At 62.0% G+C, this 57671-nt stretch carries 51 protein-coding genes and 1 tRNA gene (2 of these 52 running past the window's edge); 31 read left to right on the forward strand and 21 right to left on the reverse strand.

Features of this window, described 5'->3' with window-relative positions:
• Positions 1-885, reverse strand: the 5' portion of a protein-coding gene (locus tag V473_RS04720; RefSeq protein ID WP_066601093.1) for a circularly permuted type 2 ATP-grasp protein. 525 nt of this gene lie to the left of the window's left edge; 885 of the gene's 1410 nt are visible here — the first part of the coding sequence; its start codon is at positions 883-885; the stop codon falls past the left edge of the window.
• 220 nt (positions 886-1105) lie between these two features.
• On the opposite strand from V473_RS04720, the gene V473_RS04725 reads away from it, so the two are divergent.
• The 6 genes from V473_RS04725 to V473_RS04750 all read left to right on the forward strand — a co-directional run bounded on the left by V473_RS04725 (position 1106) and on the right by V473_RS04750 (position 13136).
• Positions 1106-1954, forward strand: a complete 849-nt coding sequence (locus V473_RS04725; protein WP_066601095.1) for an alpha/beta hydrolase — start codon at positions 1106-1108, stop codon at positions 1952-1954.
• A gap of 95 nt (positions 1955-2049) precedes the next feature.
• Positions 2050-2126, forward strand: a tRNA-Met gene (locus tag V473_RS04730).
• 474 nt (positions 2127-2600) lie between these two features.
• A complete protein-coding gene (locus tag V473_RS04735; protein ID WP_066601096.1) occupies positions 2601-6098 on the forward strand; it encodes a helicase-related protein in 3498 nt (1165 codons plus the stop codon).
• Positions 6095-6958, forward strand: a complete 864-nt coding sequence (locus V473_RS04740) for a hypothetical protein (RefSeq protein WP_066601097.1) — start codon at positions 6095-6097, stop codon at positions 6956-6958. Before V473_RS04735 ends, V473_RS04740 begins: the two co-directional genes overlap by 4 nt.
• Complete coding sequence (locus V473_RS04745) at positions 6936-9824, forward strand: DUF1156 domain-containing protein (protein WP_201785471.1); 2889 nt, start codon at positions 6936-6938, stop codon at positions 9822-9824. Before V473_RS04740 ends, V473_RS04745 begins: the two co-directional genes overlap by 23 nt.
• A gap of 9 nt (positions 9825-9833) precedes the next feature.
• On the forward strand, positions 9834-13136 hold the full coding sequence (locus V473_RS04750) for a DUF499 domain-containing protein (protein ID WP_066601098.1): 3303 nt from the start codon (positions 9834-9836) through the stop codon (positions 13134-13136).
• Between the two features lie 166 nt (positions 13137-13302).
• On the opposite strand, the gene V473_RS04755 is transcribed toward V473_RS04750, so the two are convergent.
• Together V473_RS04755 and traA are read right to left on the reverse strand one after the other, a co-directional pair.
• Entirely contained in the window at positions 13303-14064 is a 762-nt protein-coding gene (locus V473_RS04755) for a DUF6118 family protein (protein WP_066601099.1), read from the reverse strand.
• Between the two features lie 19 nt (positions 14065-14083).
• Positions 14084-17077, reverse strand: coding sequence for a Ti-type conjugative transfer relaxase TraA (gene traA / locus V473_RS04760; RefSeq protein ID WP_066601106.1), 2994 nt, complete (start codon positions 17075-17077; stop codon positions 14084-14086).
• Between the two features lie 173 nt (positions 17078-17250).
• Here traA and V473_RS04765 point away from each other — a divergent pair, with 173 nt between their 5' ends.
• Together V473_RS04765 and V473_RS04770 are read left to right on the forward strand one after the other, a co-directional pair.
• On the forward strand, positions 17251-17556 hold the full coding sequence (locus tag V473_RS04765; protein WP_066601108.1) for a conjugal transfer protein TraD: 306 nt from the start codon (positions 17251-17253) through the stop codon (positions 17554-17556).
• A 22-nt stretch (positions 17557-17578) separates the two neighbouring features.
• Positions 17579-17809, forward strand: a complete 231-nt coding sequence (locus V473_RS04770) for a conjugal transfer protein TraD (protein WP_066605051.1) — start codon at positions 17579-17581, stop codon at positions 17807-17809.
• Here V473_RS04770 and V473_RS04775 read toward each other — a convergent pair.
• Both V473_RS04775 and V473_RS04780 read right to left on the reverse strand, forming a co-directional pair.
• Complete coding sequence (locus V473_RS04775) at positions 17806-19320, reverse strand: HEPN domain-containing protein (protein WP_066601110.1); 1515 nt, start codon at positions 19318-19320, stop codon at positions 17806-17808. The genes V473_RS04770 and V473_RS04775 overlap by 4 nt on opposite strands.
• Complete coding sequence (locus V473_RS04780; RefSeq protein WP_066601112.1) at positions 19317-19931, reverse strand: hypothetical protein; 615 nt, start codon at positions 19929-19931, stop codon at positions 19317-19319. Before V473_RS04780 ends, V473_RS04775 begins: the two co-directional genes overlap by 4 nt.
• Before the next feature lie 156 nt (positions 19932-20087).
• Here V473_RS04780 and V473_RS04785 point away from each other — a divergent pair, with 156 nt between their 5' ends.
• Both V473_RS04785 and V473_RS22760 read left to right on the forward strand, forming a co-directional pair.
• Positions 20088-20345 (forward strand): hypothetical protein, encoded by a 258-nt coding sequence (locus tag V473_RS04785; RefSeq protein ID WP_082678971.1) that lies wholly within the window; start codon positions 20088-20090, stop codon positions 20343-20345.
• Between the two features lie 498 nt (positions 20346-20843).
• Positions 20844-22643 carry a GmrSD restriction endonuclease domain-containing protein gene (locus tag V473_RS22760; protein ID WP_082678972.1) on the forward strand — a complete coding sequence of 600 codons (1800 nt, stop codon included), beginning with the start codon at positions 20844-20846 and terminating at the stop codon, positions 22641-22643.
• 97 nt (positions 22644-22740) lie between these two features.
• Here the strand turns inward: V473_RS22760 and V473_RS04790 are convergent, their stop codons facing one another.
• Both V473_RS04790 and V473_RS04795 read right to left on the reverse strand, forming a co-directional pair.
• Entirely contained in the window at positions 22741-23061 is a 321-nt protein-coding gene (locus V473_RS04790) for a helix-turn-helix domain-containing protein (RefSeq protein ID WP_009820704.1), read from the reverse strand.
• On the reverse strand, positions 23051-23440 hold the full coding sequence (locus V473_RS04795; RefSeq protein WP_082678973.1) for a type II toxin-antitoxin system RelE/ParE family toxin: 390 nt from the start codon (positions 23438-23440) through the stop codon (positions 23051-23053). Before V473_RS04795 ends, V473_RS04790 begins: the two co-directional genes overlap by 11 nt.
• Positions 23441-23886: 446 nt before the next feature.
• On the opposite strand from V473_RS04795, the gene V473_RS04800 reads away from it, so the two are divergent.
• Positions 23887-24102: a helix-turn-helix transcriptional regulator gene (locus tag V473_RS04800; protein WP_066601119.1), complete on the forward strand. Its 216-nt coding sequence runs from the start codon at positions 23887-23889 to the stop codon at positions 24100-24102.
• Positions 24099-24290 carry a helix-turn-helix domain-containing protein gene (locus tag V473_RS04805; protein WP_066601120.1) on the forward strand — a complete coding sequence of 64 codons (192 nt, stop codon included), beginning with the start codon at positions 24099-24101 and terminating at the stop codon, positions 24288-24290. The genes V473_RS04800 and V473_RS04805 overlap by 4 nt, the downstream gene beginning before the upstream one ends.
• Here the strand turns inward: V473_RS04805 and V473_RS04810 are convergent.
• Positions 24268-25473: a tyrosine-type recombinase/integrase gene (locus V473_RS04810; protein ID WP_082678974.1), complete on the reverse strand. Its 1206-nt coding sequence runs from the start codon at positions 25471-25473 to the stop codon at positions 24268-24270. The genes V473_RS04805 and V473_RS04810 overlap by 23 nt on opposite strands.
• A 320-nt stretch (positions 25474-25793) precedes the next feature.
• On the opposite strand from V473_RS04810, the gene V473_RS04815 reads away from it, so the two are divergent.
• Positions 25794-27020 carry an NAD(P)/FAD-dependent oxidoreductase gene (locus V473_RS04815; protein WP_066601123.1) on the forward strand — a complete coding sequence of 409 codons (1227 nt, stop codon included), beginning with the start codon at positions 25794-25796 and terminating at the stop codon, positions 27018-27020.
• Positions 27021-27305: 285 nt separating this feature from the next.
• On the opposite strand, the gene sppA is transcribed toward V473_RS04815, so the two are convergent.
• A complete protein-coding gene (gene sppA / locus V473_RS04820) occupies positions 27306-29192 on the reverse strand; it encodes a signal peptide peptidase SppA (RefSeq protein WP_066601124.1) in 1887 nt (628 codons plus the stop codon).
• A 152-nt stretch (positions 29193-29344) separates the two neighbouring features.
• On the opposite strand from sppA, the gene gpmA reads away from it, so the two are divergent.
• From gpmA to V473_RS04855, 8 genes are all read left to right on the forward strand, one after another.
• Entirely contained in the window at positions 29345-30031 is a 687-nt protein-coding gene (gene gpmA / locus V473_RS04825) for a 2,3-diphosphoglycerate-dependent phosphoglycerate mutase (RefSeq protein WP_066601126.1), read from the forward strand.
• 104 nt (positions 30032-30135) lie between these two features.
• Positions 30136-30624, forward strand: a complete 489-nt coding sequence (gene purE / locus V473_RS04830) for a 5-(carboxyamino)imidazole ribonucleotide mutase (protein ID WP_066601128.1) — start codon at positions 30136-30138, stop codon at positions 30622-30624.
• Positions 30625-30634: 10 nt separating this feature from the next.
• Entirely contained in the window at positions 30635-31705 is a 1071-nt protein-coding gene (locus V473_RS04835; protein ID WP_066601129.1) for a 5-(carboxyamino)imidazole ribonucleotide synthase, read from the forward strand.
• Positions 31706-31841: 136 nt separating this feature from the next.
• A complete protein-coding gene (locus tag V473_RS22765; protein WP_082678975.1) occupies positions 31842-32501 on the forward strand; it encodes a dihydrofolate reductase in 660 nt (219 codons plus the stop codon).
• A gap of 66 nt (positions 32502-32567) precedes the next feature.
• A complete protein-coding gene (locus V473_RS04840) occupies positions 32568-33509 on the forward strand; it encodes a bifunctional riboflavin kinase/FAD synthetase (RefSeq protein WP_066601131.1) in 942 nt (313 codons plus the stop codon).
• A gap of 163 nt (positions 33510-33672) precedes the next feature.
• Positions 33673-36600, forward strand: a complete 2928-nt coding sequence (ileS, locus tag V473_RS04845; RefSeq protein ID WP_066601135.1) for an isoleucine--tRNA ligase — start codon at positions 33673-33675, stop codon at positions 36598-36600.
• Positions 36597-37106, forward strand: a complete 510-nt coding sequence (lspA, locus tag V473_RS04850) for a signal peptidase II (RefSeq protein ID WP_066601136.1) — start codon at positions 36597-36599, stop codon at positions 37104-37106. Before ileS ends, lspA begins: the two co-directional genes overlap by 4 nt.
• Positions 37106-37519, forward strand: a complete 414-nt coding sequence (locus V473_RS04855; RefSeq protein ID WP_066601137.1) for a DUF3035 domain-containing protein — start codon at positions 37106-37108, stop codon at positions 37517-37519. Before lspA ends, V473_RS04855 begins: the two co-directional genes overlap by 1 nt.
• A 14-nt stretch (positions 37520-37533) precedes the next feature.
• Here V473_RS04855 and V473_RS04860 read toward each other — a convergent pair whose 3' ends face one another.
• The 6 genes from V473_RS04860 to V473_RS04885 form a co-directional block, all read right to left on the reverse strand.
• Positions 37534-39063, reverse strand: coding sequence for a DUF4403 family protein (locus V473_RS04860; protein ID WP_330219409.1), 1530 nt, complete (start codon positions 39061-39063; stop codon positions 37534-37536).
• Between the two features lie 95 nt (positions 39064-39158).
• Positions 39159-41087 carry a 1-deoxy-D-xylulose-5-phosphate synthase gene (dxs, locus tag V473_RS04865; protein ID WP_201785472.1) on the reverse strand — a complete coding sequence of 643 codons (1929 nt, stop codon included), beginning with the start codon at positions 41085-41087 and terminating at the stop codon, positions 39159-39161.
• 50 nt (positions 41088-41137) lie between these two features.
• The gene (locus tag V473_RS04870; protein ID WP_066601140.1) at positions 41138-41602 is read right to left on the reverse strand and encodes a Fur family transcriptional regulator; all 465 of its coding nucleotides are present in this window, start codon (positions 41600-41602) and stop codon (positions 41138-41140) included.
• A 45-nt stretch (positions 41603-41647) separates the two neighbouring features.
• Entirely contained in the window at positions 41648-41974 is a 327-nt protein-coding gene (locus V473_RS04875; protein WP_066601141.1) for a DUF423 domain-containing protein, read from the reverse strand.
• A complete protein-coding gene (locus V473_RS04880; RefSeq protein ID WP_066601143.1) occupies positions 41971-43767 on the reverse strand; it encodes a cation:proton antiporter domain-containing protein in 1797 nt (598 codons plus the stop codon). Before V473_RS04880 ends, V473_RS04875 begins: the two co-directional genes overlap by 4 nt.
• Complete coding sequence (locus V473_RS04885) at positions 43767-44189, reverse strand: iron-sulfur cluster assembly scaffold protein (RefSeq protein WP_066601145.1); 423 nt, start codon at positions 44187-44189, stop codon at positions 43767-43769. The genes V473_RS04880 and V473_RS04885 overlap by 1 nt, the downstream gene beginning before the upstream one ends.
• Positions 44190-44298: 109 nt before the next feature.
• Here V473_RS04885 and V473_RS04890 point away from each other — a divergent pair, with 109 nt between their 5' ends.
• Positions 44299-44748 (forward strand): YaiI/YqxD family protein, encoded by a 450-nt coding sequence (locus V473_RS04890; protein WP_066601147.1) that lies wholly within the window; start codon positions 44299-44301, stop codon positions 44746-44748.
• Positions 44748-45935: a BaiN/RdsA family NAD(P)/FAD-dependent oxidoreductase gene (locus tag V473_RS04895; RefSeq protein WP_066601148.1), complete on the forward strand. Its 1188-nt coding sequence runs from the start codon at positions 44748-44750 to the stop codon at positions 45933-45935. The genes V473_RS04890 and V473_RS04895 overlap by 1 nt, the downstream gene beginning before the upstream one ends.
• Before the next feature lie 43 nt (positions 45936-45978).
• Here V473_RS04895 and V473_RS04900 read toward each other — a convergent pair whose 3' ends face one another.
• Together V473_RS04900 and V473_RS04905 are read right to left on the reverse strand one after the other, a co-directional pair.
• On the reverse strand, positions 45979-46725 hold the full coding sequence (locus tag V473_RS04900) for a LytR/AlgR family response regulator transcription factor (protein ID WP_066601150.1): 747 nt from the start codon (positions 46723-46725) through the stop codon (positions 45979-45981).
• Between the two features lie 20 nt (positions 46726-46745).
• Positions 46746-47858, reverse strand: coding sequence for a sensor histidine kinase (locus V473_RS04905; protein ID WP_066601152.1), 1113 nt, complete (start codon positions 47856-47858; stop codon positions 46746-46748).
• A gap of 144 nt (positions 47859-48002) precedes the next feature.
• On the opposite strand from V473_RS04905, the gene V473_RS04910 reads away from it, so the two are divergent.
• The 7 genes from V473_RS04910 (at position 48003) to V473_RS04940 (ending at position 53188) form a co-directional block, all read left to right on the forward strand.
• A complete protein-coding gene (locus V473_RS04910; RefSeq protein WP_066601155.1) occupies positions 48003-48221 on the forward strand; it encodes a hypothetical protein in 219 nt (72 codons plus the stop codon).
• Positions 48222-48297: 76 nt separating this feature from the next.
• Positions 48298-48552 carry a hypothetical protein gene (locus V473_RS04915; RefSeq protein ID WP_066601157.1) on the forward strand — a complete coding sequence of 85 codons (255 nt, stop codon included), beginning with the start codon at positions 48298-48300 and terminating at the stop codon, positions 48550-48552.
• A gap of 52 nt (positions 48553-48604) precedes the next feature.
• Positions 48605-48955, forward strand: coding sequence for a winged helix-turn-helix domain-containing protein (locus tag V473_RS04920; protein ID WP_066605057.1), 351 nt, complete (start codon positions 48605-48607; stop codon positions 48953-48955).
• Positions 48956-48978: 23 nt separating this feature from the next.
• Positions 48979-49377, forward strand: a complete 399-nt coding sequence (locus V473_RS04925; RefSeq protein WP_330219410.1) for an STAS/SEC14 domain-containing protein — start codon at positions 48979-48981, stop codon at positions 49375-49377.
• A gap of 128 nt (positions 49378-49505) precedes the next feature.
• Entirely contained in the window at positions 49506-51893 is a 2388-nt protein-coding gene (locus V473_RS04930) for a TonB-dependent receptor (RefSeq protein WP_244884338.1), read from the forward strand.
• 208 nt (positions 51894-52101) lie between these two features.
• Entirely contained in the window at positions 52102-52650 is a 549-nt protein-coding gene (locus tag V473_RS04935) for a hypothetical protein (RefSeq protein WP_066601160.1), read from the forward strand.
• A 130-nt stretch (positions 52651-52780) separates the two neighbouring features.
• Complete coding sequence (locus V473_RS04940; RefSeq protein WP_066601161.1) at positions 52781-53188, forward strand: hypothetical protein; 408 nt, start codon at positions 52781-52783, stop codon at positions 53186-53188.
• A gap of 67 nt (positions 53189-53255) precedes the next feature.
• Here V473_RS04940 and V473_RS04945 read toward each other — a convergent pair whose 3' ends face one another.
• Positions 53256-54113 carry a glucose 1-dehydrogenase gene (locus V473_RS04945; protein ID WP_066601162.1) on the reverse strand — a complete coding sequence of 286 codons (858 nt, stop codon included), beginning with the start codon at positions 54111-54113 and terminating at the stop codon, positions 53256-53258.
• Positions 54114-54159: 46 nt separating this feature from the next.
• Positions 54160-54855: a tRNA (guanine(46)-N(7))-methyltransferase TrmB gene (gene trmB, locus V473_RS04950; RefSeq protein WP_066601165.1), complete on the reverse strand. Its 696-nt coding sequence runs from the start codon at positions 54853-54855 to the stop codon at positions 54160-54162.
• Between the two features lie 297 nt (positions 54856-55152).
• Between trmB and V473_RS23985 the strand changes: the two genes are divergently transcribed.
• Positions 55153-55293, forward strand: a complete 141-nt coding sequence (locus V473_RS23985; protein ID WP_165363650.1) for a hypothetical protein — start codon at positions 55153-55155, stop codon at positions 55291-55293.
• 250 nt (positions 55294-55543) lie between these two features.
• Here V473_RS23985 and metK read toward each other — a convergent pair whose 3' ends face one another.
• On the reverse strand, positions 55544-56743 hold the full coding sequence (metK, locus tag V473_RS04955) for a methionine adenosyltransferase (protein ID WP_066601166.1): 1200 nt from the start codon (positions 56741-56743) through the stop codon (positions 55544-55546).
• A 57-nt stretch (positions 56744-56800) separates the two neighbouring features.
• A protein-coding gene (gene lnt, locus V473_RS04960) for an apolipoprotein N-acyltransferase (RefSeq protein ID WP_201785473.1) crosses the window boundary here: on the reverse strand, positions 56801-57671 show its 3' portion. The gene runs 695 nt beyond the window's last position; only the last 871 of its 1566 coding nucleotides appear in the window; the start codon falls outside the window, past its right edge; the stop codon is at positions 56801-56803.

The raw sequence follows: 57671 nt of genomic DNA on the forward strand, positions 1-57671 counted from the left end.
GTTGAAGATGCCCGGCACGCCCAGCAGACTGTCGGGGCGGAACACCAAAGGATCGAGATATTCGTCGTCGATGCGGCGATAGATGACGTCTACCGCTTTTGGCCCCAGCGTGGTCTTCATCCACACCCGGTCTTCGTCAACGAACAGGTCGGCCGGCTCCACCAGTTCGACGCCCATCAGGTCGGCCAGGAAGCTATGCTCATAATAAGCGCTGTTGAGCGAACCGGGGGTCAGCACGACGACGACCGGATCGCCCTTGCACGCTGGCGGCGCGACTTCCTTCAGGCTTTTGAGCAATTCGGCGGGATAATCGTCCACCGGCGCGACGATCCCCTGCGCGAACAGTTCGGGGAACATCCGCGTCATGATCTCGCGATTTTCGAGCATGTAGGACACGCCTGATGGGGTGCGGCAATTATCCTCCAGCACTTCGAAACTGCCCGGCCCGGTGCGCACGATGTCGATGCCCACGATATGGCTATAGACCTTCCCCGGCGGGGTGAAGTCGGCCATTTCGGCGAGATAGGCGCTGTTCTTGTAGATGATGTCGGCGGGCATGATGCCGGCCTTCACGATTTCACCGCGATGATAGACGTCGTGCAGGAAGGCGTTCAGCGCCCGCGCCCGCTGGCGGATGCCCTTGTCCAGCACGCGCCATTCGTTCGCGGTGAAGATGCGCGGCAATAGGTCGAAGGGGATCAGCCGTTCGGGATCGCCGCCCTCGCCATAGACGGCGAAGGTGATGCCGATGCGGCGAAATATCGCCTCGGCCTCATCCATGCGGCGATTGAGTCCGGCAATGCCCGTTCGCTCCACCCATTTCTGCACTTCGTCATAACAGGGGCGTATCGAACCATCCGGCTCAAACATTTCATGGAAGGGCAATTGGACGTTCCTCCCTCGGCCGACAGGGCCGGTTGTGCATTGCAATATTAGTGCGCCGCCCTGTGGCGATTGCAAGGCAAAAATGGCGAGCGAGCAAAAGGTTGCCGGCGCGTTCATGATATATAGTGGAAAACGGGCCGAGTTTCGTTTCTGCGCTCGACCATCCACGGCTTCGCGCATCCGTTCCCAAAGGGAAGATTAAAGTGGAAGAAAAGCAAGGATGAGCCATTTCAGCCGAACCACGGCATCATGGGCGATTGCTGCGACGCTGACCCTGACCGGCTGCGCCAGCGCGGTGCGCGAACATATCTACAAGGCGGATGAGACGCAGATAGACATCGCGCGATGGACCCATGTCCGGCCCCAGTCGCTGCCGGTGCGGACGGCGGACGGGCTTGCCCTGACCGGCTATTACTGGCCGGGCGACCCGATGGATCGCGACGTCATTCTCTTCTTCCACGGCCGGGGATCGAACCAGGGCGTTGCGGCGCGCTATGCCGAACATCTGATCGGCCGGGGCGACCATGTCATCGTGGTGTCCTATCGCGGCTTTGGCGGCAATCCGGGCAGCCCGACCCAGGCCGGGCTGATGACCGACGGTCGCGCCTATGTCGATCGCGCTCGCCAGTTGGTGGGTTCGAACGCACGCATTTTCCTGGTCGGCCATTCGCTGGGCGGCGCGGTGGCGCTGCATGTGGCGGCGACGGTGCCGGTCGCGGGCGTCGTCACCCTTTCAACCTTCGACAAGCTGACCGAATCCGCGCCGGCGGGCGTGGGCGCGCTGTTGCCCGACAAGTGGAACAATCTGGACGCGGCGACCAAGATCGGCGCGCCGCTGGTGATGATGCACGGCACCGCGGACGACCGGGTGGACATGGGCCAGGCCGCCGCGCTGTTCGCCGCCGCCCGATCCCCCACCGACTGGCTGATCGCGCCGGGCGCGGGCCATAATCCCGACATGACACGCATCGCCCCACTGGTCAGTGAAGCGGTGGAGGCCGTGGTTTCGGGCGCTTTGGGCCGCTATCCTGCGGCCTCGCCCGCCGGGTGGGACATCCGGCGGAAATGATCGCACAAGATTTGCGCAAACCCCGTTGACCGACCCGTCCTCGCTGCGTATAGCGCCGCCTCACCGCAGGGCACGGCCCTGACGGAGCCCATTGGGGCGGAGTAGCTCAGCTGGTTAGAGCAGCGGAATCATAATCCGCGTGTCGGGGGTTCAAGTCCCTCCTCCGCTACCAGTCAAGGGGTTTATCGTGTTATTTTTACACGATAAACCCCGGACCCGCTCAAGAAAATGCCACATATGTTCCCACGTTTCGACTGAGCCTCTATGGTGTTATCCGGAACAGAACGGGACGCAACCGGGCTTCCAATTGGTGCGCTCAAGCTGACTGTCGTGTCGGCAATAATCTGTTTGCTATGCAAACTGGCCGGTGCTGGACGAGCCGCCTTGAGACGACAGGCCAAGCAAAGCGGACATTTGCCGACAGGCAGAACATGTCGCCCTCAATCCACCGGTGGTTGGTTCGAGTGCAAATGCGTCTACCCTTTTTCAATGACTTAGAGGCCGTAACGTGACGGGAGTCCCGAGCGGAGCCCATATGGTTCCCAGAACAGTGCACATGCCTTTTCTGCAGATCAAAACGCAATTTCTGACCATCGCCGACGCAGTTTGGATAGCGTTCAAGGCTCGCATCCGTTAGCAGACGCGAATGCGGGGATTTGACGAAATAAAGCCGGGCGCAAGGCTCGCCGGCCTTCACGGTAGCGGCGTATCTGAAGTCGTGTCGGTATCGAAATTCGGTCCAGACGCTATAAATCTTGTCTTTCGTGCTGACGGCAAAGTGCATGAGCGCTTGCTATATAGGGGTGAAGAGTCTCATTTTGTTTTCGAGGACGGAGGCCGCAGATATGCTTTTGATGCGGATGGCGGATTGTTGCGCCTTGCGTCTGAAGCATACCGCATAAGACTTGCCCACCTATTCGATCCATATCTGGCGGTCAGCGCGTCGCAGATTGAGGCGCTACCTCATCAGATTACGGCGGTCTACGGGGAGATGCTCCCCCGTCAGCCGCTCCGCTTTTTGCTCGCCGACGATCCGGGTGCTGGTAAGACGGTCATGGCAGGGCTACTCATCAAGGAGCTCCTTATCAGGGGCGATCTTGAGCGATGCCTGATTGTCGCACCGGGTAGTCTTGTTGAACAATGGCAAGAAGAAATGGCTGAAAAGTTCAGCCTCGGCTTTGACCTTTTGACGCGCGATCAGATTGAAGCGTCGATCACCGGGAACCCTTTCGTCGAGAAGAATCGCCTCATCATGCGCCTCGATATGGCTGCGCGATCGGACGAACTGAAGGCGAAACTGGAAGCTGCGCCCGACTGGGATTTGATCATCTGCGATGAAGCACATCGCATGGCTGCGTCGTATTTCGGCGGAGAGGTGAAGGAAACCCAGCGGCACAAATTAGGGAAACTGCTGGGCACGCAAACCCGCAATTTGCTGCTGATGTCCGCGACTCCACACAACGGCAAAGAAGCCGACTTTCAGTTGTTCATGGGCCTTCTTGACGCCGACCGTTTCGAGGGCCGTTTCCGGGAGGGTGTCCACAAGGCCGACGTGTCAGACATGATGCGTAGGCTGACGAAAGAGGAGCTTTATCGCTTCGACGGTACACCACTGTTCCCCGAGAGATGCGCATACACAGCCAGCTTTGCGCTCTCGGAAAGGGAGGCCGCACTCTATAAAGAAGTGACGACTTACGTTCGCGAGGAAATGAACCGCGCGGATCGCAGCGGCGACGACAAGCGGCGCTCGAATGTCGGTTTCGCTCTTCAAATTTTGCAACGGCGCTTGGCATCGTCACCAGCAGCAATTCATCGATCGCTTGAACGTCGTAGAAAGCGGCTCGAAGAACGCTTGATCGAGGAATCGGCATTTCGCAGCGGTGGAGGTTTCCGTCTCAATCCGACCCTGCCCGCTTACGACCCCGATGACCTGGACGAAGTTCCGGGCGTCGAAGCCGAAGCGGCAGAGGATGAAATCGTCGACCGCGCAACCGCAGCCGCTACCGTTGCGGAGCTGGAGGCTGAGCTGCAAACCCTGCGTCGGCTGGAGGCACAGGCGCTCGCGCTGAAGCTGTCCGGCGAAGATGCCAAGTGGCGGGAACTGGAGTCTATTCTCGACGAGCCGTTGATGCTCGACCAGACCACCGGACTGAGGCGTAAAGTCCTGATCTTCACCGAGCCGAAGGATACGCTCGAATATCTCCAAGCGAAGATCACTGCCCGTGTCGGCGATCCTAGCGCGGTCGTCGTTATTCATGGCGGCGTTCCGCGTGAGGCGCGACGCGCTGCGATTGCGGCGTTCAATTCCGATCCCACTGTCCGCGTTATGATTGCGAACGATGCTGCCGGTGAAGGCGTCAATCTGCAACGCGGCGCGCATCTTATGGTCAACTATGACCTGCCTTGGAATCCCAATCGGCTGGAACAGCGGTTCGGTCGCATCCACCGGATCGGACAGACCGAGGTTTGCCACCTGTGGAACCTGTGCGCATCCAACACCCGCGAAGGCGAGGTTTACCGCCGTTTGCTCGAAAAGCTCGAAGAAGCCCGCATCGCTTTGGGCGGCAAGGTTTACGACGTGCTTGGAGAACTGTTTGAAGGCCATGCTCTCCGCGACCTGCTGGTCGATGCCATCCGCTATGGCGATCGCCCGGAGAAAAAGGCTGAACTCTTTGAGAAGGTCGAAGGGGCGGTTGACGTTGATGCCATCGAAAAGCTGGTCGCCGAACGAAAACTAACCTCCGAAGGGATGAACCCCGCTTCGGTCGCTGAAATCCGTGAGCAAATGGAGCGTGCGCAGGCGCGCCGCCTGCAACCACATTTCATCGGCGCGTTTTTCCGCGAGGCGTTCGTTGCCTTGGGCGGTCGCATCACGGCGCGCGAAAAGGGCCGCTTAGAGATTCTGCGCGTGCCCTCGATCCTGAAAGAGCGGGACCGTCTAATCGGGCGAGCCGACCCTGTACTCGACCGTTATGCCCGCATCACATTCGATAAGGCATTCATCACCGGACAGCCCCAAGCCGAGCTGATGGCTCCGGGTCATCCGCTTCTTGAGTCGCTGGTCGATGTCATACTTGAACGCTTCCAGCCGCTACTTGGGCAAGGCGCGATCTTGGTTGATGACGCCGATGATCGCACCGATGCGCGATTGCTGGTTTATCTTGAACACGCGGTTCGCGATGGTCGCGTTGCCCGATCGGGAGAACCCCGCGTGATCTCCCAGCGCCTCCAATTCATCTTGCTGGACCAGACGGGTGCAGCAGAAGATGGTGGCCCCGCCCCTTACCTCGACTGTAGGCCGATCACAGCCGAAGAACGCGCCGTCGTGGGCGATGTCGTCACCGCCCCTTGGCTTGCCGGTAATGTCGAAGAGCAAGCACTGGGCTACGCCATCCGATCGCTGGTGCCGGAGCATCTGGAAGAGGTGCGAACGCGGCGTATTACCGAGATCGACAAGGTGGAGCGCGAAGTCCGCGCCCGGTTGGGCAGAGAAATCAACTATTGGGATGCCCGCGCTGCACGACTGCGCGAGGAAGAGCGCGCGGGGAAGGACCAGCGCATCAATGCGTCGAATGCGGAGGCAACCGCTGGCCGCTTGGTCGAGCGTCTTCACAAGCGGCAAGCGGAACTGGATCGTGAGCGCCAAATCGCCGCCATGCCGCCGGTTCTCAAAGGTGCCGCTCTGATCATTCCTGGTGGACTGCTGCGCGAACGTCAGGAAGCCGAAAACTATAAGCCCAACTTTGTCGCCGAAGACCCGTTCACCCGCGCCGAAAGCGAGCGCATTTCGATGGAATCGGTCATGGCGACCGAGCGCGCGCTTGGTCACACCCCCCGCGACTGCTCTGCCGAGAAAAAGGGCTGGGACATCGAAAGCCGTCACGGCGAAACGGGCCATCTGCGCTTTATCGAAGTGAAGGGTCGCCATGCCGAAGGCCGCGACCTGATCCTGACGAAGAATGAAATCCTCGCATCGCTCAACGCAGCGGATCAGTTCATCTTAGCGATCGTCCGTATCGATGGCGGATATGCGCGCCAACCGGTCTATGTCCGCAAATTCTTCGATCGGGAACTTGGGTTTGGCGAGACGGCAGTCGTTTTCAATGTGAACGACCTCCTCAGTTTGGGGAGCGTGCCTTCGTGAAGCTGGGCTACACCGAATTTTCCTACGGATACGGGTTCACCGAAAATCTAATCCGCTCATCGGCCCAGTCACCGACGGCTGCGCCGCAGTTTCCTAATCTCATTCAAGAGGCGCAATTGGGGTATGACGTGCGGGTCGACATGCCCGCCTGTCCGCTCTTTTTTCAGTTCAAGCTGCCGGAATTAATGGTGCGGGATACGGCGCTGGAAATCTCGCGACACAGCTTGCCACTTTCGTGCAATTTCTTCCGTATGCCGTTGATGCGACGCGACCTATCAGACCAGCATCAGGTGCTGATCCAGCTCGAAGCCTCCAATGCGGGATTGGTGCATTACGCATCGCCGATGATGGAAGACATCCAGGAGTTCAACGACGCCTATAATCTGGGCGAAGTTCATCAGGAGACGGCATTCTTCTCGCCACAGGACATCGGTCCGTTGCCCGACGATAAGCGCCACATGGTATCCTATGAAGCCTACGGGTCTTCGGCGTGGTTTTGCTCTGAACCACAGGAAATCGTGCTGCGCCAGTTCAAGCATCTGCTCGAAAAGGCGAATGCGAAGTTTGAGCAGCCGGAATTCGAGCAGTTAGAGCAAGTGGCCGCTCGCACGCGCGGCGCACTGCAAGAGCTTGGTGGCGATGTCATCGACATTCACGAGGATGCGCTTCGACAGCGGGTGCGGGCACGGCTGGGCGCAGATGGTCGTGCTGCTCCACCAACCGAACGACAACAGGCTGTGGCGGAGGAACTGCTTGCCGCACGGGAAATCGCCCGCATAGGTTTTGGACTCGAAATGATCGTTGTCCAGCCGCCCTTAAGTGATTTGAACGAAAAGAATGATGATGCCCCCAATCCGTAAAAAGCTGATCGAAGTTTCCATTCCGCTGGAGGCCATCAACAAAGCGTCGGCGCGGGAGAAATCCATTCGGCATGGGCATCCCTCGACGCTGCACCTGTGGTGGGCGCGGCGGCCTCTCGCCGCGTGTCGCGCTGTTCTGTTTTCGCAGCTTGTCGATGACCCGTCGTCATGGCCCGATCGCTTCCCGACCGAAGATGATCAGGACCGCGAACGCAAACGGCTGCACCGGATCATTGAGGACATGGTGCCGTGGGAGGCATCGAACAACGAGAAGATTCTGAACGCCGCGCGGTGGGAGATTGCGCGGTCAGTGGCATGGGGGCTGGGTGAAGAACCGCCGCCACAACAGGACACGCGGGCAATCCTCGATTTCCTGCAGACCAAAGCACCGCCGGTCTATGATCCGTTTTCAGGCGGCGGATCGATCCCATTGGAGGCGCAGCGGCTGGGTCTGCGTGCCTATGGATCGGACCTCAATCCGGTCGCGGTGCTGATCGGCAAAGCACTTGTCGAAATCCCGCCGAAGTTTGCAGGGAAGCCACCGGTCAACCCGAAGGCGCGGGCAGAGGTTGCCAAGGGTGGACATTGGCAGGGCAAGGGCGCGCAGGGCCTTGCCGAAGATGTTCGCTATTACGGGCAATGGATGCGTGACGAAGCGGAAAAGCGCATCGGGCATCTCTATCCCAAGGCTAAGCTACCGGATGGCGGCGAAGCGACGGTCATCGCGTGGCTCTGGGCGCGAACGGTGCGCTCGCCTGATCCGGCGGCGAAGGGAGCGATGGTCCCTCTAGCCTCATCTTTTGTCCTTTCCTCCAAGACTGGCAAAAAGGCGTGGGTTGAGGTGGTGGTGGATCCATCGGCACAGGACGGGTGGCGATTTGAAGTGCATACAGGCGCCCTTCCCAAGGCGGAAGAGGAGCGCCTCAAAGCGGGCACCATAGGCCGTAGCGGTGGGGGAACTTGCATCCTGACAGGCTCAGCAATGCCATTCACGTATGTTCGCACGGAGGGGCAAACAAGCGGGTTGGGAGTTCGCCTCATGGCGATCGTCGCAGAAGGCAATCGCAAGCGCTTTTATCTCTCACCTGACAAGGAGCAAGCTGCAACGGCTGCAAGTGCCGTGCCCCTGTGGGAGCCTGAAGGCGATTTGCCAACTAATCCACGCGATTTCAAAACGCCGAATTACGGCCTTAAAACATTCGCATCCCTATTTACTAAGCGCCAATTGACCACATTAACTCAATATTCCGATCTGATTGGAGAGGTACGGAATCGAGTAATCGTTGATGCTCAAGCTTCCGATTTAAGCTCAGATACTACCCAACTCCAGCATGGTGGAGATGGAGGGCAAGCTTATGCCGACGCAGTAGCCACATATCTTAGCCTAGCGGTTAGCAAGTTAGCCGACTATAACTCGTCGCTTGTGGTTTGGAGTTCATCTCGCGATCAAGCGAAATCTACGTTTGCGCGCCAAGCGTTGCCTATGGTCTGGGATTTCGCTGAGATAAATGGCTTTGCAGACGCTGCAGGTGACTTAACGGTCAGCATTAACGGAATGTATCGCGCCTTGGTCGGTCTACCCGCCGCTAGCTCTTCGGCGATAAACTCGATTGATGCAGCTAAAAATTCGTTTCCAGTCCGGCCCGTAGTAATTTCTACTGATCCGCCATATTATGACAATATCGGTTATGCTGATCTCTCCGACTTTTTTTACGTTTGGTTAAGAAAGTCAGCAGCGACGGAATGGCCAGATCTATTTCGTCGGTTAACAACTCCCAAAACAGAAGAACTGGTAGCGACTCCTTACCGTCATGGTGGACGCACCGAGGCCGAAGAATTTTTTATGACTGGGATGGGCGAGGCTCTATCTGCCGTTCGCTCTGCCGCGACCGAGAGCGAGCCGCTCGCAATATACTACGCATTTAAGCAGTCCGAGATAAGTGCCGACGGAGTGACATCCGCCGGATGGGCATCATTTCTGCAAGCAGTATTTGAAGCGGGGCTGGTCGTTGATGGAACCTGGCCGGTTCGAACAGAGCGAGACGCACGGACAATCGGTCTTGGGTCGAATGCACTTGCCTCATCAATTGTCCTAGTCTGCCGAAAGCGCGCAGCGGATGCCGCCACCGTCACCCGTGCCGATTTCGTCCGGCAACTGAAGCGAGAACTCCCTGATGCTATCGACGAAATCCGCAAGGCGGGCGTCGGCCCGGTGGATATGCAGCAGTCAGTTATCGGTCCCGGTATGGGCGTGTTCTCGCGCCATGCCCGCGTCCTCGAAGATGATGATAGCGCCATGAGCGTCAAAACCGCCCTCGCAATCATCAATCGCGTGTGGGGAGAAATCGAAAATGAGGGCGATGCCGCGCTCGACGCGGAAACCCAAGTCGCGCTGGCGTGGTTCGCTTCTTACGGCTTCGATGCGAAGTCGTCGGGCGAATTAATTACGCTGGCTAACGCCAAGAACATCCCAACAGCCTCGCTTTTCAAGTCTGATGTCTTCGAAGATTTGAGCGGACGAGCGGGCCTTAAGCCGCGTGACAGGCTCTCGCCCGACTGGACGCCGGATAGCGATAGTTCCCTCACAGTCTGGGAATGCGTTCAGCATACGGCGCGGGCGCTGGGTGCCGAGGATGGCGGCGACGCAGCAGCCGCGCGCTTGATCGCCCAGATGGGGCCAAAGGCAGCAGACGCCCGTTCGCTGGCCTATCGCCTATTCCAAATCGCCACCGACAAGGGGTGGGCCGCCGAGGCGTTGGTTTACAACGAACTGGCTGCGGAATGGCCCCGCCTTGAAGCACTGGCGGAAGGGATAGGATCAACCACGTCCCAATCTCCCGCCAAGCCGCAGCTCGATTTGTTGTAAGGGTCGGATATGGCTACGAATCACACCCGAACCGCAACGCAACGTGTCCGCGACGCGCTCGACCATTTGCCCACCGCGCTTTCGCCGTTCGTCGAGGGATGGATGAAGAAGAAGCACGGTGCAGACTGGCGTAAAGCGTCCAGCCGTGCAGGTGGCGGCGATCCCGATGGTCCGCTCGATGCCTACGGCTTGCTCAAGACAATTCTCGACAATTGGCGTTTCACTTTCGAGGATGCTTTCCAGCACCGCGATAGGCACCGCATCCGCAACTTTGTCTCGACGGCATTCGATGCACGCAACGCGACCGCACATCTGACTTTGCCGCTGCAAGATAGCGATGTGCTGCGCTATCTGGATTCGATCCACGAACTGCTGAAAGCCGTGAAGGCACCGGAAGCCGACACGGCGGCGATCAAGGCGCTGTATGACGAACAGCGGGTGTCCGGCGTGGCCGTCGCTCCACCTCCGCCGCCCACAGCACCGCAACTTGATTTGGACGCCGACGGCGGATCAAAGAAGGCGCTCAAGCCGTGGATTGAGGTCGCATTGCCGCACGCCGATGTGCTGGCCAATCGCTTCAAAGAATCAGAATTTGCGGCTGACTTGTTTGCCGTCGATGCCGGTTTGGCGACGGACGAATATACCCAGCCCGAAAGCTTCTACCGCATCACCTTTTTGACCGAAGGCTTGAAGCGCGTCCTGACGACCGCCTTGCAGCGTCTAGGCGATGTCGGCGGCGATCCGGTAATCGGCCTGCAAACCGCGTTCGGTGGCGGCAAAACCCACACGATGCTTGCCGCTTACCACCTAGCCAGCGCCGACAATCTAGACCTGCTCGACGGCGTGGGCGAACTTGCCGAAACCGCAGGCGTCACAAATTGGAAGCGCCCAAAAGTCGCCGTGTTCGTTGGGTCGTCAAAGGGCACCGACGCATCGCTGGTGATGAAGGACGGCCCGAAGGTCCATACCCTGTGGGGCTATCTCGCGTGGCGGCTCGCGGGTGACGCCGGTCTGGCGCTGGTGGCGGAATCGGAAGCGGCGAAGACCAATCCCGGCTCTGAAATCATGGTCGAAGTTTTGAAGCTGGCCGGACCTAGCCTGATCCTGCTCGACGAACTGGTCGCCTATGCCCGCCAGCTTCCCGACGATCGTTTCGAAGCCTTCTTGTCGTTCATCCAATCGCTTACCGAGGCGGCAAAGATGGTGCCGGGTGCGCTTATCATTGGATCGCTGCCTGAAAGCGATTTGGAGGCCGGTGGCGAGAAAGGCGCGCTCGCACTGCGGCGGCTGCAAACCGTGTTCGGGCGCGTGCATTCGCCCTGGCTCCCCGCGTCGGGCGATGAGACCTATGAGATCATCCGCCGTCGCCTTTTCCAGCCGCTTGATGCTGACGGCGAAAAGTCGCGCGATGAGACGGTCAAAGCCTTTCACGACCTCTACAAAAAGAACGCAGCCGAGTTTCCGCCAGAGGCCAAGGAGCCGCGCTATCTTGAACTGCTAAAGCTGTCCTATCCCATTCATCCAGAGCTGTTCGATCGACTCTCGAAGGATTGGGCCAGCCTCGAAAAATTCCAGCGGACGCGCGGCGTGCTGCGCTTCATGGCGAACGTCATCGGCGTGCTGTGGCACCAACAGGTGCGCGACCCCCTCATCACCCCTGCCCGCATACCTATTTCGCACGAACGGGTGCGCGCGAGCGTTCTCTATCCGCTCGATCCAGCGTTCGGTGCGGTTGTGGATAAAGAAGTCGATGGAGATGACTCGCTTGCCGCCCGTATGGAAGCCCGGAACCCTACCCGTCGCATATCGCAATCGCGGGCAGCAACACGCGCAGCGCGGGCCGTCTTCATTTGCTCCGCCCCGCTTGTCGGACAGCCCAACGCCGGATTGAACGGTCTTGGCCTGCGCCTCGCCTGCGCCGAACCCGGCGATCAGATCGCCATTTTCGGGGAAGCCCTGCGCGAACTCAGCGAACGCGCAACGTATCTATATGAAGAAGCGGGCCGCTATTGGTTTTCGTCATCGCCGACGCTGAACCGGCTGGCCGACGAACGAGCGCGGGCGCTGGCGGACTATGAGGTTGACGCCGACATATGCGCGTTTCTGCGGCAGGATGCCGGTTCTAAGGGTGGGTTCCACAAGGTCTTTGCAGCCCCGGACGATCCATCGACGATCGACGAAGCTATCGCGCTGTCGTTGGTCATTCTTGCGCCCGCCTCTCCGCATTCCGGGCGCGGTGTTGCGAAGAGCGTAGGCACCGAGGCCATCGGCGACGCGCTGACTCGCTGCCGTGCATCCCAACGCCGGTTCCGCAACACGTTGATGTTCGTTGCGCCTGATGAGGCGTTGTTGGCGAATGCCCGCGACGTAGTGCGGAAGGCGATGGCGTGGGAATCCGTGGTCAAGGATGACCGTCTGCAAGCCCAGCTTACCCAAGCCCAGAGCGGCGACACGAAAGATAAAGCCCGCAAGAACCGCGATGCTGCGGGCAAAGCTATCCGCGCGGCCTGGAACCACATCCTGTATCCGATCCAGAGCGACAAGCCCGGAACCCCATTCGATCTGGAACACATCTCCGTCGCAGCGCGCGAAAATGTGTCGATACCCGCAAGCGTCTACGAGAAGATCAAGGCCGATGGCGTCGCGAAGGAAAAGCTCGGCACTGAAACACTCTGGCTTAGCCTCAAGCCGATTTGGGCGAGCGAGCGCCCGCATCTGCTGATCTCCGAGGTAGCAGAGTGGTTTGCGTCCTATGTTTACCTGCCGAAGATCAAAGATAAGGTCGTACTCGAGCTGGCAATCCGCGACTCGGTGGGGAAGCTGGACGCGGCCTTTGGATATGCTGACCGTTATGACGAGTCGGCTCAGTCTTATGCCAATCTTCTGTGGGCCAAGACGCCACCAGAGTTCATGCCAAACACAGCGATCATCGTTCGCGAAGATGTCGTTAGGAACGAACTTGAAAAGATTGCTCCTGTAGCCGAACGCGATGGAGGCGGTCCGCAGCCGGAACCATCAAATTCCGGTGACGGTCCTTCCGGCGAACAAGCAGTCGGCGGGATCGCAGCCCCACAAAGCGTGAAGCGATTCTACGGCTCGGTAGAAATTGACATGGTGCGGCCGATCAAGGCGCTGGAGACCATTATCGAAGCTGTCGTGATGCAGCTCCAGCATTCATCCGGAGCTAAGGTGAAACTAACGCTGGATGTGGAAGCAACAACCGACAGCGGTTTCTCAGACGCAGATATCAGCGTAGTGCGGGACAATGCGCGTCAATTGAAATTCAACCCAGAATCGACTGGATTTGAATGAGACGCGCGGCCTGCTTCCATTCATATGGTCCTTTTTCTCTCTTCCATTAAGGGCAGGAGTGAATCATTTTCGGAAGCTGGATCGAAGCCGGATCACGGAACTTGCGCACAGTCTCGGTCTGCTAGCCAAAAATTGGCGGGGCTAAACCGGGACTTGGCAACGAGGTTCAGGCCGAAATCGGTTGCCGTATGCTGATGAGGCATCGCACCGGCTTGCCTGCTTTGGCGGCCGCCTTCTCGCACGCGGTAATAGTATCGCGGTTCTCGCGGGCTAGGTCGGCGGCGTCCACAATCGCCCGCCAGCCGTCCGGGTTCCCGGCGCGCATGAGTCGGATACCAGCATCCCATAACGATGCGTCGCCTAGCGCGCGGCGGGCCACACGTTCGGGCCAAAGCCAGCTTTGCGGGCCGATGCTGGCCGCCCAGCCGGGATAGATCATCCACAGAAGCGACACGGCCAGTGCCGCGCCTCCGCTGCAATAGAAAATCTGCCAGCGCTGTTCCTGCTTGGTGCGAACAGCGCCGACCGCACGCATCTGATCCGCATGGGCTTGGTGATGGAACTCCAGCGATTTCTTGATGGTAGCGCGGTCGGTCTCGCGTGCGGCGTGCGCCGCCTCGCCGATCCGCTCCGCCATGCCCTCCGGCGTCAACTGCATGGCGGGCGCCTCCATGATCTTTTTCGTCTGTCCCGCCAGCGTCGCGAGATAGCCGTTCATCTTGGCAAGCGTCGGCCCGTAGTCAGGAAATTCGAGACTCTGCTTCTCGACGGCGATATGCTCAAGCGCGCGGGCAATCACCGCCATGCGCCCTTCAAGCCGCTCCTCCATAGCGGCGACGCGCGCCGAAAGGTGCGCGAACGCCTCGGCGGCGGCGCTGGGCCGGGGTTCCGGCTTCGGTTCGTTCAAAAGGCTCTGCTCGTCGTCCATGTCATGGTCTCCTTGGGGGTTATCGGCTCATACCGCGACTGATGTCGCGTCCGTGATCGAAGGGAATGGAGGATGCGAGGTCGTGGGACAGGCTGCGGCCCGTCTGCTGGCCGATCTCAAGCCCCAGTTCGCGGCTGCGCAGGCCCAGCACCGATTCAAGTTGGGCATCGCGTTCGAGGCTTTTCGCCATGCCCGCCATCTGCTGCGCGGCGCTCTTCGCGCCCCGGAAATTGCCATCGCGCACAAGATCGGCATGATGGCGCTGCAACTGCTGCCACCCTTCCACGAAGCGGTCGGCGCGCTGGAAGGGGTCGATGCGGATTTCGGTCTCCAACTGCATCGCCCGCACGGCGGCCTGGCCGCGTCCCTCGGCGGCCTCGCGGACAAGCTCCGGGCTGCTGCGGAACGCGCTATTGAGGTCGGACGAACCTTCGGGGCGAATGGCGTCCAGAGCATCGCGCGCCCTGTCGAATGCCTCGCGTTGGTGCGGCATGGCGTCCAGACCCTGCACTCGTGTCTGGTGGATCGCGTCCAGCGCCTTGGCATAGCGCTCCACCGCGCCGCGTACGCCGCCCGCGCGAAGCGGCTGCGCATCATGTTCGTGCTGGTGCCGAACGGCCTGCTCCTGTGCGGGCGGTTCAGCCTTCGGCTGGAAGCCCGCGAAAATGTCGCGGTCCTGCTGCGGCGGGATAGTGGGCCGGAAACTGTCGAATATCCCCCGCGCTTTCTCGACAATCGGCCTGACGACTTCCGCAATCCGCTCGCCAAAGCTAATGCCGCGCCGTTCGGCATATTCCCTTGCTGGATCGGCTTGTCTGTAATCGGTGGCCATATCCTTGCCGCGCTCGCGTGAGAGCGTGCGGAGAAGCCGGGACTGATCGCGAAAATCGTCGCGGCCATAATGAAGCGCCATGCCATCACGATGGCGGGACATGGCGACATACGCCCCGTGACGATCCATCCCCGGCGTCGCCAGCACATGCGCCCTGTCCACGGTCATGCCCTGCGCCTTGTGGATGGTGGCGGCATAGCCGTGGTCGAGGTCGCGATAATCCTTAGTGTTGAACGACACGGAACGTCCGTCATCGGTGCGGACAGACATATGGCCTTCGTCCACATGTCTGATGGTGCCCAGCGTGCCATTCTTCACCTCCAGGCTACGCTCGTTGCGCAGGAACATGATGCGGTCGCCCGGCGCGAATAGGCGGTCCCCGCGCTCGGTCTTCACCTGGCGCTCGTCGCCCAATTCGCCCGCATTGCGCATCGCCGCGCGCGCAGCCTCGTTGAGGTCACGCACCTCCGCATTGGTGTGGGTGAGGATGATGCGGCTGGCGTCCGGATCGGCTAGCCGTTCGCTATCCCAGCGCTCGACAAGATCGCGGCGCGCATCTTCGCGCGTCTCGGCCTGATGCACCATGTACTTGTCGGCATAGGCGGCAATCGCCTCGCCGGTTCTGCCGGTCGCCAGATGCCGCGTGGCATCCTGCTGCCATCCTTCATGCTGGCGGCGAACCTGGGTTATCTCCACGCCGCCATGGCGTTCATGGATCGCGCGGAACGCCGCGCCCGCTTCGATCGACTGCAATTGCTGGGGATCGCCGACAAGAACGACCTTAGCGCCAACATCGGCGGCATGGGACAGCACGCGCTCCATCTGGCGCGTGCCGACCATGCCCGCCTCGTCGATCACCAGCACATCGCGGGCACTGAGCAAATCGCGGCCCTGCGCCCAGCTATGTTCCAAGCTGGCGATGGTGCGGGACGCAATGCCGCTTCCATTCTCAAGGCCCTCGGCGGCGATGCCCGCAAGCGCCGCGCCGCGAACATTCAGCCCCGCGCTTTCCCACACGTCGCGCGCCACGCCCAGCATGGCGCTTTTGCCGGTCCCGGCATAACCCAACACCAATGACAATCCGCGCTCGCCCGTTATATGGCGCAGTGCGGCTTCCTGCTCTGCTCCCAAGGCAAGGCCCGCACTCTCGGCGGTTCGCATGGCGTAGGTCGCCGCCGCCGAGAGACCATCGTTTCGGTCCATCGCCAGCCGGTCAGCGGCGCGGCTCATCCGCTGCTCGGTGTCGATCATATCGCGCGATGTGAACCGATCATCGCCGCGCCCGTCCTTGCCCAGTGCGATCAGGTCTGGCGAGCCACGCACTGCACGCATAGCGGCGTTGAACTGCTCTTGCCCATCGCTATGCCGGTGGATGAACATCGCCATGTCGCGGTTGGTGAAGGTCGCCTGCTGGTGGGTGATGGCGTTAAGAGCGATGCCGGGACCGGCGATGATGCGTTCGCCATTCTGCCGCGCGATCTCGCGGTGCATCTCGGCGCGATCGGCTTCCAGCCCCTGGGCCTCCATCCGGTGCGCGGGGCCGCCGATTTTGCTTTGCGGTTCGAGGTCGATGCCCTGATCGGCAAGGCTGCGGCGGTCGATGCGCGCGTCAATGTCGAGTTCGGCAAGCCGCGTGTTGACGTGGGTCTCCCAGCGTTCGCGCCAGCGCTCGACATTCTCTCGGGTATTCCATTCCCGCACCTTCGCCCAGAAGCCAGGGGTGCCGTCCTCGCGCGGCACAACCTCCCGCATGGTGAGCATGACATGGGCGTGCGGCTTGGGCTGGCCGTCCGCGCCTATGTCCCAATGCACATTGAGGTCGGCGATCATGCCGCGATCGACAAACTCGACAGACACGAAATCGCGGACCAGTTCGATGCCCTGCGCCTTGGTCATTTCGCGCGGAATGGCGAACTCGACTTCGCGGGCAAGCTGGGCGTCCTTGCGCTTCTCGAATGCCTCGACATCGTTCCAGAGGCGTTCGCGGTCGCGCCATTGTTCGGGCGCGCCTTCCGGCAACAGGATTTCGCTATGCTCGACGCCGGAGCGGGCGCGGAAATCTTGGGGCCGATCAAGGCGCTCATCGTGCAGGCGCTCACCTGCACGATAGGCAGCGGCAGAGACGGCGGAGCGGCCCGCCGCGCGAGAAATGACCTGAACGGAGAAATGGAAGATCGCCATGACGATCGTCCATCTACTACGCTCAAGCGTACGTCGGAACGACGTATAAGCGCGCCCTTCTCGAAAATTTCTCGGACGGGACTAGGCAGTGCCAGGCTGTCCCGGCGACTCTACTGCGCTTGCGGAGGGATCATCTTATCATAGCGCCATCGTCACTCAATGGAGACTTTGCGATGCGTAAACCTCGCGATTTTGATTCGGAACTCAAAGCCCTGGCCGACAAGGCCAAGGCGCTCAAGGAGCGGCGCGTGCGCCAGCTTGGCGAACTGGTGACAGCGACCGGGGCCGATACACTCGCCGCCGATATACTGGCCGGGGCGCTGCTCGATGCCGCCACGGTGAAGGACTCCGCGACAAAGGAGGGCTGGCGCAAGGCGGGCGCGGCGTTCTTTTTCGGCAAAGGCGGCAAGCCTGCGGGCGGACCTTCTGGCCAGCAAAGCGGCACTCTCCCGCTCGATGACGGCGCGGCATCGGCTTGAGGCACAAAAGGCGCGAACCGACATGCGGGACTGGGCCGTCGCACGACGTGAACGCACGCGGCACCTGATCGAATTGGGCGGCCTGGTCATCAAGGCGGGGCTGGTCGATCTGACCGACGATGACCGCTCGACGCTCTACGGCGCGCTCCTCACCGTCGCCGACCGTTTGCGCGGGGAAGAACGCGCCAATGCGCTTGCCCTTTGGAAGCGTAAGGGCAAGCGGGCCTTTGAGGCGGAACAGGACGGCGGTTAGCGCGATACAGACAAGCGCACATTGCTGTCCGGTTCTGCCCGATACTCGACCATCGCCGCTATGGGTGGGCTGCTCTTGTCGCAATAGCGCACGGTGATGACGCTCTCCCGGATCGCAGGACACAGGCCGGAGCCATAGAGAATGTCTGCCAGCGCGTCGAAGGTCGTTGCCTTGGCGCGATAGGCTCCGGTCCACCGCACTGTCCAAATGTCCTCGTTGGCCTTGACCCGGTAGCCCGCCCTTTGCGCAACGTCCATGACTGCGCCCAGCACCGTGTCCGCGCGCACGTCGAAGTCCAGCACGGCGGACAGGTCTGCCGGTTCGGAACGGACGGCCTGCGCAGACTTCACCCGCCCTAGCGTTGCCTCGGCACCTGCCATGAAGAAGCACAGGCAGACAATCGCCAAGGGCAGATGGTCAACCCAGTCTATGAACCTGTCGGAGCGCCAGAATCGGCGGACAGGAATGAGCCGATTCCATTGGCTTTGTAGCGGGGCGGCACGCCGCATGATTCGCCATGTCTGTTGCAGCATATTGGTGCGGCGCACAGGCTGGGAAAGCGCCACCGCCGTCGTCGGTCCTGCGGGCGGCGGAAGCATCGGCGCTGACAGGCTTTCGGCGAGCGAAGCCTGATGAACCGCGACAGCGCACGCCGCACGTTCTGCCAATATCTCCATCCGGTCGAACGCCCATGCCAGTTCCTCACCCGAAATGCGGTAGGATCGCCCATAGCGTGCTTCGACATAGGCGCGGCGGATGCAGCCGAAAGCGCGCCGCTCGAACCGCCTGTCGCGCGGCCACGCCGAACACAGGCGCGCGTCTAGCGCTTCCGCCGCCTCGCGCAGTTCATCCAAAGCATGGGTGCGTGGGGCGTGCAGGCTGATCGACCACAAGACGGACAGATAGAAATGCTCGCACGCCTGATGCAGCATCAGCGCCGCCATCGGCGCATCGCCCCGGTTCCGATAGAAAGCCGCGCCTGCCAGAAAGCCGGTTCCGCGCTCATGCCACCGGATGAACTCCGCCACACCTCGAATAGCCCGTTCCCGCGCTGGAAGGTGACGCGGCTCTTTCAGCCGCAAACCGTCCATCTGGTAAAGCGCGATGCCCTGCTCGGCGATGGTGACGAAATGCGGGACGCCTTCGACAAGAGCGCCGTTGATCCGCTCAAGGCTTTCCACGGATAATCGCACCGGGCGGGTGATCTCGCCACGCTCCCATGCGCGGCGGAGCCGATCACGCACCAGCCGCCAGTCGCGTTCGCTGCGGGCCAGGCGGGGATAGTTGACAATCGCCAGCAGGCGGAACGCTTCTCCTGGCGCGATCTCATCCCAGTCTTTCTCGGCATGGGGGCCATGCAGGATCAGGGTGAGGATGCGGCCCGCTCGGATATGTTCTGAGCATCGGCCTTTGGTTGTTTCCTCGAACGCCTCGAACAGGATCATGGTGACGTAAAGAAGTTCCTCCCGGATCGGTGCTGGCAGATGGTCGGCGTCGGTGCGCAGCATCATGACCGCGCCTCCTGTGGACGGCGCTGGCAACCCTTCGGGCGCGGATGGCCGGTCACGTCATGCACACGATCCACCAAGTCACGGACAAGGGGTGTGATCGTGGCGGGAATGAAGCCGCCCGTGCGGGGCCGGTCTTCCTCCCAATCATGATAATGATAGCCCCATTTCCAATAGGGCGAGAGAACCCCAGCCAGCCGCGCCATGTTGGGGCAATCATGACCAAAGCCGCAGGCATTGGCGTAGGCCAGCGCCTTGGCGATGTCCTGCTTGATGTGGCTCGCGTTCCACGCATCGGCAAAGCCCACGTCCAGCAGATAGGCGCACAGGGCCTGCTGGGTCACGAAACCGGCCTGATGCATCGCTTCTTTTGCATGTCGCGGCTCGATGAGCAAATGCGCTTCCAGCGTGGTCATCCACCGTTCCGCATTGTGATAGCGGAAGCGGCTGATGCTCCGGCCATCTTTGGTCCGCTCGATCTTCGCGGGTTCATCTTCGTAGTGTTGGTGAAGCGCCGCCAGTGCGCCACCCCAAGGCGAGGCAATCGCTGACGTGGCAACCGGCGCGATAGCCAATCCGCGCAGGAGGGCGCGGCGGGATCTGGAGACAAGCATATGCACCTCCGTTCCGCATCCGTCGCAAGGACATGAGATATGACGGGCGGATACGGAACGGTCCCGGCACTCCCACCTGATTCGCGACGCAGGTCGCGCAATAGCCCTTCGAGAAAAGCCATTGCATGATATACGCCATCGTTTAATCAGTAAACGATGGCGTATATTCAAATAAACGGTGGCGTCAATGGGTTTGATTTGGAAAGTGAGACCGTACCCGATAGCGACAAGTCGATGGGACGCCCGCCACTTGGAATGAAGCCGACGACGATCAGGCTAACCACCGACACTATCCGTCGTATCGAGGCGCTTGTCGGCAACCGCAGGCTTGCCCTGTTCATCCGCGAGGCGGTGGAGAACGAATTGCAGCGCCGCGAAAATCCGGAAACGCATAACGGCCAGAACCATCCCTGATGGAGAGTGTTTGGTTGCTTTCGCGAGACCACTCTCAAAACTGGAAGTGATTTGCTGACGGCCCCCGAGACGGCAAAGTCATACGGCACCAAGTTTGGTGACATTGGGGCAAACCCGCTGTTTCTAATCGAGATTGATATTCTAGCTGACAGTGCAGGTCCTCCAGACACAAAATACATCACGGATTAAAAGCATGAGTATGAGCGACCGCACATCTCGGAATTGCCTTGTCGCCTAAATTGAAGCGGCGGGGGTGGTTTATGATCATTTCCGTTTTGCCGACCGCTATTTCGCTTTCCGACATCAGCGGTCATTTTCCGGATGATGTAAACATTGCTCTTGGCTAAAGCCGCGTTTAGCGAGCATGATCATGAACATACGTCGGGTGTTGACGGCCGCAACGGTCAAGCGGGCAAGGCTCGTTAACGGCAGACTGTTGGCAGTAGGGGCGAGTTCATAAAATCAGGTGTTTTTCACCAACAGCTATAGAGGCGGGGAATGCAGAATAACCTTAATATCAGAGGCGAACCGATTCAGTCGGTTTATTCTGGCTTTAGAAAAGGCCAATATGTTGTAAATCGTCGGTACCAGCGGAAGCTGGTTTGGAAAAAATATGAAAAACAAAAGTTCATTGATTCCATTATAAAACAATTTCCTGTTCCTCTTTTTCTTGGCGTTTCTTTTATTGATACGAAAAAGGGAACATGTTTTGAAATTTTAGACGGGATGCAGCGCCTGGAAGCGATAACATCATTCATTGAAGGACGTTTTAGCGTAAATTGCCGCTATTTCGACCTATCCGTTATATCGGAAACGAATGATCTTCTTAAAAGCGGGTTGCTTCGTCAAAACAACCCTGTTTTAGATCGCGATACTTGCTCTGCGATTCTGAGTTATCCACTACCGATCTCTACTACAGGGTATTCAAGTTCAGCTGACGTGGACGAGACGTTCCGTCGCATAAACACTGGGGGAGTTCGCCTTTCACGGCACGAGGTACGACAAGCGGGCGCTTTAAGCGAGTTCGCTCAGCTTGTTCGACGGTGTGCAACCTATATTCGTGGAGATTCCTCTCACCTCGATATTGTCGATTTGAGAAATATACATGAAATTTCTCTTACACATGACGATCTGGATTATGGGATAAAAATCCGCAGGACATTTTGGAATGCATTTCACATATTAACTGAAGAAAATATTCTCGCTTCTCGCGACGAAGAACTAATCGCTCACACTCTTCTTTACATACTTTTCAAGGAGAAATCGCAGACCTCATCGAAATATCTCGACTCTGTCTACTCACCGTCAAATACAGCGAGTGATCAAGCGAGTGATGCTGTTCTTAAATCTGGCATAGACAACTTATATAAATATTTCTGTCATACTTTTGATGTGTTAAAAAGCGTATTTGAGGAAGGCAATACGAATCTTGCTCAGCACCTGTATACAAATGATGCTCAGAAGATAGGGCAAGCCTATCAAGTGATATTTTTAGCTGTTTATCACAAATTAATAAATGAAAATAAGATCATCCAAAATAAGGCAAAATTGAATAGCAAGCTGGAGAATATTGCTACAGACTGTATGGGAATTCTTTTTAAAGATGTAAAATGGCTTAATAGCCATAGATCTCAGTTAGTCGATGCCGTTTCTGGGGTTATTGGAGATTGTTTTGATAATAGTGGAAGTGCAGATCCAGCCACGCAATCATGGTTAGAAAATTTTGAGAACATACTTAATCAATCCAGAACTGAGAATGTTTGCTATGATTTCAAATGCGGAATCCACGATTTAAGAAATGATGTACAAAAACAACCCGATGACATTTCAAAAATAGTCAAGACGCTTTGCGCAATGCATAATTCTCACATTGGATCAAGCTACATTTTGTTGGGCGTTGCAGATACTGATAAGGCAGCTTTACGTCACGAGCAGCTTTATGGATATAAGGCCAAGGGCTACGAAGAATTTAAAGTTGTAGGCGTAGGCGACGAAGCTAAAAAACTGCATAAAGACATCGATGGATACCAACAGTATATTTTTCAAAAAATTGAATCCTTAAACATAGACGATTCTTTTAAAAGAAACATTACACGGAATGTTAAATTTATTAGGTATTATGATAAGGATGTGGTCGTATTCAAAATTGATCGAATGCCTAAGCCCGCCTTATTTGATGGAAATGTCTTTGTAAGAAAGATAGCTAACGTTGACCCCAATCCAGTTCGTCAAGAATTTATGTTTGATTTTTATGAGGAGTTCAAAGCTCAGGGCCAACAGTACCCATATCAATCCTAGGATATGGGAATTGCTTGATTAGGCACGGGCGCAAGATTTCCAGAAGCCCTGAGTTGGTCACTGATATGCGACAAACAGGGATTTCCGGCAGGAACAGCTATGCGACTGCCTGCAATCCTTTACGCTGAATAATGGACAGAAGACGCAGTGCAGGCCCACCGGGACGCTTCACACCGCGTTCCCAATCCGACACGAGATTACGCGAGACATTGAGATAGGCGGCGAACACCGGCTGTGAGACGTGCTCGCGCTCGCGGATCGCCCGGATTTCGTCGCCTGCCAACGCCGGGGCCGGGGCGAGGCACGCTTCGTCGAAGGTGCGTAGCGTCGCGCGTGACACCACGCCCGCGTCATGCGCGTCGCTCATCATTTCGTGGATCGCGCCCGCGATCTCGCTGCGATAGCCTTTATCCTTCATCGTCGTTCCCATTGTCGATCTCCACCAGCGTTCCCGACGCCACCAACCGATCCAGTTCCTTGCCGCTCCATTCCAAGGCCTCGGCAGCCGCTTCGCGCAGCAGGGCCAAGTCCGCCTTGGATATGTTCGCTTGTGCGCTCTTGGCGAAGCCGAAAGCGAATATTGCCCGGTCGCCCTGCCGGAATAGGATCAGCGTGCGATATCCACCCGATTTCCCCTGACTAGCGCGGGCCACGCGCTGCTTGATGACGCCGCCGCCAAGATCGGCGTCCACCAGACCGCTTTCCGCGCGGTCCACCGCATCCTGCAACGCCGCGTCGGTGATACGCTCCTTCCGCGCAAAACGAGTGAACCATCCGTTTTTGAATATGCGCGCGATGGCCGACCTCCTGCTCTAACCGCAATATATAACACATAGCATTATATTTCAATGTGCGCTCGGATGTGCCGCTGCTGCACGGCCTTCTTGACAACGAACCTCATACGATCAAGCATTTCGTTGCTTCATCACATCTGCGGACGGCCCCTAAGAAAGGAATGTCCTCATGACCGACTCGGCCTGACGCCCATTGTCACCGCTCAGAACGGGCGGCTGTAAGCGCTGGCGAGCCTAGTCCTGGCACAAGGTGAGACAAAATTTTCACCGATCGCGTTCGGTGATCCGCCTACGCCAATTTCCGCCTTCTTTCGCCACTGTCCGCAGTCCGCCGCCAGCGTCTCCCGGTAGCTAACAGATGTTTGCAAGCCGCCCTCTTGTCGGGGACCGCAAGGCATCCAATGCTCATCGTCGGGGGCGTGCAAACGACGAGATGAAGAGATTGCCCCATGAACAATGTTGATCGCATTATTCGATTGAAAACCGTTCTGGCCCGCACCGGGCTTTCCCGCTCCACCCTTTATCGCAAGATCGCGGACGGGACATTTCCCGCTCAAATCCGGATCAGTGTTCATGGCGCTGGCTGGCGCGAGTCCTCAGTGAACCGCTGGATCGCCGATCCTGTCGGCTATCGCGAGGGGCAAGCCGGGAGCCATGTCCGATGACCGCGCAACTACCACCCGAACCCATCTGCGTCCGCGTCAATGAGGCGGCGCGCATGATCGGCGTCGGCCGCACCAAGTTCTATGAACTGATAGCGGCCGGCGAGGTCGAAACAGTTAAGCTCGGCAAGGCTACCCGCATCACCACCGCCAGCCTGCATGATCTGGTCAGGCGGCAGCGCGGCGCGTAGGCGGCGGGGACTCGGCAGCCGCGTCCCCGTCTCTTTTTGCGGGCTCTTTGTCCAGGTAATCGGCCCAACGCGCCATGAGATTACGGCGCTTCTCGAAAAAGTCGGTGCGCCTATAGGCGGCTTCGACTTTGTTCGGCAATTTGTGCGCGAGGGCTTTATCGGCAACCTCCTTGGGGAAACGGGTCCGTTCCGCTACCCAGTCGGTGAAGGAGGAGCGGAAGCCGTGGACTGTTATCCCAGCGATCCCGTCATCTCGTAACAGCTTGGTCATGGTCACATCGCTGATCGGCTTTGCGCCGTTGAGCGAGAATACAAGGCCGGTGTCGCTAGTGCGCTCGTCCCACCGTTTGCGTAGCAACGCTACAGCGGGCGCGGACAATGGCACGATATGGGTCTCCCGTGCCTTCATCCGTTCGCCTGGAATGGTCCAAATGGCCTTGTCCAAGTCGAACTCTGTCCAGACGGCAAAGCGCGTCTCGTTGGAGCGGACGGCATTGTAGATGGTAAAGCGCAATGCGTCCCGGCCCGTTGTCGGCGCTGCCACCGCCAGCTTCTGCATAAGCGCCGGAACATCGACATAGGGCATGGCCTCCATATGACCGCGCTTGTCGTTCTGGCGTGGAAGTCCTTTGCGAACGGAACGCAGCGACACTTCCCCCGGCACCCAGCCTTTGACGTGCGCGAAATCCAAAACAACGCTTATGCGTTGTAAGATGCGCCGGGCAGTTTCCGGAATTTCGAGCCAGATCGGCGCGAGCGCCTCGACCACGCAGGCGCTATCCACCTGATCCACCGGCGTCTTGCCGATCTTCGGGAACAGGTGCTTTTCGAAGCTAGCAAGCCACTTCGCATGGTGTCCGTCATTCCAGCCTTCGCGTAAAGTCTCGTGGCAAGTCCGAGTCGCGGCTTCGAAGTTGGGCACGATCTTTCGCGCCTTCCGCCGCTCGGCGACTGGATCGAAGCCCTCTCGGACTCGGCGACGTAACGCTGCTGCTGCTTCGCGCGCCTCGGCTAGCGATACGTCCAACGCTGATCCTAGCCCATAGTCACGGCGTTGGCCGTGTTTCTGCATTCGAAGAACCCATGTCCGCGCCCCGCTGTCCTTCACGAGCAGACAAAGACCTCGACTATCGGTATGGCGACCGGGTTTCGCGTTTTTAACTTTCAAAGTTGTCAGCGCCATCAGGTTTGGTTCCCTGTTAGGGAATTTTCTGCCTGTGTTCCCACAAACTGGTCCCACATTTCGTAGCAAAAAATGATCCCACTCTTGTTCCCACATTTCGATGCGGGTTCAGGCAAATCAGGGCGACCGACCGCGAACAAGCTACAAGCAAAATCACCGATGTTACAACGTGCTTACGGACGCTCTGAACCCGCCTGACACGGAACTTTTAGCGACTCCTCCGCTACCAAATATCATCCCATCGACAGACATCGCCCTTGCCTCCCGTCGCAAAGCGCGCCAATCAGCGGCGCAAACAGGGCAAAGAGGATAGTAGGCGGATGAGCTATTATGACGTTCTGATCGTGGGCGCGGGCCATGCGGGCGCGCAGGCGGGAATCGCGTTGCGGCAGGCGGGCTTCGAAGGATCGATCGCGATGATCGGTGATGAGAAATATCCGCCCTATGAACGTCCGCCGCTGTCCAAGGAATATTTTGCCGGCGACAAGAGTTTCGACCGCATCCTGATCCGCCCCGCCACCTTCTGGGGCGAACGAAATATCGACATGCTGCTGGGCAAGCGCGTGAAGAATGTCGATCCGGTGGGCAAGTTCGTGACCGCGGGCGACGAGGAGATCGGCTATGGCAAGCTGATCTGGTGCACCGGGGGCAGCCCCCGGATGCTGACCTGCAACGGCGCGGACGCGCGCAATGTCCATGCCGTGCGCCGTCGCGACGATGTCGATGCGATGATGGCCAAGATCGACAGCATCACCCATGTCACCATCATCGGCGGCGGCTATATCGGGCTGGAGGCCGCGGCCGTCCTGTCCAAGTTCGGCAAGACGGTGGTGCTGCTGGAAGCGCTGGACCGGGTGCTGGCGCGCGTCGCGGGCGAAGACCTGTCGCGCTTTTACGAAGCCGAGCATCGCGCCCATGGCGTCGACCTGCGCACCGGCGCGCGGATGGATTGTATCGAGGTCACCGACGGGAAGGCGACCGCCGTGCTGATGCAGGATGGCGAGCGGATCGAAACCGACATGGTGATCGTGGGCATCGGCATCATCCCCGAAACCGGCCCGCTTATCGCGGCGGGCGCGGCCGGCGGCAATGGCGTGGACGTCGACGAATTTTGCCGCACCTCACTCGACGACATCTATGCCGTGGGCGATTGCGCCGCCCATGCCAACCGCTTTGCCGGCGGCGCGCAGATGCGTCTGGAATCGGTCCAGAACGCCAACGACCAGGCGAAGGTCGCGGTCGCCCATATCATGGGCAAGGAAGAGGCCTATGACGCCGTGCCCTGGTTCTGGTCGAACCAATATGATCTGAAACTTCAGACGGTGGGGCTGTCGACCGGCTTCGATCAGGCGATCCTGCGCGGCGACCCTGCAACACGCAGCTTCTCCGTCGTGTACCTGAAGGGCGGCAAGGTGATCGCGCTCGATTGCGTCAACATGGTCAAGGATTATGTGCAGGGCCGCGCCCATGTGATCGGCGGCGCGGCGCTGGACGTGGCGCAACTGGCCGATGCCAGCGTGCCGTTGAAGGAAGTCGGCCTGGCTTGAACGGCGGGCGCGCCGTTCAATTCTGGCTGGAAACGAACGGCGTGCGGCATGGGAAAATAGCAAATTGGGTGGTTAGCGGACATAGGAAATCCGTTCGGGCTGAGCGAAGTCGAAACCCTCTGCCGAGCGGAGCGAGGTCAAATGCTTCGCCTCCGCTCAGCAACGCCCTTCGACTTCGCTCAGGGCGAACGGGTTGCCAGGGTCGACCGATGGTCGCGACCGGCCGTTTCGCTTACCGGGCTGCGCCGCTAAGTTCGTCCACTTCTGTCAATTCGGGAGCGGAGGTCATCGCCAGTATTCCGCCAGCATCGCTAGCACGCTGCGCTCTTGCGCTGCGTTGCGGTGTTTTGGCGCGCCATAGCCGCGGCATTCCAGGCAGTCGGCGCGGACGCCGGCGCCCATGACCAGCGCCTTGACGTCCGACACAGCCTGCATCGCCCAGCCGCGCTGGATCAGCGCCTGGCGCGCGAGCATGTCGCGCGGCGGGGCGCTGGCGTCGCCCTGTTCGCGGTCGGCGACCGACTGGACGAAGGCGGTGAAGCTGTCGGGTTGCTTTTCGATGTAATAGGCTTTCGCCTTTGCCGGATCGAGTTTCGCGCGGCGGGCGGCTTCGGCGATGGCCTCCTCCAGACCGCCGAAGCGATCCACCAAGCCGATCTGGCGCGCAGTGCCGCCGTCCCAGACGCGGCCCTGCGCGATGGCGTCGATCGCTTCCGGCGACTTCTTGCGCGATTGCGCGACAAGGCCGACGAAGCGGCGATAGATATTCTCGACGCCCAATTGCATGATCTGGTCGAATTCCGGCGTGGTGCCGCCCGCGATATCGGGCTGGCCGGACAGCGGCGTGGTGCGCACGCCGTCGGTGGTGATGCCCATCTTGGCCAGCGTGCCTTCGAAGCTGGGCAATATGCCGAACACGCCGATCGACCCGGTGATCGTGTCCGGTTCGGCGAAGATGATGTCGGCCGGGGTAGACACCCAATAGCCGCCGCTGGCCGCGACATTGGCCATGGAGACGACCACGGGCAGGCCGTCACCCTTGGCCTTCAGGATCGCGCCGCGGATCTTTTCCGACGCCATGACGGAGCCGCCAGGCGAATCGACGCGGACGACGAGCGCCTTCAGTTCCTTTTCATCGAGCGCGGTCAGCAGCAGGTCGGAAATGGTGTCGCCCGCCGCGGTGCCGGGGCCGGCTTCGCCATCGACAATGTCGCCCGCGATCGTCAGCACACCGATCTGGCCGTCATTGGCGGGCTTGCGCGCCTTCACATAAGACGCAAGGTCGATCGTGGCGAAGCTGCCCGCCTTGTCGCTGGCGGCTTCACCCGCGATCTGGGCGACACGCTCGCCGAAGGCCGCTTCGTCGCCCAGCTTATCGACCAGCCCGTTGGCCAGCGCCGCTTTGCCCATGTCGCCCCCGACCGCCTGCGCTGCGGCCAGCGGGTTGGCGGCGTAGGCGGCGATCTTCGCCTTGGGTCGCGCCTTGGCCACGTCGTCCTGCCAGCTTTGCCAGAGCGAACCGGCCAGCGCCTGGTTGGCCTGTTTGGCTTCAGGCGATTGTTCCGCGCGGGTGAAGGGTTCGACGAAGCTCTTATAGGTGCCGACGCGATAGACATGGGTGTTGACGCCCAATTTGTCGATCAGACCTTTATAATAGAGGTTCGATCCGCCCCGTCCCATGATCGCGACGCCGCCCAGCGGGTCGCTCCACACTTCGGTGGCATGGGCGGCAATCTGGTAGCCGTCGTCGCTGTAGAGGGTGGCATAGGCCAGCACCGGCTTCTTCGCGGCGCGCACCGCGTCCAGCGCTTTGCCCACGCGCGCCATGGCGACCTGGCCGCCGCCCAGGAATCCATCGAGGTTCAGCACGACCGCCTTGACCTTGGCATCCGTCTTTGCAGAGTCGAGTGCGGCGACGATGTCGGACAGGCGATACTCCTTGGCGTCCGGGCCGGAGCCGGAGAGCAAGGCCATCGCGCCGATCTCGGCCGGTTGCTCGACGATGCTGCCATTCAGGTCGAGCAGCAACGCGCCCGACGACACGGTCTTGCCCGGCTTTGGCGAGTAGGAGAGGGCGGCGTAGAGTGCGCCGAAGAAGAGCAGCAGGAAGAGCAGGACGAGGCCGTCCTTGATCGCGACCAATATGCGCCAGGCGCCCTTCACAAATGCCAAGTTTCTGCTTCCTTCCGTTGACCCTGTCTGGCTATCCGATGGATGCGCCGACTGCAATGTGGGGGGCACGGATCGGGCGACAAGCTTGCGCGCGCGATTTAGCGCGTTATGGGGAGCCATCATTCGCCGTTATCGTGCAGGAGACGCGCCCAATGCCCACTCTCGTCCTCATCCGCCATGGCCAGTCGTCATGGAACCTGGAAAACCGCTTCACCGGCTGGTGGGATGTGGACGTGACCGAGAAGGGCGCCGAAGAAGCGCGCGCCGCCGGTCGCCTGATGGCGGAGAAAGGTCTGGATTTCGACCAGTGCTATACCAGTTTCCAGACCCGTGCGATCAAGACGCTCAATCTGGCGCTGGAGGAAATGGGGCGGCTGTGGTTGCCGGTCGAGAAGGACTGGCGGCTGAACGAGCGCCATTATGGCGGGCTGACCGGCCTGAACAAGGCGGAAACGGCCGCCAAGCATGGCGACGATCAGGTCAAGATCTGGCGTCGCAGCTTCGACATTCCGCCGCCGGTGCTGGAAGCGGGCAGCGCATTCGACCTGTCGGCCGACCGCCGCTATGACGGTATCGCCATCCCGTCGACCGAGAGCCTGAAGGACACGATCGCGCGCGTCCTGCCCTATTGGGAGGCGACGATCGCGCCCGACCTGAAGGCCGGCAAGCGCGTGCTGATTTCGGCGCATGGCAATTCGCTGCGCGCGCTGGTGAAGCATCTGTCGAACATTCCCGATGACGAGATCACCCATCTGGAAATTCCGACCGGCCAGCCGATCGTCTATGAACTGGCGGACGATCTGAGCGCGATCGATCGCTATTATCTGTCGGAACGGTAAGGGCCGGTTTACGCAAATCTACATTGCCCCTTGGCGGCCCGACCGCTAAGGGGCTTTGCTTTCCGGGCGACCTGTCGCGTCGCTCGTCCCAGGGGAAGCAGCATATGAGCGGGGCAGTCACGGTCGGCATCATCATGGGGTCGCGGTCCGATTGGGACACGATGCGCCATGCCGCCGAAACGCTCGAAGCGCTGGGCGTTCCCCATGAATGTAAGGTGGTGTCGGCCCACCGCACCCCGCAGCGCCTGTATGATTACGCCACCGGCGCGGTTTCCCGCGGGTTGAAGGTCATTATCGCGGGCGCGGGCGGGGCAGCGCATTTGCCCGGCATGACCGCGTCGATGACCCGCCTGCCGGTGCTGGGCGTGCCGGTCGAATCCAAGGCGTTGAAGGGCATGGATTCGCTGCTGTCCATCGTCCAGATGCCCGGCGGCATTCCCGTCGCCACGCTGGCCATCGGCAAGCCCGGCGCGATCAATGCGGGGCTGCTGGCGGCATCGATCCTGGCCACCACCGACGATGCGCTGGCCGACCGGCTGGACGCCTGGCGCGCACGCCAGACCGAGGCCGTCGCCGAAACCGTCGAGGATTGAAGGCAGGATCATGACGACCATCGCGCCTGGCGCCACCATCGGCATTCTCGGCGGCGGCCAGCTCGGTCGGATGATCGCCACCGCAGCGGCGCAACTGGGCTATCGCACGCATATTTACGCGCCCGAAGAGAGCGGCCCGGCCGCCGACGTGTCGCCCAACTGGACGCGGGGCGCCTATGAGGACCCGCAAGCACTGGGCGATTTTGCCGACAGCGTCGATGTCGTCACCTATGAGTTCGAGAATATCGATCCCGCCGCGGTCGAGATACTGTCCACCCATGGGCTGGTCCGCCCCGGCGCGCAGGCGCTGCGTGTGGCGCAGGACCGGCTGGCGGAGAAGCGCTTCGTTTGCGACCTGGGCGGGCTGACCGCGCCCTTTGCGCCGGTCGAGAGCCTGGACGATCTGGAAAGCGCGATCGAGCAGGTCGGCAGCCGCGCGATCCTGAAGACCAACCGGATGGGCTATGATGGCAAGGGGCAAGCGCGCCTGTCCGAGCCGGGGGATGCGGTGGGCGCGTGGAACGCGATCGGACGGCAGAGCGCGATATTGGAAGGGTTCGTGACCTTCGACCAGGAATTTTCGGTGATCCTGGTGCGCGGCCATGACGGCGCGGCGCGATTTTGGGATTCGGCGGCCAATGTCCATGTCGATGGCATATTGGCGACCTCGACCGTGCCCGCGGGCGCGTTGATCGCGGGGCAGATGGCGCAGGCGCGCGGCATGGCGCAGAAGATCGCCGACGCGCTGGGCTATGTCGGCGTGCTGACCTGCGAATTTTTCGCCAGCGCCGATGGGCCGGTGTTCAACGAAATGGCGCCGCGCGTGCATAATAGCGGCCACTGGACGATCGAGGGCGCGGTGACGAGCCAGTTCGAGAACCATGTCCGCGCCATTTGCGGCCTGCCGCTGGGCGACACGGCGCTGGCCGCGCAGGGCGTGGCGATGCGCAACCTGATCGGCGACGATGTCGACGACTGGCAGGCCATCCTGTCCGACCCGGCGAACCACCTGCACCTCTATGGCAAGCATGAGGCGCGGCCGGGTCGGAAGATGGGGCATGTGACGCGGTTGACGCTGTGAGCTTGCTGAGAGTTATTCACATTCACCCACAGATTTTTGAATCTCATTCAACCTTTAATTTGTGGCGTAAGCGATTTGCTGACACTATTCGGGCAACGCAAAATTCCACCGCCGTTTTGGGGGGCAGCTGCGCGCTATGAAAAATTTGACGTCGATTGTAGCTGTAAATGAGAAGGGTGTGATTGGTTGTGGAAATGCGCTCCCTTGGCACGTCAAATCTGACTTAAAATTCTTTCGGGAAACGACCCTTGGCAACGTAGTTATCATGGGTCGGAAGACTTTTGATTCTATCGGAAAGCCGCTTCCTAAAAGGCACAGTATAATTGTGTCCCATAATTCTACTCTAGTGCCGATTTCAGAAACTTGCCAGTGGGCGGCGAGTGTTGAAGAGGCCATTTTTGATGCTTCGAGAATTAATAGGGACGCTTTCCTCGTAGGTGGTGCGTCCATGTATTCTCAAATGGCCCCTTATGTAGATCGATATTTGATAACGATTGTGCATAAAGACGTGCCAAATGGGGATGCCCATTTTGATGAAGCCATTATCGGTGATTTGGCACGCTGGGATTTAACTTTGCTTTTCAAAAGCGACGGTGTTCTGCAGGGTGATGAAGCGGCGTTTGAAATATGGGAGCTAAACCATCCCAATCCTACTGAAATTAGACTGAAACGTGATCAGTTGGTTCGACGCTATGCCGAACGGAATCATTTTTATCGTTCGGTGGTTGGCATCAAAGATTGCATAGAGGTTCGATTAGACAGTTCGCCGGAGTTCGATGCTCGGTTGCTTGCTTAACCTTGAGAGATCGGGGCACTTGATCCCCAATTGCCACGCCCCATCCACCCCCCTATAGGCCGCGGCATGGAGCGGCTTAGCAGCAGCGCCCCGATCCCTGCGCATCTGCGCGGGAGCATCATGGCGCTCGGCAATTTCGACGGATTTCACGCGGGCCATCAGGCGGTGGTCGCGCAGGCGATCGCGCGTGCGCGCGCCGAGGGGCGGCCGGCGATCGTCGCCACATTCGATCCCCATCCGGTGCGGCTGTTCCGGCCCGATACGCCCTGGTTCCGCCTGACGACGCTGGACCAGCGACAGGCGCTGTTCGCCGCGGCGGGGGCCGACGCGATGCTGGTGTTCGCCTTCAACCCCGCCATGGCGGCGATGCGGGCGGATGAGTTTGCGGCCTTCCTGGTACAGGAAATGGGTGCGGCCGGTGTGGTGACGGGGCAGGATTTCACCTTCGGCAAGGCGAAAGGCGGGACCGTCGCCACGCTGGCCGAACTGGGCGCGGCGCTGGGCATGGCGGCGGAAGCGGTGCCGGCCGTGACCGATAGCGGCGGCGAGATCATTTCCTCCAGCCGTATCCGCGATGCGCTCAAGGCCGGCGATTGCACCACCGCGATGCGGCTGCTGACGCGGCCCTTCACTATTCAGGGCGTGGTGCAGCATGGCGACAAGCTGGGCCGGACCATCGGTTTTCCGACCGCCAATATCGACATGGGCCATTATCTGCGGCCGGCCTATGGCATTTATGCGGTGCGCGGGCTGTTGGCTGACGGGCGGGTGCTGGATGGCGCGGCGAACCTGGGTATCCGTCCCAGCTTCGATCCGCCCAAGGAATTGCTGGAGCCGCATTTCTTCGATTTCGCCGAAAGCCTCTACGACCAGATCATTGAGGTGCAGTTGATCCACTATCTGCATCCCGAGTTGAAATATGACGGGCTGGACGCACTGATGGCGGGGATCGCGAAGGACTGCGTGGACGCGCGGCAAATCCTTGCGGGAACGCCTTACGTCGCTTAAGGCACGCTCTCCATTCACCCCGTTCGTCCTGAGTAGCCATTGAGCGAAGTCGAAATGGTGTATCGAAGGACTGGGCCTTGGCGCGGATGCTTCGATACGGGCCTTCGACAAGCTCAGTCCCTACTCAGCACGAACGGTTTTGCGTTCTAGTGCCGGACCCATCATGACCGACCAGCCCGATTATAAGTCCACCGTCTTCCTGCCCGTCACCGACTTTCCGATGAAGGCCGGCTTGGCCCAGAAGGAGCCGGCGATCGCCGCCAAGTGGGAGGCGATGGGTCTGTATGATCGCCTGCGCGAGAAGCGGGCCGGGCGTGAGCGCTTCATCCTGCATGACGGCCCGCCTTACGCCAATGGCGACATCCATATGGGCCATGCGATGAACAAGGTGCTGAAGGACATCATCGTCCGCAGCCAGTCGTTGCTGGGCAAGGATGCGCCCTATGTGCCCGGCTGGGACTGCCATGGCCTGCCGATCGAATGGAAGATCGAGGAGGAATATCGCAAGAAGAAGCTGAACAAGGATGAGGTGCCCGCCGCCGAATTCCGCGCCCAGTGCCGCGCCTATGCCGACAAATGGGTGGGCGTGCAGAAGGAGCAGTTCAAGCGTCTGGGCGTGATGGGCGATTGGGCCGATCCCTATCTGACCATGAAGTTCGACGCCGAAGCCACCATCGTGGGCGAATTGCTGAAGTTCGCGGAAAGCGGGCAACTGTATCGCGGGGCCAAGCCCGTCATGTGGTCGCCGGTGGAGAAGACCGCGCTGGCCGAGGCGGAAGTGGAATATGAGGATGTGACCTCGACCCAGATCGACGTGGCGTTCGAGATTGCCGAAGCGCCGAACGCGCCGGAACTGGTTGGCGCCCATGCGGTGATCTGGACGACGACGCCCTGGACGATCCCGGTTAACCAGGCGATCGCGTTTGGGGAAGAGATCGAGTACTTGGCGGTGAAGCTGAGTAATGAAGATCCGCGGGTTTTCCTGATTGCAGAAAACCTTGTGTTCGACTTCAAAAAGCGTTTCAACCCGGTTGACTATAACGAAACTGGTGGAACCAAAATTGCCGGCGGTACAGCAGGTATTTTTTGGAAGGGCACTGGAACCCAACTCGCCGGCGCCATCGCCCGTCACCCGATGCACGCGCTCGGCGGCTTCTTCGCGCGCCCGCGCCCGCTGCTGCCCGCCGACCATGTCACCACCGACGCGGGCACCGGCCTCGTCCATATGGCGCCCGACCATGGCGAGGAGGATTTCCTCGCCTGCAAGAAACTGGGCATCGATCCGGTCTTCGCGGTCAATGATGCGGGCTTCTATCGCGACGACTGGGAGTGGCTGCCGGGGCAGGGCAGCGTCATCAACACCAAGTTTAACGGCGTGGACGGTCCGATCTGCGCCGACCTGCGCGCTGCGGGCGCGCTGCTGAGCGCCAGCGACTTCCGCCATAGCTATCCGCATAGCTGGCGGTCGAAGGCGCGGATCATCTATCGCTGCACGCCGCAATGGTTCATCCCGATGGATCGTCCCGCGAACAGTGGGCGTCCGGGGGACGCCCACAGCGGGGCGACCGCAGAGGAAGGCTTCTTTGTCGATGTAGATGGCGGCGTGATGCCGACCCCGATCATCGCCGGCAACGGCCCGACGCTGCGCGAGATCGCGGTTGATGCGATCGCCCAGACCCGCTGGGTGCCGGAGCGCTCCACCAACCGCATCCGCTCCATGGTCGAAGGGCGTCCCGATTGGGTCATCAGCCGCCAGCGCGCCTGGGGCGTGCCGATCGCGCTCTATGTCCATCGCAAGAGCGGGCAATATCTGGTCGATCCGGCGGTCAATGCCCGCATCATCGATGCGTTCAAGGGCGCGGGGGCGGACGCCTGGTTCGGGGCGGATCATCAGGCGCTGCTCGGCTCCGACTATGACCTTGCCGACTATGAGGTCGTGAACGACATTCTGGACGTCTGGTTCGACAGCGGATCGACCCACAGCTTCGTGGTCGAGGGGCGCTATGGCGAGGGGACACGCGCCGACCTCTATATCGAGGGGTCGGACCAGCATCGCGGCTGGTTCCAGTCTTCTTTGCTGGAAAGCTGCGGCACGCGCGGGCAGGCGCCCTATAAGGCGGTGCTGACCCACGGTTTCGCGCTGGACGGCACTGGCAAGAAAATGTCCAAGAGCCTTGGCAATGTGGTCGATCCGCTCAAGATCATGGGCGAAAGCGGCGCGGACATTTTGCGGGTCTGGGTCGCCAGCACCGACTATTTCGATGACGTTCGGATCGGCAAGGAAGTGCTGGCCGGGTCGTCCGACGCCTATCGCAAGCTGCGCAATACCTTCCGCTACATGCTCGGCGCGCTGGCCGACTATGATGAAGAGAGCGAAGCGGTGTCCTATGCCGAAATGCCGGAACTAGAGCGCTATATGCTCCATCGGCTGGCGGCGCTGGACGCGGAGCTGCGCGGCGTAGTGGACAAGAGCAAGGGCAGCGAGACGTGGCTGGAATTCAGCCGCTATACCCGCGCGCTGTTCGATTTCGCCAATAGCGACCTGTCGGCCTTCTTCTTCGATATCCGCAAGGATTGCCTCTATTGCGATGCGAAGAGCGACCCCAAGCGTCGCGCCTATCGCACGTTGCTGGATACGCTGTTCCATGCGCTGGTCCGCTATGCCGCGCCGATCATCCCCTTCACGGCGGAAGAAGTGTGGCAGAGCCGCTTCCCGGATGAGGCTGACAGCGTGCATTTCCTGGAATGGCCGGAGGTCGACAAGCACTGGATTAACGGCGGCCTGGACGACAAATGGACCGAGTTGCGCAGCCAGCGCGAACAGGTGAACGAGGCGATCGAGCCATTGCGGCGCGAGAAGATCGTGCGGTCCAGCCTGGATGCGGACGTGACCATGGGCGAATGGCTGCCGGTGGGCGACGTCGATTTCGCCGAAGTCGCGATCGTCGCGCGGGTGACCATGGGTGAGGGCGATGGCATCGTCGTGACGCCCAGCGACTGGCATAAATGCGGCCGCTGCTGGCGCAAGCTGCCGGAGGTGACGGAGGACGGGACGCTGTGCGACCGTTGCGACGGGGTGTTGAAGGCATGAGCGCCATCAATCACCGCCCGCTGGGGCTGACCGTCGCGATCGTGACGCTCGCGCTCGACCAGCTCGTCAAATATACGGTCACCTATCCGCTGGCGCTGAAAAGCCGGGTGGAGGGGATCGACATCCTGCCGTTCTTCCGCCTGCGCTGGCTGGAAAATCGCGGCGTATCCATGGGCTTTTTCCATGCCGATACCGACACGGCGCGCTGGGCGCTGGTGGGGATGACGATCCTGATCTCCGCATTTGTCGGCGTGTGGATGTGGCGCGAAAAGGCGCGGCAGGATGTCGCGGCGCTGGGGCTGGTGCTGGGCGGGGCGATCGGCAATATCGTCGATCGTGTGCGGCTGGGCTATGTCATTGATTATGCGGACCTGCATATCGGCGAGTGGCGGCCCTTCCTGATTTTCAACCTGGCCGATGCCGCCATCACCATCGGCGTGTTGATCCTGCTTGCGCGGGCGTTGCTGCTGCGCGACAAGGGCGCAAAGACGGAGACTTTGAAGTAATGCGTAAACTGATCCTCGCTGCCGGCCTTGTGTCCACCCTGTCCGCCTGCGGCGGCGGCGGCGGGCTGTTCAACCGCGAGCGCCCCGATGAATTCGCCGTCTCGCGCCAGGCGCCGCTGGTGATCCCGCCCGACTTCGCGCTGGTGCCGCCCGCGCCGGGCACCCCGGCGGCGGCGGCGGTCGATTCGCGCAGCGAAGCGATGCAGGCGATGTTCGGCGGTCCCGCCGCGCGCAGCGCATCGGAAAGCGCCGCGTTGAACGCGGCGGGCCGCGCCAATGCGGCATCGGGCATCCGATCGTCGGTGGGCGATCCAGACACCCAGGTCGTGGACAAGGGCGCCACCACCCGCGACATCATCGCCGCGCCCGAAGGCGACGGCCAGGAAGCCCGCGCTGCGACGCCCCAGCCCTGATCAATAGGGCTTGATTATCCAGACGGCGCGGTTGGCTTAGCCGCGCCGCCGGACGGCCGATAGCTGATCTGCGCCTGACCCGTCGCACGGACGGGCAGGTGCAATCCCTGGCCATAAGCGTGAATCTGACCTATATCGAACCTGTCGGCTTGGGCATGGATGACGAAGGCGCCTTCCCGCCTTTCCGCGATGGCGCGGGCGATCTTGCGCTTGAGTTCCACGATATCCTTGGCGAAATTCTGACCAAGCGCGCTGGCGATCAGGCTGGAGAAGCCGGGGCTTCGCCCGATCGCCAGCAGCATATCGCCACTGACGCCGTCGGTATCGCCAGTAATGACCGGATCGACAAAGCCCACGCGCGGCGAATTGACGGCATTGACCGGACGCGCCGCCAGCCAGATGCGGCCATGGATATCCTCCGTCGAATCGGCCAATCGCGCGGTGACATCCACGCCCACCGCGACACGTCCGCCCGTCGCCCCATAGCAGGTCACGTTGGAAAAGCGCGCGGACACCGGGCCGATGCCGGGCAGGTCGAACGGACGCGCAGCGCGTTTTGACAGGGCGCGCTGGATGACGGGTTGAAGCTGGCGATAATCCGCCGTCACCGGCAGATGGAAGGACAGGCGGTTGCGCACCGGCGCTCGGTTGAGTGGGGGCAAGGCCGTCGGCCGGGGCGCTGCCGGGGCATCGCCGACAAAGGTTTCCGTGATCGCCTCCATGCCTAGGTCCAGCCGAAGCGAGCGGCCGCGCATCGTGTAACCGTTGTAGAAGATCTTCTGCGGGCTGATGCGCATCCAGACTGGCGGATTTTGCCTGTTCAACTCCAGCGTAGCGAAAGCCTGGCGCCAATATTTTTCCGCTTCGCCGCGCAGGTTCATCCGGCTGAGTTCGCGCGGCAAATCCCGTTCCAGCCTGGCGACGACGGGGCGCAGTTTTGCATCGGCTTCGTCGGTGAAGCGAATGCGCTGACCCAGGAAATCGATGCCGGGCGGCGCGGTCCAGTCATAATGGAGCCGCACCGTCCCCTTAGGTGTCCAGTCGCGCGCCAGGTCGATGGTGATGCGCGCCTGCACCATGGCCGATCCGGTGGCGGTTTCGCCTTTCAGCACACCGCCCACGTCGCGCGCGCTGATGCTGGCATGGATGGGCAGGTCGGCGACGATCTCCCGTCCCTCGCCGCGCAGGCTGACCGGGCCGCGGGTGACGGTGCCGACGATGGTGCAGCCGATGGGCGGCGTGACCTTTAACTCGCCGCCGAATATCTTGACCTTTTGCGGCGCGACACAGCGCGGTTCGCGCCGGTTGATGGTCCACAGGATGCGCGGCACCGCCTGTTCAATCGCCGCCCGCAATGCGCTGGCGTCGGCATCGACCGGCACCGCGATCAGGGACTTTTCCTGGGGCGCCGGTACAGGATCCGATGCGCGGGGCGGCGCAATGTCTACGGGCTTTTGCTGGCACGCGGCGCATAAGATTAACGCGAGAAGGGCCGGCGACAGTTTAGGCAAAGCCCGCGAAATCAACTGAAAATGCGCCGGCAACCGTTTCCTCCGCTCCTGATGATCATGCCGTTCAGCGTATTGACGGCACGGTTGATCCATTACGTTTGCGGCGGGAATTTAGTTCCTGTCTTTGGTCAGGCCCGCGCCTCTGCGCCGACGCTATTGTGGCGCAGGGCGGTCAGGACGGTGTCGACGATCGCGTCGGCGTCCAGACGGGCGTCGGCATATTGTTTTTCGGGCTTGTCCTGATCCTGGAAGATGTCGGGCAGGCGCAGGGTGCGCAGCTTGAGGCCGTTGTCGATCAGGCCGAGATCGCTGGCCAGCGTCAGGACATGCGCGCCCAGGCCGCCGATCGCGCCTTCCTCGATGGTCACGGCCACTTCATGACTGGTCAGCAGCTTTCGGATCAGCGCTTCGTCCAGCGGCTTGGCGAAGCGCAGGTCGGCGACGGTGGTGGACAGGCCCTTGGCCTCCAGCGCTTCGGCGGCTTTGAGCGCTTCTTCGAGGCGGGTGCCGAGCGAGAGGATGGCGACCTGACGCCCTTCGCGCACGATCCGGCCTTTGCCGATTTCCAGCCGTTCGGGGATTTCGGGCATGGCGACGCCTGTGCCGTTGCCGCGCGGGTAGCGCAGCGCGATCGGGCCACTGTCGTGGACGGCGCAGGTATGGACCATATGAACCAGTTCGGCTTCGTCCGCCGCAGCCATCACCACCATATTGGGCAGGGCCGCAAGATAGGTGACGTCGAAACTGCCCGCATGGGTCGAACCGTCGGCGCCGACCAGGCCGGCGCGGTCGATGGCGAAGCGGACGGGCAGATTCTGGATCGCGACGTCATGCACGACCTGGTCGTAGGCGCGTTGCAGGAAGGTCGAATAGATGGCGCAGAAGGGGCGCATCCCTTCGGCCGCGAGGCCCGCGGCGAAGGTCACGGCATGTTGTTCGGCGATGCCGACGTCGAAGCTGCGGTCGGGGAAGGCCAGTTCGAACTTGTCGAGGCCGGTGCCCGACGGCATGGCCGCGGTGATGGCGCAGACCTTGGGATCGCGTTGCGCTTCGGCGATCAGCGCCTGGGCAAAGACATTGGTGTAGCTGGGCGGTCCCGGCGGAGCTTTCGCCTGGGCGCCGGTGACGATGTCGAATTTCTGGACGCCATGATATTTGTCCGCCGCCGCTTCGGCCGGGCCATAGCCCTTGCCCTTCTGCGTGACGACATGGACGAGGCACGGCCCTTCGGCCGCGTCGCGGACATTTTCCAGCACGGGGATCAACTGGTCGAGATTATGGCCGTCGACCGGGCCGACATAATAGAAGCCCAGTTCCTCGAACAGGGTGCCGCCCATCGCCATGCCACGCGCGAACTCGTCCGTCTTGCGCGCGGCATTGTGGAGCGGGCGGGGCAGTTTGCGGGCGAGGCGCTTGGCCAGGTCGCGCAGGCCCAGAAACTCACGGCTGGACACCAGACGGGCGAGATAGGCGGACAGGCCACCGACCGGCGGAGCGATCGACATGTCATTGTCGTTCAGGATCACGACCAGGCGATTGCCGGCGGCGCGGGCGTTGTTCATCGCCTCATAGGCCATGCCTGCCGACATGGCGCCGTCGCCGATCACGGCGATGCCCTTGCCAGGGCGATCCTGCATCTTGTTGGCGACGGCGAAGCCCAGCGCGGCGCTGATCGAGGTGGAGCTGTGCGCCGCGCCGAAGGGGTCATAATCGGATTCGGCGCGCTTGGTGAAGCCGGACAGGCCGCCGCCCATGCGCAGGGTGCGGATGCGGTCGCGCCGGCCGGTCAGGATCTTGTGCGGATAGCATTGATGACCGACGTCCCACACCAGCTTGTCCTGCGGCGTGTCGAACACATAATGGATCGCGGTCGTCAGTTCGACCACGCCAAGGCCGGACCCCAAATGACCGCCGGTCACGCCGACGGCGGAGATCACCTCCTGCCGCAATTCGTCGGCCAGTTGCCGCAACTGGTCAGGCTTGAGGGCGCGCAGGTCCGACGGCCAGACGACCTGGTCGAGAAGCGGCGTGGAGGGGCGATCGTTCATCGAAGACATAGACTCGTGTAGCGGCTAGGCCGTTCCGTGGGCAAGCGCAACGGCGCTCTTTAGGCCGCGCACCTGGCGCAGGTGCCCAATATCTCGATAACCGGCCGTTCGGCATGGAAGCCTTCATGTGCGGCGATCGCGCGCACATCGCCGGTCACCTTGTCGTCATCGACATGGGTCGCCTGCTTGCAATTGCGGCAGACCAGGAAGATGCAGTCATGGTGGCAGCCGGGATGGGCGTTGGCGATATAGGCGTTGGCGCTTTCCACCCGCATCGCGATATTGTTGGTCACGAACAGGTCGAGGATGCGATAGACGCTGTTGGGCGCGACGCGCTTGCCGCGCGCCTTGGACACGGTATCGGCGATGTCATAAGCCGAGGCCGGTCGTTCCTCCGCCGCGAGCGCGTCGAAAATGGCGGCGCGCATGGGCGTCCATTGTTCTTCCTGCGCCTCCAGCGTCAGGCGCGCGGCGTCGGCGAGCTTCGTGCCGGTCGGTTCATGATGGTGGTGATGGTCGGCCATGGCGTCAATCTAGGCTTGCAGGGGACCGGGGGCAAGGGCGGTGCGTCAGCGCTGCCCGAAGGACCATGCGGCCCATAGCCAGCCCGCGATCATCAACATGCCGCCGATCGGCGTGACCGCGCCCAGCCATTTGGGTCCGCCCAGCGCCATGGCGTAGAGGGTGAGGGCGAAGATCGCCGCGCCGACGAGCATCAGCGCCGCCGCGCCGCGCGCAACGCCGATGAGGGCGACCGCGGCGACGGCGTGGATCAATTGATAGAGGCCGCCGGTGCGCAGCCATTCCGCCGCCTTGGGATCGGCGACGCCATGCGCGCCGAACGCGCCGGCCCCTATCGCCAGCGCCGCGGACAGGCAGGCCAGTATCGCGATCATGCCTTTTCTCCATCCCCTCTGCTGAGCAGCCGCATGGACTTGCCGGGGCGATACATCAAGTCCTTGGCCGCGAGCAGACTGCCATGTTCGGTCTGGAGCGCCATGCGTTGCGCGTCATTCTGGCGATATTGGCGCTCGACTTCCTCGACTTCTTCGTCCGGTACGCCAAGCGACTGCATCGCCTGTACGCCCATGCAGATGGCCGATTCATAGACTTCGCGGACGATGCCGGCGAGGTCCATATCCTGCAATTCCAGCACCTGTCGCCGGTCGAAGGCGCGGACCATGAGGGCGGCGTGGGGGAAGGCTTCGGCGATCGGCTGGAGCGCGCGCGAATCGAGCGAGGGGTCGTCGATGCAGAAGGCGATGAGACGCGCTTCGTCCGCCCCGGCGCGGTGGAGCAGGTCGATGCGGGTGCCGTCGCCATAATAGACCTTCATGTCGAACCGGCTCGACACCTCGATCTGGGCGGGCTTCTTGTCGATCAGGGTGACGCCGAAGCCATGGCCCATCAGCATCTGCGCGACGGTCTGGCCGAAGCGGCCATAGCCCACGATGATGGCGGAGCCGCGCGGGGCATCTTCCGGGCCGGGCAGGTCGTGATCCCTGGGCTTGGCGAACTCGAAGCGCCGGGCGAAGAGCATCAGAAAGGGCGTCGTCGCCATGGAGAAGGTGACGATGGCGGCGAACAGGCTGGCCGCCTGCGGCGCGATGAGCAGGGCGTTTTGCGCCTGGGTGAAGAGGACGAAGCCGAATTCGCCACCCTGGCTGAGCAACAGGCCCGCACCCAGCGCCGGGCGCCATTCCATGCCGAACAAGCGGGCGAGGCCGGTGATGATCGCCGCCTTGGTCGCAACCAGAACCACCGCCATGGAGAGCACGAACAACGGATTGGCGGCGACGGCGCGCAGGTCCAGCACCATGCCGACGGCAAGGAAGAAGAGGCCGAGCAGGATCGAGCGGAAGGGTTCGACGTCGGCCTCTATCTCATGCCGGTAGGGCGAATCGGCGAGCATGACGCCCGCGACGAAAGCGCCCAGCGCGGTCGAGAGGTGCAGGCTGTGCATCAGCGCGGCGGCGGCCAGCACGGTGAAGAGACCCACGACGACGAACATCTCGCGCTCGCCCATGCGGCCCACCAGCCCCAGCAGCGGGCGCAGGATGAAGCGGCCGGCCAGCACGAGGCCGGCGATGGCGGCGACGGTGTAGCCCGCCATCATCCAGCCCGGCGGCCCCCCGGCATCGGCAGGATTGCGCGACAGGGCGGCGACGATGGTGATGAGCGGGACGATCGAGAGATCCTGAAACAGCAGGATCGAGAAGACCTTCTCACCGAAGGGGGAGTTGATGCGGCCGCTGGATTTCAGGCCCGGCAGCACCTGCGCGGTGGAGGAGAGGGCGAGCGGCAGGCCGAGCGCGATCGCCGCGCCCCAGCTGAAGCCGGTCGAGTAGAAGATGATGGCGGTGAGGATGCAGCCGCACAGCACCACCTGCGCCAGGCCGAGCGCGAAAATGTCGCGTTTGAGGCGCCAGAGCCGGGCGGGATGAAGTTCGAGGCCGACGAGGAACAGCAGCAGGACGATGCCGATTTCAGCGATGGCGAGTTTCGATTCGCCGCCGCCGACAAGGCCCAGGCCCTGCGGTCCGACCAGTGCGCCCGCGACAAGGTAGCCAAGGACCGCACCGAGGCCGAAGCGGCGGAAGAGCATGACGAACAGCACGGCGGCACCGAGCAGGATGACGCCTTCGGACAGGAGAATGTCGGTGGCGCTGACGGCCTGATGCGCTTCCATCAGGCGTCTGCTTGTCTGGCGGCTTCGGCGATCGCTTCGAAGCCGAGGCGAATCGAGGCGTGGCGAGCCGGGTAACCGCGCGCGGGGGCGAGGACGGCGAGGCCGGGCCAGAATTCGAGATCATCGCTGTCGCCCGACAGATAGGCGGCCAGCCTGTCGCGGGCGTCGGCCAGTTCCTGCGCCGTCAAGCCGATGGCGTGACCGGCCATCAGCGCAGCGGAGGCCTGTCCCAGCGCGCAGGCCTTCACGTCCAGACCGAGATCGGCGAGGCGGCCGTCGGTCATCCGCACGTCGGCGGTGACGCGCGACCCGCAGGTGGGGGAGCGTTTTTCGACGCTGGCCTGCGCGTTCGGCAACCGCTGGTGGTGCGGGATGCCGGCGGCGAGCCGCAATATGTCCTTGTTATACAGGGGGGCGTTCATGAAGGTCCATGTAGGGCAGGATCGGCGCGGGGTGAAGGCGGGGAATGGTCCCAACCGAAATAAGCCGGCATCCTTGTCTCGACCGGTCCCACCGCCTATCGCCCAGCGCATGAAGATATTGGTCGATGCCGATGCCTGCCCCGTGAAGGAGGAGATCTACAAGGTCGCCTGGCGGCATGAGATTCCCGTGACGATCGTGAGCAACAGCCCGATCCGCATTCCCGCCCATCCGCTGCTGGACCGGGTGGTGGTGAGCGACGGGTTCGATGCGGCGGACGACTGGATCGCCGAGCGGGCCGATGGGGCGTCGGTATGCATTACCGCGGACATATTGCTGGCCGATCGTTGCCTGAAGGCGGGGGCGACCGTGATCGCGCCCAACGGCAAGCCTTTCACCCATAGCTCGATCGGCGCGGCGATCGCGACGCGGGCGATCATGGCGGATTTGCGGGCCGGCGGCGATCAGGTCGGCGGGCCGCCGCCCTTCGGCAAGAATGACCGCTCGCGCTTCCTGCAGGCGCTGGACGAGACCATCGTCCGCCTGAAACGGGGGCGGTGATGCTCGACGCTGATACAGGCATTTGGGATGCGATCGTGCTGGGCGCGGGCGCGGCGGGGATGATGTGCGCCGCGACCGCCGGGCAGCGGGGCAAGCGCGTGCTGCTGGTCGATCATGCCGATGCGGTGGGCAAGAAGATCCTGATTTCCGGCGGCGGGCGGTGCAATTTCACCAATATCCATACCGCCGCCGACCGATACCTGTCGGCCAATCCGCATTTCGCCAAGTCGGCGCTGGGGCGTTACACGGCGCAGGATTTCATCGGACTGGTCGATCGTTATGGCATCGCCTGGCATGAAAAGACGCTGGGGCAATTATTCTGCGACGGGTCGGCGAAGCAGATCGTCGCGATGCTGGAGGAGGAGTGCGTCAAAGGCGGCGTGACGCTGGCGCTGGGGCAGCCGATCGCGGATGTCGATCATGGCGAGGGCCTGTATCGCGTGACGATCGGCGGGACGGTGCATCGCGCGCCCGCGCTGGTGCTGGCGACCGGGGGACCGTCGATCCCCAAGATGGGCGCGACCGGCTTCGCCTATGATGTGGCGCGCCATTTCGGGTTGAGCATCGTGCAGCCGCGCCCGGCCTTGGTGCCCTTCACCCTGGGGCCGGAGGAGGCGCTGTTCCAGTCGCTGGCGGGGGTGTCGGCCGATGTCGAAGTGCGCTGGAACAAGACGCGCTTTCGCGAGGCCGCGCTGTTCACGCATCGGGGGCTGTCCGGACCGGCGATGTTGCAGATTTCCTCCTATTGGCAGCATCGCACGCCGATCCAGGTGGGTTTCCTGCCGGACAAGGCGGCGGACTGGCTGCTGGCAGAGAAGCGGGAGCGGCCGCGCGCGACGCTGCGCCGGGTGGTGGCGCAGGCGCTGACCGAGCGGCTGGCCGACACGCTGCTGGAGCGAATCGGGGTGCAGGGCGAGATGGGCAACCTGTCGGACAAGGCGCTGCGGCAAGTGGCCGCGCGGCTGGGCGACTGGGCGTTCGCGCCGTCGGGGACGGAGGGCTATGCCAAGGCAGAGGTGACGGTGGGCGGCATCGCGACGGCCGGGCTGTCGTCGCGGACGATGGAAGCGGCCAAGGCGCCGGGGCTGTATGCGATCGGCGAGGCGGTGGATGTCACCGGATGGCTGGGGGGCTATAATTTCCAATGGGCCTGGGCCAGTGGCGTGGCGGCCGGACAGGCATTGTAGGAAACTCGCCTCCGTTCGGGCTGAACGGTTAAAAGATAAGTCCCTACCGCCCCGTCATCGCCCGTGCGTTCGCCAGGAAGGTGCGACCGATGCGGATTTCGCCGCCGTCGGCGAGCGCCGCGAACCAGACGCCGCTGCCGTCGTGGCGCAGGCGCGCGATATGGTCGCGGCGGACGATGTGGCTGCGATGCAGGCGGACAAATTGTTGGGGGTCGAGCCGTTCCTCCAGGCTGCTGATCGTCTGGTGCAGCAGATAGCTGTGACCGCCGACATGCAGACGCATATAGTCGCGTTCGGCCTCTATCCGATCGATCTGGTCGGTGGCGATGCGGATCAGTTCGGAGCGGTGCGGCACCCAGAATTCCTCGGCCCATTCGGGCTGCGGGGCGCTGGAGATGGCGGGCGCGGTGTCGGGGGACTGGTGGCGTAGCGCCAATTCGACCCGATCGATCGCGCGGGTCAGGCGATCATGGGCGACGGGTTTCAGCAGATAATCGACCGCAGCGAGATCGAACGCTTCCACCGCGAACCCTTCGAACGCGGTCACGAAGATCACCGCCGGGCGGATGCCCATGCGGCCGACCGCGCGGGCGACGCCGATGCCGTCCAGCAAGGGCATGGCGATGTCGAGCATGACCAGATCGGGCTTCAACCCTTCGATCAGGCGCAGCGCGGCTTCGCCATCGGTGGCGGTGCCGACGAGCGCGATGCGCGGTTCGCGCGCGCAGAGCATCTGGAGGCGTTCGACGGCGAGCGGTTCATCGTCGACGATCATGGTGCGGACTGGCATAGCGCGAATGGACATGGGAGTCAGCAACCCCGGCGGATGATGGGCAAGGTGAGAAGGACGGAAAAACCCTTCCCCTCGCGCGGACCATAGACGATCTGGCCCTGATCCCCAAAGCGGGCCGTCAGCCGATCGCGCACATTGGCGAGGCCGATGCCGCTGCCGCTGTCCGACCGGCCCGGCGGATTGTCGCCATCGTCGGTGACGGCGATGTGCATCAGGTCGCCATCCTCGCGCGCGGTGATGCGGATCTCCACCGGGCTGGAGGTGCGCGAGACGCCATATTTGATCGCATTTTCGACCAGTGGCTGGAGGATGAGGCCGGGGACGCAGGCGTTCATCAGCACGGGCGGGATGTCGACCACCGTCTTCAACCGATCGGGGAAGCGGACCGATTCGATATCCAGATAGAGCGTCTGGAGATGGACCTCCTCCTCCAGCGGCACTTCTTCGAGCGGATCGCCGGTCAGGCTGGTGCGGTAGAAGTTGGAGAGCGACATGATCATCCGTTCCGCTTCGTCCGGGCGGTTGCGCATGACCAGGGTGGAGAGCGAGTTCAGCGTATTGAACAGGAAATGCGGGTTCACCTGATAGCGCAGCGAGCGCAGTTCGGCCTGTTGCGCCGCCTTTTCCAGCCGGGCGGCGCGCCGCTCCGTGCGATGGGCTTCGCTGGCGTAGGACAGAGCCAGATACAGGCCCGCCCAGGCGGCGAGAAAGAAATAGCGGCTGAGCGCGTCTTCCACGATCGAGACGAGGAGATAGCCCTCCTCCTTGGTCATCTTCATCATCTCGCCTTCGGAGATGAAGTTGCCCGGATCATAGACGTTGAAGATATAATAGTTGGCCGCCGCCATCGCGAGCGCGAAGGGCGCGGCGAGCGAGAAGGCGGCGACGACCCTGATCGCGAGCGGCCTGGCGTCGAAACGCCGGAGCGCGAGATAGAGTATCCAGGTCACGATGATGCCGATGACGGTGACGATGATGCGGCGGACCGCCATTTCGCCTTGCGATTCGAAGCCTACGATCATGGCCCGCAACGAAACCAGCAAGGCGTAGAAAAACCAGAAGCCCAGGATGGAATAGAGCGCGATCGCCGGCGCCACGCCGCGATCGCCGTCTTCGGGAAGATCAGTCATGGCCTCTGTCTACGCCGGTGCGGGGCGAAAGTCTGTAGGTCGCGCGGTTGCTGGTCGAACGGGCGGCGGCGTTGGTCGAAGCCGGCGAGGGGAACCGGGCCGCCGCGCCGTCCGTTCATCCTTGGTGGATAGAGGAGAGAGACAATGACGGACAACAAGACCGACATACGTCCCAACAGCCGCGAGGAAGCCGGCGACGCGCGCGAAAGCGACGCGCAGGATCATGTTCTGGATAAGGACGAAAAACTGGAAGAAGGCCTGAAGGATTCGATGGACGCATCCGATCCGCCATCGACCACCAAGCCGGGCGACCATGGCGATCCGGTGCCGTCTTCGGGCTATAAGAAAGGCGGGGATAGATAGCTCCGCCGATATGAACATGCTATCATGGCGGCGGCAGAGCGAAAGCGCCGCCCCGCGAGAGAGGAGTTTGCCATCCATGCCGACGTCCACCACCCCCGCCATCGAGCGTATCGCCCGCGTCCTGGCCGGTCGCCAGCTAAGCCTGAACGGCGGCGGTAGCGATCCCCATGCGTCCGGCGCGGTGGATGCGGCATGGCCCGACCATGTCGATGACGCCTACGCCATATTGCACACATTGCGCGAACCCGATGCCCAAATGGCGCAGGCGGGCGATGTCGCGGTGTGGCGGTCCATGATCGGCGCGGTGCTGGAGCGGCGCGCCGGAGCCTGATCCTTTTGCCGGCATTGGCCATTCTCCTGCGTTGTGGCAGGAAGGCGGACCGATGCTGAAGATCAAGATCCAGATTTATTGCGGCGACCAGATCGCCATGGGGCCAGGCAAGGCCGACCTGCTCGACGCGATTGCGGGCGAGGGGTCGATATCGGCCGCCGGACGCAAACTGGGCATGAGCTATCGGCGTTGCTGGCTGCTGGTGGATGTGATGAACCGATGCTGGGCGCAGCCGCTGGTTGCGACGTCGAGCGAGGGCGCGCGGCTGACCGAGATGGGGGCCGCGGTGCTGCGTGACTATCGGGCGTTGCAGCGGGCGGCGTCGGGGGCGGGTGAAGGCGCATGGCCGGTACTGGAGCGGCAGTTGCGGGCTGAGCCATTGGCGGCCCAGGCAGCGGAATAAGATTTCGGTAAGGCGGATCGGGCATGAGGGCCGTGGAGGCTGTCAGCATGTACGACATTAAATTTCGCCACGATATCAACCTGCTCGACATAAGTTGGCATGGCCTGTTCAGCGGCGAAGCCGTGGCCGCCTATGCGCGGGAGGTGAAAGGGCGGTTCGTAACCGAGGGTTTCTCGCCGGGCTATCGGTTGCGGATGGACATGCGCCGTAGCGCGGTGCAACCGCAGGACGCGGTGGCGGCGTTCCGCGAACATCTGGGCGAAGGGCTGTTCCCGCGCGCGTCGCGCATCGCCATCGTCACGCCAAGCGCCATCGCCAAATTGCAGGTGCGGCGGGAGATGACGCAATCCTATCTGCGCATCTTCGCCGATGCGGACGCGGCGTTCGTCTGGCTGATGGAAGCGCAGGCGGCGGCGGCCTGACAGGCAACGCGACAGACGACACGACGGGCAAAAGCAACAACGAGTGAGACGCTTGTTGCGCGGTTTCATCGCTATATCCGAATATATATAGCGAATCCTTTGCAGCCTGTTTATCGGTCCCGTAAATCATGGGGGACGACAGGGTGACGATGGGGATGAAGATGGCGGCGGCGGTCCTGATGGGATCGGCCGTCTGGACCGGCGGCATGGCGCAGGCGGCGGAGGGCGATGCGGGCGACGGCGCGATCGTCGTGACGGCGCGGTTGCGCGAGGAAGACCCGCAGCAGGTGCCGGCCGCGTTGACACTCGTCAGCGGCCAGGAACTGACGCGGACTTACACGGTCAATGTCAGCCAGTTGAGCCAGTTGGCGCCGGCGCTCAATTATTCGTCCGCCAATCCGCGCAACACCGCCTTCACCATCCGCGGGCTGGGGTCGAGCGTCGTGGCGGTGAGCCAGGCCAATGACGGGCTGGAGCCGGGCGTGGGCTTCTACGTCGACGGGGTCTATCATGCCCGGCCGGCGACGGCGGCGTTCGATTTTACCGATATTGAACGGATCGAGGTGCTGCGCGGGCCGCAGGGGACGTTGTTCGGCAAGAACACGACCGCCGGCGCGATCAACATCCTGTCGAAAAAGCCGGGCTTCGATTGGGGCGGAGAGGCGGAGCTATCCTATGGCAGCCGCGATTTTCTGCAGGCCAAGGCGGCGGTGACGGGGCCGATCGCCGGGGACGTGCTGGCGTTCCGCCTGTCTGGATCGGTGACGCGGCAGGATGGATATATCCGCAATATCGTGCGGGACGAGGATCAGAACAATATTCATAATGACGCGATCCGCGGACAATTGCTGTTCGCGCCATCGGACGATTTTTCGCTGCGGCTGATCGGCGACTGGTCGAATTTCAAGAACAACTGTTGCGCGCAGGTGCATGTGCGGATCGCGCCGACATTGAAGCCGGCGGCCCAGCAATATGCCGCGCTGGCCGCCAATGCGCCTGGCGGCGCCTATGCCCCGCCGAGCACCAATCCCTATGACCTGGTGACCGATAATGACGCGCCGCTGGGCGTGGACACCAATGAGGGCGGGGTGTCGGGCATCGCCGAGTGGACGTTGGGCGGGGTGACGCTGACGTCGATCAGCGCCTGGCGCTTCTGGAACTGGGATGCGGGGAACGACCGAGACTATACCGGGCTGCATATCCAGACGACCCAGCATATCCCGTCGCGGCAGGACCAGTTTTCGCAGGAGTTCCGCATCGGTTCCAACACGCCCGGCCCGATAGACTATGTCGCGGGCCTCTATTATTTCCACCAGAAGATCGTCGGCCATCCGATCAGCATCTATGGCCCGCTGGCGACCTACTGGCTGTTGCCGGGGCGGCCGGCGGACCTGCTGGACGGATACCAGACCGCCGGGCGCACCGATTTCCGGTCCGAAAGCTTCGGCATTTTCGGCGAGGTGACATGGCGGCCGCTGCCCCGGATCGCGATCACCGGCGGCATAAGATATACCTATGAAGAGAAGGACGGCGTCTATGATGTGACTGCCTTTGGCGGGCTGACCACGGGGCTGACGCCGGCCTTGGTCAGCGACAAAAATTCGATCCTGCGTAGCCAGTCCTACAGCGCGCATCTGGGCGATGGCAGCGCATCGGGCCGGGTGAACATCGCCTATGACCTGACCGACGGGGTGATGGCCTATGCCAGTTTCGCGCGCGGGCAGAAGTCGGGCGGGATCAACATGTCGGGCCTGCCGGTCTATCCCGCCGGTGTGCCGGGCCATGCGTCGGGCGACCCGATCCTGAGCACGGTGACGGTGCGGCCGGAGAAGAACAGCACATGGGAGGGCGGGGTCAAGACACGGCTGCTGGATGACGCGCTGACCTTCAACATCGACGCCTATTATACCCGCGTCACCGATTTCCAGGCCAATGTGGTGGACAGCGCGGCGGTGATCGCGCTGCGCAGCTATCTGGCCAATATCCCCAAAGTGACGGTCAAGGGGATCGAGTTCGACGCCGCGGCGCGAGTGGGCGCGCGGCTGACGCTGCGCGCGGCGGGGGCCTATTCGGACGGCATCTATGCCAGCTATCCCAAGGGACCATGCCCGATCGAGAAGACAGGCAGCGGCACCGCGCAATGCGACCTGTCGGGGCAGGCTATGCCGGGCCTGCCCAAATGGACCGGATCGGCGGGTGGCGAATATCGCCTGCCCATATCGATGGCGGGCCGCGAGGGCGAGATGGTGCTGCGCGCCGATGCGGTCACTCGCACGAAGATTTTCGGTGATGCGACCGGGTCGGCCTATACCGTCATCAAGGGCTATACGCTGGTCAATGGCAGCATCGGTTATCGCACGCCACGTTGGGAGGTGGCGGTGTTCGCGCGGAACATTTTCGATAAAAATTATATGCAGAACCTGACCGTACAGGCCGGCAATAGCGGACTGATCGTCGGCACACGGAGCGATCCGCGCACCATCGGCCTGACGTTGCGCACGGCGCTGGGCGGGTGAGGCGCGCCTTGCGCCCGATCAACGGGCGCGGGGCTTGGGTGTTGAGATGCTTGCCGAAAATTCCGTTCGCCGCAGTCACAAGATTTTCATGTTGCGCTGCAAAAAGAAATCTGGTCCCTTGTGAATGGCGGTGGAACAGGCCCTTAAGCCTTCAGTAACCATAGAGGGCGCATGTTCCATCCTACGACTTCAAGTCGGAGGGCTTAACATGGGTACGAGTGCAAGACCGGCGGATGGGGCTGTAACCCTGGCGGAACTGCGAGAGTTCGCAAGCTTCTCATCCTCCACGCAACGCTATATTCGCCGATCGCTGGATATTGGGCTGCATCGCCGCGACGCGATGAAGCTATGGTCCCGCGACATGGTCGAGGAAGCCTCCATCCGGGCGCAGGCGCGCATCTATGGGCGGCTGGACGATATCAAGGCGCGCGTACCCGACGACAGCGGTCTGGAGCAGGTCGAGCCGTTCATGGCGCCGCTGGTGACTATATCCGCCTTCGACCTGGGCCAGGATCGTCTGGGCAGCTTTTCCTCCTACCGCTTCCTGTATGAGCGACTGCTGGGCGCGGGGGCGCGGCCCTGGTTGCCGGGCGCTTTCTGCGCCGCGGCCAGCCTGCCGCATCTGCATCCCGAAAAGCGGCGCGCGCTGCTCCAGTCGATCAGCGAGGCGGCGGCGACGGCGGTGGGCTGGTCCAATCGCGAACCGACCTTCTACCCCGAATGGGTGGAAAAGGTGGATCTTTCCAAGGCCAACTGAGCGCGACCTTTACGGTCCGGGCTCGTTCGCCTTAACGAAAAGGCCGCGTGGGGTGGGGGCCTCGCGCGGCCTTTTTCATGTCCAAGCGGGCGGGCCTGGGCTATCGGTCCGGCTTTGACGGGAGGGGCGGATGATCGCGACGATGATGGTGGTGGCCGCGCTGGCCGGGGCGAGCGATATCGGCGTCGCCGATCCGCAGCGGCGGGCGCTGCTCGATGCGTTGCGGCCCGCGATCGAGCGCGACCTGATGCAGAAGGTCAAGTTCGTGGTGCGCACGCTGCGGCGGCAGGATCGATGGGCCTTCGCCCATGTCGTGCCGCAGACGCCGGCGGGCGGTTCGATCGATTTCAGCCAGACGCGCCATGCCGAGCGGGTCGAGGCAGGCATATTTGACGGGCCAGACGTCTATGCCCTGCTGGAGCAGAAGGACGGACGGTGGATCGTGCGGGACTTCGTCGTCGGGCCGACCGATGTCGCCTATCTGGCCTGGCCCGACGAATTTGGCGCGCCGATGGGGCTGTTCGAGCGAGCGGAGTGAGGGTGGTGCGGCCGCTCAGGCGCCCACCCCCACCCTTCATTAAAAGCGAGGGGCAAAAATTTGCGCTTTATCCGTTGACGATCGTGCCTCCATTGGGATGAAGCACCTGGCCCGACATATAGCTGGCGTCATCGCAGGCGAGGAAGAGGAAGGCGGGGGCGACTTCGTTGGGCTGGCCGGGGCGGCCCATGGGGGTCGATTCGCCGAAATGCGCCAGTTTCTCCGGCGAAGCGCCGCCGCTGGGGTTGAGCGGGGTCCAGATCGGGCCGGGGGCGACCGCGTTGACGCGGATGCCGTCCTTTACCAGATTTTCCGACAGGCTGCGGGTGAAAGCGGTGATCGCGCCCTTGGTGCTGCTATAGTCCAGCAGTTCGGACGCGCCCTGATACATGGTGACGCTGGTGCAATTGACGATCGCCGCGCCCTTTTTGAAGTGCGGGCGGGCAGCCTGAGTCAGGAAGAACATGCCGAAGATATTGGTTTGGAAGGTACGGCGAAGCTGGTCTTCGGTGATATCGGTGATATCCTGATCGGGATGTTGTTCGCCGGCATTGTTGACGAGAATGTCGAGCCGGCCGAAGCGATCCATCACCTGCTGGATCGCGGCGTCGCAAAAGCTCTTCTCGCCGATATCGCCGGCGATGGTCAGCGCCTCGCGCCCTTCGGCTTCGACGATTTGCGCGGTTTTGCGGGCATCGTCATGTTCGCACAGATACAGGATGGCGACGTCTGCGCCCTCGCGGGCGTAGAGCGCGGCGACGGCGCGGCCGATGCCGCTGTCCGCGCCGGTGACAAGCGCGACTTTGCCGTCGAGGCGCCCGGAGCCGGGATAGCGCGGTTCCCATTCGGGCTTGGGGTCGAGGCGGCTTTCGTGACCGGGCAGACCATCTTCGCGGATCATTTCCTCATGGCTGTTGCTGGACATGGCGTCTCTCCTTTCGCCATGCCCAACGTATGAGCCGCGCGAGGGTTCAGCGCCGCCGGTAGCGGAAGTACCAGACTTCGTGGCCGATGCGGCGGGCCTTGGCCTCATAACGGGTTTCGGGCCAGCCGCCGGGGCGGGTCTGGAAATCCTTCGGTTCGCTGGCCAGCCATTCGAAGTCGGGATGGCCGTTCATCACCATCAGCGCCCAGCGCAGATAGACCGGATGGTCGGTGCCGAAGCGAAATTCGCCGCCGGGCTTGAGTTTGCGGGCGATCATCGCGACCGGGCCGGGGTTCATCATGCGGCGCTTGGCATGACGCGCCTTGGGCCAGGGATCGGGGTGGAGCAGATAGACGAAGCTGAGCGCGCCGTCGGGGATGCGGGAGAGCACCTGAAGCGCATCGCCCATATGGAGGCGGACATTGCCGAGCGCGCCGTCACGGACATGGCCGAGCGCGGTGACGACGCCGTTGAGGAACGGTTCCGCGCCGATGAAGCCATGGTCGGGCAGCATGTCGGCGCGATGGGCCATATGTTCGCCGCCGCCGAAGCCGATTTCGAAATGAAGCGGGCGATCGTAACCGAACAGGCCCGCGGCGGTGATCTCGCCGTCTTCCGGCACCGATATGGCGGGCAGGAGAGTGTCGACCAGTTCCTGCTGCCCCTGGCGCAGCTTGTGCCCCGACTGGCGGCCATAGAGGCGGTTGAGGGTCGTGGGATCGCCGGATTTATGCGCTGTCATGGGACGGCTGACTAGCGGGCGAGGGGAGTGGGGGCAAGGGCCGAGCGCAGAGGCGCTCCGGTCGCGAGGCGATGCCATGGCGCAGCCTGAAACCTGTCCCTCCCCCAACCCCTTCTGTGCAGTCGGGATCGGCGGAAGGGACAGCATGAAAGGCGGTTGTCGGCGGGCGCTGAGGAGGAGCGCCGCCGGTTTCGGCGGATATGGCTGAAAGCCGACCGCCGCCTGGTTTCGTCAGGCTGGGCCTGTCACGAACTTGCCCTTAGCGTCCTTGCAGGGGGCGGCAGATGCAGGAGCAGCATGGCCGACGATCACGGCAAGGTCGACGAGGGCGTGGCAACCATCCTTGTCATCGAAAGCCTCTTTGGCAGAGGTGTCGGGTCCGACAGGGGTGGCGAACCCGACAAGAGCGCTATGGGCCGGGCGCGCGGGCTTTCCTAATGAACTTTTCGTCATCTTATGGACAGGTGGGGAATGCGCGAAAAGGGCGCCGGAGCATGGTGCTGCGGCGCCCTTTTTGGGGATTGGATGATATTTTGGAAGATGCATCCCCTCTCCTTCAAGTGAGGGGCAGCGAGACTTGGTTCGGCGAAGTCGGACCTAGTCGCAGCGGGGTGGGGGGCTTCAATAGTGCGCCTGGACGACAGCCCCCACCCCCTACCCCTCCCCTGAAGGGGAGGGGCTAAACAGGTTAGGCCAGCGCAGCCTTGAGCGCGTCGACCAGGTCGGTCTTTTCCCAGGGGAAATAGTCGCCGTCGGGGGTGCGGCCGAAATGGCCGTAGGCGGCGGTTTTCTGGTAGATCGGCTTGTTAAGGCCGAGATGGGTGCGGATGCCCTTGGGCGTCAGGCGCACGAGCGTCGGCAGGACGGCTTCGATCGCGGACGCCTCGACCGTGCCGGTGCCGTGCAGGTCGACATAGAGCGAGAGCGGCTCGGCGACGCCGATGGCGTAGCTGAGCTGGATCGTGCAGCGGCGGGCGAGGCCGGCGGCGACGATGTTCTTCGCGAGGTAACGGGTGACATAGGCGGCCGAGCGGTCGACCTTCGTGGGGTCTTTGCCGGAGAAAGCGCCGCCGCCATGGGGCGACGCGCCGCCATAGGTGTCGACGATGATCTTGCGGCCGGTGAGGCCGGCGTCGCCGTCAGGGCCGCCGATTTCGAACAGGCCGGTCGGATTGACGTAGATGCTCTCGTCGCCCGGCAGCCAGCCTTCGGGCAGGACATCGGCGAAGACGCCCTTGACGTAGGCGCGCAGCTTTGCGCGGCTTTCGTCATTGTCCATGTCCTTGGCGTGCTGGGTGGAGACGACGAGAGCGGTCGCGCGGACCGGCACTTCGTTGACATATTCCAGCGTCACCTGGCTCTTGGCGTCGGGTTCGAGAAAATCGACTACTTTGTTGTGACGGTCGTGGGCCAGGCGTTCCAGGATCTTGTGGCTGTAATAGAGGGTGGCGGGCATCAGGTCGGGGGTTTCGTCCGACGCATAGCCGAACATGATGCCCTGATCGCCGGCGCCTTCATCCTTGTTGCCGCTTTCATCGACGCCCTGCGCGATGTGCGCGGACTGGCCGTGGAGGTTGTTTTCGAAGCGGAAGGTCTCCCAGTGGAAGCCGTCCTGCTCATAGCCGATGCGCTTGACGGTGGCGCGGACGGTCGCTTCGATCTCTTCCTTGGCGCCCGGTGCCCATTCGCCATTTTCATAGACGCCCTTGCAGCGGATTTCGCCGGCCAGGACGACGAGCTGGGTCGTCGTCAGGGTTTCGCAGGCGATACGGGCTTCGGGGTCTTTCGACAGGAACAGATCGACGATCGAGTCGGAAATCTGGTCCGCGACCTTGTCGGGATGGCCTTCGGACACGGATTCCGAGGTGAAGAGAAATTGATTGCGCATGAGGCTCCCATAAGATGCTTGGGCAGAGTTCGATATAAAGAAATCGTTATGTCGTTATTAGCTTTTGCCTCGGCGGATGGCAATGGCTGCGCCAAGCAGGATGAGCATCAGCAGGCCGGGCACCCAGTTGCCGAGCCGCGCGAAGAGCGTGGGCGGGAGCGCAGGAGGCAGGCCGGAGTCGAGGAAACCGGCGCGGTTGAGGCCGAGCGCATGGACGACATGGCCGCGCGCATCGATGATCGCCGAGACGCCGGTGGGGGTGGAGCGGATGATCGGCACGCCCTCCTCGATCGCGCGGAGACGCGCCTGGGCCAGATGCTGGACCGGGCCCCAACTGCCGAACCAGGCGTCGTTGGAGGGGTTGAAGAGGAAGGCGGGGCGGTTCGCGGCGTCGATGACATGGCCCGAAAAGATGATCTCGTAGCAAATCTGGACGCCCATTTTCAGCTCCGTGCGGCCAAGCGTGGCGGGCAGGGTCAGGCTTTGCGGGCCGGGGCCGGGCCAGAAATCGGCGTCGCCGGGGACGAGGCGGGACAGGCCGATCGGCTGGAGGATCGAGCGCATCGGCAGATATTCGCCATAGGGGACCAGATGCGCCTTGTCATAGCGGGTGAGCAGGCGCGCGTCGGGGGTGACGATGAACAGGCTGTTGTTCGCGCCGGCCAGTTTCTGCTCTCCCACCGGGCTGTCCGGGTCGGGCTTGAAATAGACTTTGGTCGCGCCGGTCATCAGCAGGTCGCCGGGGCCGAGCAGGCCGGCGAGGCGGGCGCGCCAGTCGGGTTCCATGTCCAGATAGGCGGGGATGGCGGCTTCGGGCCAGAAGATCAGGCGCGGGGCCGGGCGCGGCGTGCCGGACAGGGCGGCGAGGGTGCGGAAATGCGCCTGTTCGAGGGCGGCGGAATATTTTTCGTCCTGGCCGATATTGGGC

Source organism: Sphingobium cupriresistens LL01 (assembly GCF_001046645.1).
Taxonomy (GTDB): Bacteria; Pseudomonadota; Alphaproteobacteria; order Sphingomonadales; family Sphingomonadaceae; genus Sphingobium; species Sphingobium cupriresistens.

Bases quoted from the DNA above. Each gene is read 5' to 3' on its own strand.
- V473_RS22760 (WP_082678972.1), top strand. From the start codon at position 20,844: ATGCAGAATAACCTTAATATCAGAGGCGAACCGATTCAGTCGGTTTAT.
- V473_RS04890 (WP_066601147.1), top strand. From the start codon at position 44,299: ATGAAGATATTGGTCGATGCCGATGCCTGCCCCGTGAAGGAGGAGATC.
- ileS (WP_066601135.1), top strand. From the start codon at position 33,673: ATGACCGACCAGCCCGATTATAAGTCCACCGTCTTCCTGCCCGTCACC.
- V473_RS04885 (WP_066601145.1), bottom strand. From the start codon at position 44,189: ATGAACGCCCCCCTGTATAACAAGGACATATTGCGGCTCGCCGCCGGC.
- V473_RS04935 (WP_066601160.1), top strand. From the start codon at position 52,102: ATGGGTACGAGTGCAAGACCGGCGGATGGGGCTGTAACCCTGGCGGAA.
- V473_RS04855 (WP_066601137.1), top strand. From the start codon at position 37,106: ATGCGTAAACTGATCCTCGCTGCCGGCCTTGTGTCCACCCTGTCCGCC.
- V473_RS04880 (WP_066601143.1), bottom strand. From the start codon at position 43,767: ATGGAAGCGCATCAGGCCGTCAGCGCCACCGACATTCTCCTGTCCGAA.
- V473_RS04755 (WP_066601099.1), bottom strand. From the start codon at position 14,064: ATGGACGACGAGCAGAGCCTTTTGAACGAACCGAAGCCGGAACCCCGG.
- V473_RS04910 (WP_066601155.1), top strand. From the start codon at position 48,003: ATGACGGACAACAAGACCGACATACGTCCCAACAGCCGCGAGGAAGCC.
- V473_RS04725 (WP_066601095.1), top strand. From the start codon at position 1,106: ATGAGCCATTTCAGCCGAACCACGGCATCATGGGCGATTGCTGCGACG.
- V473_RS04895 (WP_066601148.1), top strand. From the start codon at position 44,748: ATGCTCGACGCTGATACAGGCATTTGGGATGCGATCGTGCTGGGCGCG.
- metK (WP_066601166.1), bottom strand. From the start codon at position 56,743: ATGCGCAATCAATTTCTCTTCACCTCGGAATCCGTGTCCGAAGGCCAT.
- lspA (WP_066601136.1), top strand. From the start codon at position 36,597: ATGAGCGCCATCAATCACCGCCCGCTGGGGCTGACCGTCGCGATCGTG.
- V473_RS04800 (WP_066601119.1), top strand. From the start codon at position 23,887: ATGAACAATGTTGATCGCATTATTCGATTGAAAACCGTTCTGGCCCGC.
- purE (WP_066601128.1), top strand. From the start codon at position 30,136: ATGAGCGGGGCAGTCACGGTCGGCATCATCATGGGGTCGCGGTCCGAT.
- V473_RS23985 (WP_165363650.1), top strand. From the start codon at position 55,153: ATGGCCGACGATCACGGCAAGGTCGACGAGGGCGTGGCAACCATCCTT.
- V473_RS04905 (WP_066601152.1), bottom strand. From the start codon at position 47,858: ATGACTGATCTTCCCGAAGACGGCGATCGCGGCGTGGCGCCGGCGATC.
- V473_RS04900 (WP_066601150.1), bottom strand. From the start codon at position 46,725: ATGCCAGTCCGCACCATGATCGTCGACGATGAACCGCTCGCCGTCGAA.
- V473_RS04930 (WP_244884338.1), top strand. From the start codon at position 49,506: ATGGGGGACGACAGGGTGACGATGGGGATGAAGATGGCGGCGGCGGTC.
- V473_RS04945 (WP_066601162.1), bottom strand. From the start codon at position 54,113: ATGTCCAGCAACAGCCATGAGGAAATGATCCGCGAAGATGGTCTGCCC.
- V473_RS04940 (WP_066601161.1), top strand. From the start codon at position 52,781: ATGATCGCGACGATGATGGTGGTGGCCGCGCTGGCCGGGGCGAGCGAT.
- V473_RS04835 (WP_066601129.1), top strand. From the start codon at position 30,635: ATGACGACCATCGCGCCTGGCGCCACCATCGGCATTCTCGGCGGCGGC.
- V473_RS04920 (WP_066605057.1), top strand. From the start codon at position 48,605: ATGCTGAAGATCAAGATCCAGATTTATTGCGGCGACCAGATCGCCATG.
- trmB (WP_066601165.1), bottom strand. From the start codon at position 54,855: ATGACAGCGCATAAATCCGGCGATCCCACGACCCTCAACCGCCTCTAT.
- V473_RS04780 (WP_066601112.1), bottom strand. From the start codon at position 19,931: ATGCTTGTCTCCAGATCCCGCCGCGCCCTCCTGCGCGGATTGGCTATC.
- V473_RS22765 (WP_082678975.1), top strand. From the start codon at position 31,842: ATGAAAAATTTGACGTCGATTGTAGCTGTAAATGAGAAGGGTGTGATT.
- traA (WP_066601106.1), bottom strand. From the start codon at position 17,077: ATGGCGATCTTCCATTTCTCCGTTCAGGTCATTTCTCGCGCGGCGGGC.
- V473_RS04790 (WP_009820704.1), bottom strand. From the start codon at position 23,061: ATGAAGGATAAAGGCTATCGCAGCGAGATCGCGGGCGCGATCCACGAA.
- V473_RS04735 (WP_066601096.1), top strand. From the start codon at position 2,601: ATGCGGGGATTTGACGAAATAAAGCCGGGCGCAAGGCTCGCCGGCCTT.
- V473_RS04925 (WP_330219410.1), top strand. From the start codon at position 48,979: ATGAGGGCCGTGGAGGCTGTCAGCATGTACGACATTAAATTTCGCCAC.
- V473_RS04805 (WP_066601120.1), top strand. From the start codon at position 24,099: ATGACCGCGCAACTACCACCCGAACCCATCTGCGTCCGCGTCAATGAG.
- dxs (WP_201785472.1), bottom strand. From the start codon at position 41,087: ATGTCTTCGATGAACGATCGCCCCTCCACGCCGCTTCTCGACCAGGTC.
- V473_RS04770 (WP_066605051.1), top strand. From the start codon at position 17,579: ATGCGGGACTGGGCCGTCGCACGACGTGAACGCACGCGGCACCTGATC.
- V473_RS04915 (WP_066601157.1), top strand. From the start codon at position 48,298: ATGCCGACGTCCACCACCCCCGCCATCGAGCGTATCGCCCGCGTCCTG.
- V473_RS04785 (WP_082678971.1), top strand. From the start codon at position 20,088: ATGGCGTATATTCAAATAAACGGTGGCGTCAATGGGTTTGATTTGGAA.
- V473_RS04745 (WP_201785471.1), top strand. From the start codon at position 6,936: ATGATGATGCCCCCAATCCGTAAAAAGCTGATCGAAGTTTCCATTCCG.
- V473_RS04870 (WP_066601140.1), bottom strand. From the start codon at position 41,602: ATGGCCGACCATCACCACCATCATGAACCGACCGGCACGAAGCTCGCC.
- V473_RS04840 (WP_066601131.1), top strand. From the start codon at position 32,568: ATGGAGCGGCTTAGCAGCAGCGCCCCGATCCCTGCGCATCTGCGCGGG.
- V473_RS04810 (WP_082678974.1), bottom strand. From the start codon at position 25,473: ATGGCGCTGACAACTTTGAAAGTTAAAAACGCGAAACCCGGTCGCCAT.
- V473_RS04815 (WP_066601123.1), top strand. From the start codon at position 25,794: ATGAGCTATTATGACGTTCTGATCGTGGGCGCGGGCCATGCGGGCGCG.
- gpmA (WP_066601126.1), top strand. From the start codon at position 29,345: ATGCCCACTCTCGTCCTCATCCGCCATGGCCAGTCGTCATGGAACCTG.
- V473_RS04765 (WP_066601108.1), top strand. From the start codon at position 17,251: ATGCGTAAACCTCGCGATTTTGATTCGGAACTCAAAGCCCTGGCCGAC.
- V473_RS04750 (WP_066601098.1), top strand. From the start codon at position 9,834: ATGGCTACGAATCACACCCGAACCGCAACGCAACGTGTCCGCGACGCG.
- V473_RS04875 (WP_066601141.1), bottom strand. From the start codon at position 41,974: ATGATCGCGATACTGGCCTGCCTGTCCGCGGCGCTGGCGATAGGGGCC.
- V473_RS04775 (WP_066601110.1), bottom strand. From the start codon at position 19,320: ATGATGCTGCGCACCGACGCCGACCATCTGCCAGCACCGATCCGGGAG.